This is a genomic window from Gilliamella sp. B14384G12 (assembly GCF_016101825.1).
In the GTDB taxonomy this organism is placed as follows: Bacteria; Pseudomonadota; Gammaproteobacteria; order Enterobacterales; family Orbaceae; genus Gilliamella; species Gilliamella apicola_N.
The window spans coordinates 1-57671 of the sequence record NZ_JACFPU010000005.1; the positions used below are offsets into that span (position 1 = coordinate 1).

The 57671-nt window shown below is 33.7% G+C and carries 45 protein-coding genes, 3 tRNA genes and 2 pseudogenes; 28 read left to right on the forward strand and 22 right to left on the reverse strand.

Annotation, left to right across the window (positions count from 1 at the left end; genetic code table 11):
- Window positions 1-189 precede the first annotated feature (189 nt).
- The 4 genes from H3S73_RS06795 to erpA form a co-directional block, all read right to left on the reverse strand.
- Window positions 190-531 carry an Arm DNA-binding domain-containing protein gene (locus H3S73_RS06795; protein WP_198236287.1) on the reverse strand — a complete coding sequence of 114 codons (342 nt, stop codon included), beginning with the start codon at window positions 529-531 and terminating at the stop codon, window positions 190-192.
- A gap of 293 nt (window positions 532-824) precedes the next feature.
- Window positions 825-900, reverse strand: a tRNA-Gly gene (locus tag H3S73_RS06800).
- 17 nt (window positions 901-917) lie between these two features.
- Window positions 918-1005: transfer RNA gene (locus tag H3S73_RS06805), tRNA-Leu, on the reverse strand.
- A gap of 385 nt (window positions 1006-1390) precedes the next feature.
- Window positions 1391-1729 (reverse strand): iron-sulfur cluster insertion protein ErpA, encoded by a 339-nt coding sequence (erpA, locus tag H3S73_RS06810; protein ID WP_025315260.1) that lies wholly within the window; start codon window positions 1727-1729, stop codon window positions 1391-1393.
- A 154-nt stretch (window positions 1730-1883) separates the two neighbouring features.
- Here erpA and hemL point away from each other — a divergent pair, with 154 nt between their 5' ends.
- Window positions 1884-3182 (forward strand): glutamate-1-semialdehyde 2,1-aminomutase, encoded by a 1299-nt coding sequence (gene hemL / locus H3S73_RS06815; RefSeq protein ID WP_039127829.1) that lies wholly within the window; start codon window positions 1884-1886, stop codon window positions 3180-3182.
- Window positions 3183-3278: 96 nt separating this feature from the next.
- Entirely contained in the window at window positions 3279-3746 is a 468-nt protein-coding gene (gene bcp / locus H3S73_RS06820; RefSeq protein ID WP_039127832.1) for a thioredoxin-dependent thiol peroxidase, read from the forward strand.
- 31 nt (window positions 3747-3777) lie between these two features.
- Here the strand turns inward: bcp and H3S73_RS06825 are convergent, their stop codons facing one another.
- Window positions 3778-4866 carry an AI-2E family transporter gene (locus H3S73_RS06825; protein WP_198236286.1) on the reverse strand — a complete coding sequence of 363 codons (1089 nt, stop codon included), beginning with the start codon at window positions 4864-4866 and terminating at the stop codon, window positions 3778-3780.
- A gap of 52 nt (window positions 4867-4918) precedes the next feature.
- On the reverse strand, window positions 4919-6448 hold the full coding sequence (locus H3S73_RS06830) for a helicase HerA-like C-terminal domain-containing protein (RefSeq protein WP_198236285.1): 1530 nt from the start codon (window positions 6446-6448) through the stop codon (window positions 4919-4921).
- A 167-nt stretch (window positions 6449-6615) separates the two neighbouring features.
- On the opposite strand from H3S73_RS06830, the gene H3S73_RS06835 reads away from it, so the two are divergent.
- The gene (locus H3S73_RS06835) at window positions 6616-6846 is read left to right on the forward strand and encodes a YdcH family protein (protein ID WP_039127841.1); all 231 of its coding nucleotides are present in this window, start codon (window positions 6616-6618) and stop codon (window positions 6844-6846) included.
- Between the two features lie 347 nt (window positions 6847-7193).
- On the opposite strand, the gene mgtA is transcribed toward H3S73_RS06835, so the two are convergent.
- The gene (gene mgtA, locus H3S73_RS06840) at window positions 7194-9902 is read right to left on the reverse strand and encodes a magnesium-translocating P-type ATPase (RefSeq protein ID WP_198236284.1); all 2709 of its coding nucleotides are present in this window, start codon (window positions 9900-9902) and stop codon (window positions 7194-7196) included.
- 701 nt (window positions 9903-10603) lie between these two features.
- On the opposite strand from mgtA, the gene H3S73_RS06845 reads away from it, so the two are divergent.
- Window positions 10604-11257 (forward strand): hypothetical protein, encoded by a 654-nt coding sequence (locus H3S73_RS06845; protein WP_198236283.1) that lies wholly within the window; start codon window positions 10604-10606, stop codon window positions 11255-11257.
- Between the two features lie 111 nt (window positions 11258-11368).
- Here H3S73_RS06845 and H3S73_RS06850 read toward each other — a convergent pair whose 3' ends face one another.
- The 8 genes and pseudogenes from H3S73_RS06850 to hutW all read right to left on the reverse strand — a co-directional run.
- On the reverse strand, window positions 11369-13258 hold the full coding sequence (locus tag H3S73_RS06850) for a DNA topoisomerase III (protein ID WP_198236282.1): 1890 nt from the start codon (window positions 13256-13258) through the stop codon (window positions 11369-11371).
- 49 nt (window positions 13259-13307) lie between these two features.
- Window positions 13308-13616 carry a GNAT family N-acetyltransferase gene (locus H3S73_RS14010; protein ID WP_144091497.1) on the reverse strand — a complete coding sequence of 103 codons (309 nt, stop codon included), beginning with the start codon at window positions 13614-13616 and terminating at the stop codon, window positions 13308-13310.
- Between the two features lie 450 nt (window positions 13617-14066).
- Complete coding sequence (gene zntB / locus H3S73_RS06860; protein ID WP_172398417.1) at window positions 14067-15068, reverse strand: zinc transporter ZntB; 1002 nt, start codon at window positions 15066-15068, stop codon at window positions 14067-14069.
- A gap of 86 nt (window positions 15069-15154) precedes the next feature.
- Window positions 15155-15931, reverse strand: coding sequence for a heme ABC transporter ATP-binding protein (locus H3S73_RS06865; protein ID WP_198236281.1), 777 nt, complete (start codon window positions 15929-15931; stop codon window positions 15155-15157).
- 13 nt (window positions 15932-15944) lie between these two features.
- A complete protein-coding gene (locus H3S73_RS06870) occupies window positions 15945-16931 on the reverse strand; it encodes an iron ABC transporter permease (protein ID WP_039127854.1) in 987 nt (328 codons plus the stop codon).
- Between the two features lie 47 nt (window positions 16932-16978).
- Complete coding sequence (locus H3S73_RS06875) at window positions 16979-17617, reverse strand: NAD(P)H-binding protein (RefSeq protein ID WP_198236280.1); 639 nt, start codon at window positions 17615-17617, stop codon at window positions 16979-16981.
- Window positions 17618-17635: 18 nt separating this feature from the next.
- The gene (gene hutX, locus H3S73_RS06880; protein ID WP_198236279.1) at window positions 17636-18136 is read right to left on the reverse strand and encodes a heme utilization cystosolic carrier protein HutX; all 501 of its coding nucleotides are present in this window, start codon (window positions 18134-18136) and stop codon (window positions 17636-17638) included.
- Window positions 18137-18262: 126 nt separating this feature from the next.
- A pseudogene (hutW, locus tag H3S73_RS06885) lies at window positions 18263-19567 on the reverse strand (heme anaerobic degradation radical SAM methyltransferase ChuW/HutW); the annotation flags it as partial.
- A 350-nt stretch (window positions 19568-19917) separates the two neighbouring features.
- Here hutW and H3S73_RS06890 point away from each other — a divergent pair.
- The 11 genes and pseudogenes from H3S73_RS06890 to H3S73_RS06940 all read left to right on the forward strand — a co-directional run.
- Window positions 19918-20766, forward strand: coding sequence for a hemin ABC transporter substrate-binding protein (locus H3S73_RS06890; RefSeq protein ID WP_198236277.1), 849 nt, complete (start codon window positions 19918-19920; stop codon window positions 20764-20766).
- A 124-nt stretch (window positions 20767-20890) separates the two neighbouring features.
- Window positions 20891-23191, forward strand: a complete 2301-nt coding sequence (locus H3S73_RS06895; RefSeq protein ID WP_198236276.1) for a TonB-dependent receptor domain-containing protein — start codon at window positions 20891-20893, stop codon at window positions 23189-23191.
- 325 nt (window positions 23192-23516) lie between these two features.
- Entirely contained in the window at window positions 23517-24155 is a 639-nt protein-coding gene (locus H3S73_RS06900) for a YjfI family protein (RefSeq protein ID WP_198236275.1), read from the forward strand.
- A gap of 32 nt (window positions 24156-24187) precedes the next feature.
- Window positions 24188-24889, forward strand: coding sequence for a PspA/IM30 family protein (locus H3S73_RS06905; protein WP_198236274.1), 702 nt, complete (start codon window positions 24188-24190; stop codon window positions 24887-24889).
- 92 nt (window positions 24890-24981) lie between these two features.
- Window positions 24982-25641, forward strand: a complete 660-nt coding sequence (locus tag H3S73_RS06910) for an OB-fold-containig protein (protein WP_198236273.1) — start codon at window positions 24982-24984, stop codon at window positions 25639-25641.
- Window positions 25642-25674: 33 nt separating this feature from the next.
- The gene (locus tag H3S73_RS06915; RefSeq protein ID WP_198236272.1) at window positions 25675-27783 is read left to right on the forward strand and encodes a hypothetical protein; all 2109 of its coding nucleotides are present in this window, start codon (window positions 25675-25677) and stop codon (window positions 27781-27783) included.
- Window positions 27784-27930: 147 nt separating this feature from the next.
- The gene (locus H3S73_RS06920; RefSeq protein WP_144091387.1) at window positions 27931-32874 is read left to right on the forward strand and encodes a DNA repair ATPase; all 4944 of its coding nucleotides are present in this window, start codon (window positions 27931-27933) and stop codon (window positions 32872-32874) included.
- Between the two features lie 422 nt (window positions 32875-33296).
- Window positions 33297-33446: a hypothetical protein gene (locus H3S73_RS06925; RefSeq protein WP_198236271.1), complete on the forward strand. Its 150-nt coding sequence runs from the start codon at window positions 33297-33299 to the stop codon at window positions 33444-33446.
- A 151-nt stretch (window positions 33447-33597) separates the two neighbouring features.
- Complete coding sequence (locus H3S73_RS06930) at window positions 33598-34020, forward strand: GFA family protein (protein ID WP_198236270.1); 423 nt, start codon at window positions 33598-33600, stop codon at window positions 34018-34020.
- Between the two features lie 159 nt (window positions 34021-34179).
- Window positions 34180-34256, forward strand: a tRNA-Arg gene (locus H3S73_RS06935).
- A 194-nt stretch (window positions 34257-34450) separates the two neighbouring features.
- Window positions 34451-34726, forward strand: a pseudogene (locus H3S73_RS06940) (terminase TerL endonuclease subunit); the annotation flags it as partial.
- A 240-nt stretch (window positions 34727-34966) separates the two neighbouring features.
- Here H3S73_RS06940 and H3S73_RS06945 read toward each other — a convergent pair.
- The 4 genes from H3S73_RS06945 to dusA all read right to left on the reverse strand — a co-directional run bounded on the left by H3S73_RS06945 (window position 34967) and on the right by dusA (window position 40371).
- Entirely contained in the window at window positions 34967-35230 is a 264-nt protein-coding gene (locus H3S73_RS06945) for a hypothetical protein (RefSeq protein ID WP_198236269.1), read from the reverse strand.
- Between the two features lie 662 nt (window positions 35231-35892).
- Window positions 35893-36678 (reverse strand): BRO family protein, encoded by a 786-nt coding sequence (locus tag H3S73_RS06950; protein WP_198236268.1) that lies wholly within the window; start codon window positions 36676-36678, stop codon window positions 35893-35895.
- 624 nt (window positions 36679-37302) lie between these two features.
- Entirely contained in the window at window positions 37303-39318 is a 2016-nt protein-coding gene (gene rep / locus H3S73_RS06955) for a DNA helicase Rep (protein WP_198236267.1), read from the reverse strand.
- A gap of 84 nt (window positions 39319-39402) precedes the next feature.
- Window positions 39403-40371, reverse strand: a complete 969-nt coding sequence (dusA, locus tag H3S73_RS06960; protein ID WP_232352948.1) for a tRNA dihydrouridine(20/20a) synthase DusA — start codon at window positions 40369-40371, stop codon at window positions 39403-39405.
- Window positions 40372-40453: 82 nt separating this feature from the next.
- Between dusA and H3S73_RS06965 the strand changes: the two genes are divergently transcribed.
- On the forward strand, window positions 40454-40831 hold the full coding sequence (locus tag H3S73_RS06965) for a DUF5362 family protein (RefSeq protein ID WP_198236266.1): 378 nt from the start codon (window positions 40454-40456) through the stop codon (window positions 40829-40831).
- Window positions 40832-40970: 139 nt separating this feature from the next.
- Here H3S73_RS06965 and bamE read toward each other — a convergent pair whose 3' ends face one another.
- The gene (gene bamE, locus H3S73_RS06970; RefSeq protein WP_198236265.1) at window positions 40971-41384 is read right to left on the reverse strand and encodes an outer membrane protein assembly factor BamE; all 414 of its coding nucleotides are present in this window, start codon (window positions 41382-41384) and stop codon (window positions 40971-40973) included.
- A gap of 211 nt (window positions 41385-41595) precedes the next feature.
- Between bamE and H3S73_RS06975 the strand changes: the two genes are divergently transcribed.
- The gene (locus H3S73_RS06975; RefSeq protein ID WP_144091938.1) at window positions 41596-42207 is read left to right on the forward strand and encodes an FKBP-type peptidyl-prolyl cis-trans isomerase; all 612 of its coding nucleotides are present in this window, start codon (window positions 41596-41598) and stop codon (window positions 42205-42207) included.
- Window positions 42208-42240: 33 nt separating this feature from the next.
- Here the strand turns inward: H3S73_RS06975 and H3S73_RS06980 are convergent, their stop codons facing one another.
- A complete protein-coding gene (locus tag H3S73_RS06980; RefSeq protein WP_198236264.1) occupies window positions 42241-43440 on the reverse strand; it encodes an MFS transporter in 1200 nt (399 codons plus the stop codon).
- A gap of 136 nt (window positions 43441-43576) precedes the next feature.
- Here H3S73_RS06980 and dapB point away from each other — a divergent pair, with 136 nt between their 5' ends.
- From dapB to H3S73_RS07010, 6 genes are all read left to right on the forward strand, one after another.
- Entirely contained in the window at window positions 43577-44398 is an 822-nt protein-coding gene (dapB, locus tag H3S73_RS06985) for a 4-hydroxy-tetrahydrodipicolinate reductase (RefSeq protein WP_198236263.1), read from the forward strand.
- A gap of 9 nt (window positions 44399-44407) precedes the next feature.
- A complete protein-coding gene (gene tadA / locus H3S73_RS06990) occupies window positions 44408-44896 on the forward strand; it encodes a tRNA adenosine(34) deaminase TadA (RefSeq protein ID WP_039127190.1) in 489 nt (162 codons plus the stop codon).
- A gap of 136 nt (window positions 44897-45032) precedes the next feature.
- A complete protein-coding gene (gene hpt / locus H3S73_RS06995) occupies window positions 45033-45572 on the forward strand; it encodes a hypoxanthine phosphoribosyltransferase (protein WP_065737232.1) in 540 nt (179 codons plus the stop codon).
- Between the two features lie 45 nt (window positions 45573-45617).
- On the forward strand, window positions 45618-46070 hold the full coding sequence (locus H3S73_RS07000) for a hypothetical protein (RefSeq protein WP_198227788.1): 453 nt from the start codon (window positions 45618-45620) through the stop codon (window positions 46068-46070).
- A gap of 168 nt (window positions 46071-46238) precedes the next feature.
- Window positions 46239-47921 (forward strand): autotransporter assembly complex family protein, encoded by a 1683-nt coding sequence (locus H3S73_RS07005; protein ID WP_370528795.1) that lies wholly within the window; start codon window positions 46239-46241, stop codon window positions 47919-47921.
- Window position 47922: 1 nt separating this feature from the next.
- Complete coding sequence (locus H3S73_RS07010) at window positions 47923-51729, forward strand: translocation/assembly module TamB domain-containing protein (protein ID WP_198236261.1); 3807 nt, start codon at window positions 47923-47925, stop codon at window positions 51727-51729.
- A 344-nt stretch (window positions 51730-52073) separates the two neighbouring features.
- Here the strand turns inward: H3S73_RS07010 and mnmD are convergent, their stop codons facing one another.
- Window positions 52074-52793: a tRNA (5-methylaminomethyl-2-thiouridine)(34)-methyltransferase MnmD gene (gene mnmD, locus H3S73_RS07015; RefSeq protein ID WP_198236260.1), complete on the reverse strand. Its 720-nt coding sequence runs from the start codon at window positions 52791-52793 to the stop codon at window positions 52074-52076.
- A gap of 88 nt (window positions 52794-52881) precedes the next feature.
- Between mnmD and H3S73_RS07020 the strand changes: the two genes are divergently transcribed.
- The 5 genes from H3S73_RS07020 to rfaC all read left to right on the forward strand — a co-directional run bounded on the left by H3S73_RS07020 (window position 52882) and on the right by rfaC (window position 57664).
- Complete coding sequence (locus H3S73_RS07020; protein WP_198227792.1) at window positions 52882-53613, forward strand: 1-acylglycerol-3-phosphate O-acyltransferase; 732 nt, start codon at window positions 52882-52884, stop codon at window positions 53611-53613.
- A 3-nt stretch (window positions 53614-53616) separates the two neighbouring features.
- Window positions 53617-54387: a methyltransferase domain-containing protein gene (locus H3S73_RS07025; RefSeq protein ID WP_198236259.1), complete on the forward strand. Its 771-nt coding sequence runs from the start codon at window positions 53617-53619 to the stop codon at window positions 54385-54387.
- Window positions 54388-54710: 323 nt separating this feature from the next.
- Window positions 54711-55637 (forward strand): ADP-glyceromanno-heptose 6-epimerase, encoded by a 927-nt coding sequence (gene rfaD, locus H3S73_RS07030; RefSeq protein WP_198236258.1) that lies wholly within the window; start codon window positions 54711-54713, stop codon window positions 55635-55637.
- A gap of 15 nt (window positions 55638-55652) precedes the next feature.
- Window positions 55653-56702, forward strand: coding sequence for an ADP-heptose--LPS heptosyltransferase RfaF (rfaF, locus tag H3S73_RS07035; RefSeq protein ID WP_198236257.1), 1050 nt, complete (start codon window positions 55653-55655; stop codon window positions 56700-56702).
- On the forward strand, window positions 56702-57664 hold the full coding sequence (gene rfaC / locus H3S73_RS07040; protein ID WP_198236256.1) for a lipopolysaccharide heptosyltransferase RfaC: 963 nt from the start codon (window positions 56702-56704) through the stop codon (window positions 57662-57664). The genes rfaF and rfaC overlap by 1 nt, the downstream gene beginning before the upstream one ends.
- The last annotated feature ends 7 nt before the right edge of the window (window positions 57665-57671 follow it).

The window sequence follows — 57671 nt, forward strand, 5'->3', positions numbered from 1 at the left end:
AACATTAAATTATCAGTCACCGATTGAATACAAAAGAAATCGATGACCTTATCTTTTTGGTACTAAAAAGTGTGGACATACCATAGTTCAGTCTTAAAGCGTATTAATCTTGAAGGTCGAGGCGTTCGCCTAACATCCTCTACTGTTTTAAATCAGCCATCACAGCTTGAACATCAAATACTGTCATAATCATAACCGCTTCTTAATCTGAGCATACTCAGCAAAGGTTAATCTGTTTTGCAAGACTTTGCTGGCAGATTTTAATACACTCTTTCTGCCAGTACGCAAGTCAATGCTAGAAGCAATTAAATCCTGCACCTGTTGACGTAAAGAACGCACTTTCTTAAAATCTACATCAGGGTACACCCCAAAAGAGATTCGTTTTTGTGTGCCTTCCCAGTAAAAGCGAAACACCCATTGTTTAGTGCCGTTAAACTTAATGTTAAGGTACAAACCTGCGCAGTCTTCTAGGTTATAGGCTTTAGCGGCAGGCTTGGCTCGTCGAATTGATAAATCGGTTAGCTGTGTCATGGTGCTATATCCTCTTGTTCGTTGTTCAAAGTTTTTTTTTCATGTCAAAAACTGTCTAGGAACAAAGAGACTGCACGGTGTAATCACCAAATACTTACTCGACCTAAAACAACGATGAAATAGGAAAAAAGGTAAAATATCCAGTTATACTGCTATCTAAGATAAATATAGCGGTGGACTTAAATATACTTACTTTAAGCGCACAATAATAATCTTTAACGAAGATAAGTTTACAGTTAACACTGCAATTTCAAGAAGTTATGAACTTTAATGGAAGTCTTTATAAGAAGATTTGGAGCGGGAAACGAGGTTCGAACTCGCGACCTCAACCTTGGCAAGGTTGCGCTCTACCAACTGAGCTATTCCCGCAAGAGAAGTGTTTTAAATGGTGCCCGGGGCGAGACTTGAACTCGCACGGCCAAAAAGGCCGAGGGATTTTAAATCCCTTGTGTCTACCGATTTCACCACCCGGGCTTAAAACTTATTACAAAATGTAATTGCGTTTTGATGCTGTGCATTTTACTCATCTAAAAAATATCGTCAACTAAAAATTAAAAATAATTGTTCGATTGCTCAATGTTTGTCATATTTTGCCAAATTATTAATCTTTTCAGGTTTTAATGACGTTTTTTATATCCAAAATAAAGTAAAAATTAAATGGGCATATATTTTTTTAAGTTAAATTGTAATGAGATTATTTACGTCAAATTCGATTATGCTTGAAGATCAGAACATAAAATTATTCAGGATTGCTATATAAAATTATGTTCTGAATGGTTACGTTAGCAAAATGCCATTTAACAATAAGGCAATTTTGCTATGAAAAAATGGATGATATAAATGAAGAACCGTAGTTTAATTAGACACTAAAAGATGAGCCACAACCACATGTCGTTGTCGCATTCGGATTATCTACCACAAAACGTGATCCTTGTAAGCCTTCAACATAATCAATAGTACCACCGACTAGATATTGCAAACTCATTGGATCAACAACAAGTGAAACGCCATTTTTTTCGATAGCAAGATCATCTTCATTTACTTTTTCATCAAAAGTGAAACCATATTGAAAACCACTACAACCACCGCCAGTGATGTAAACTCGTAATTTGAGGTTTGGATTTTCTTCTTCTGTTACTAATAATTTAACTTTATTAGCGGCAGCATCTGTAAAATTAATCGGAAAAGCATTACTCATTTTTTTCTCCCAATATTTGATTGAGATATTATATACCTTTGCAGATTGAAAATACAAAATGAAAACTTCTATTAAATAAATTTTTAATAGCTAACTTGAATTTATTTTGATTTTATGAATAAATACAACAAAATTTTTCATAGAGGTCACCTTAATGAAGCTAGATAAATTTAAGTCTGAAAAGTTGTATCATCAAGCATTATCTGTAATGCCTGGCGGTGTTAATTCTCCTGTGCGAGCTTTTAATGGTGTTGGTGGTACGCCATTATTTATTGAGCGCGCCAATGGCGCTTATATTTATGATGTTGATGGAAAAGCTTATATTGATTATGTAGGTTCTTGGGGACCCATGATTTTAGGGCATAACGATCCAGATGTAGCCAATGCAGTTATTCATGCCGTTCATAATGGCTTAAGTTATGGTGCTCCAACAGAGATAGAAACCAAAGTTGCTAATCTTGTTACACAGTTAATGCCTTCAATTGAAATGCTACGCATGGTAAATTCGGGTACTGAAGCAACCATGAGTGCAATTCGAGTTGCTCGTGGATTTACCGGACGCGATAAGATTATTAAGTTTGAAGGTTGTTATCATGGGCATGCAGATTATTTATTGGTTAAAGCAGGGTCTGGCGCTCTTACCTTTGGCCATCCCACTTCACCGGGAGTGCCTAATGATTTTGTTAAGCATACGTTAGTGTGTGATTATAATAATTTGGCATCAGTCAAACAACAATTTGAGCAATATCCTAACGATATTGCAGCTATCATTATTGAGCCAGTAGCGGGTAATATGAATTGTGTGCCAGCGAAAAAAGAGTTTTTACATGGATTACGAGCATTATGCGATGAATATGGGGCGCTACTAATTATAGATGAAGTAATGACAGGATTTAGAGTCGCGCTGGGCGGAGCTCAAGATTATTATGACATAGTGCCTGATTTAACCTGCTTAGGAAAAATTATTGGTGGTGGCATGCCTGTAGGTGCTTTTGGTGGACGTGCTGACATTATGCAACAATTGGCCCCAACTGGACCAATCTATCAAGCCGGTACATTATCTGGCAACCCGGTTGCGATGGCTGCTGGATACACCACTTTGAATAAGCTGATGGATGTCGGAGTCTATCAAGAATTAACAGATAAAACAGCAGCGCTAGCTGATGGTCTAAAAATAGCGGCCAAAACACATAATGTACCATTAGTAGTCAATTATGCTGGTGCCATGTTTGGACTATTTTTTACAACTGTTGGTGAAGTAAGCAGTTATCAGGACGTTATGCAGTGTAATATTGAATTATTCAAAAAATTCTATCATCATATGCTCGCTGAAGGTGTTTATCTTGCACCATCTGCATTTGAAGCAGGTTTCATGTCGATTAAACACACCGACAGGGAGATCAATCACACAATTGATGCAGCAAATCGTTTTTTTAGTAACTTAAATTTTTAGTTTTTAAATTCTTTATTTTATAACTGAAAAAATGACACTATTTTTTAATACATTACAGAGATAAAAAATTAAACTATTAAAATAGGTAAATATTATATGGTTAATCCACTAAAAGAAGGTGAAAAAGCACCTGAGTTTTCATTACCTGACCAAGATGGAGAGTACATCAGCTTAAAAGATTTCAAAGGTCAACGTGTTTTAATTTATTTTTATCCCAAAGCCATGACACCCGGTTGTACAGTGCAAGCTTGTAATTTACGAGATAGCTCTGACGATTTTGAAAAATATGACGTGGTGATCCTTGGTATTAGTACCGATAAGCCTGAAAAGTTATCCCGATTTGTTGAAAAAGAACTGTTAAATTTTACTTTGCTTTCTGATGAAAATCATGAAGTTGCCCAAGCATTTGGAACTTGGGGCGAAAAGGAATTCATGGGTAAAACCTATGAAGGTATTCATCGAATAAGTTTTTTAATTAACAAAGACGGTATTATTGAAAAAGTCTTTGATAATTTTAAAACAAGTGATCATCATGAAGTTGTTTTAGACTATCTCAAAAATTAATCTAAATAATTTTTAAAGCAGATTAAATTGCTTAATCTGCTTTAATTTCTTTTAAACTATTATTATTTATATCTTCAGGTGTTGGCCAAGCGTTAATAATAGCTTTTACTAATGTTGCCAATGGTATAGCAAAAAATATTCCCCAAAATCCCCATAATCCACCAAATACGATCACAGCGACAATAATAACTAAAGGATGAAGATTCAATTTCTCTGAGAATAAACAAGGTACTAATAAATTGCCATCCAAAGCTTGGATTAAAACATAACAGAGAATTAAATAACTGAACTCAGGACTTATTCCCCACTGAAAGATAGCGATTAAAACCACAGGGATGCTTGAAATAATAATACCAATATATGGAATCAATACCGATAAGCCCACCAAAACAGCAAGTAATAAACCATAATCTAATCCAAAATACCAGAACGGAATATATACGCATACAGCTAATATGATAATGTGTAACACATTACCAACGATATAGTTTGAGATTTGCATATCCATTTCAACGGCAACTTTATCTAAAATTGTACGATTCTTAGGTAATATTTTAGAACAATAGGCCCAGATCTTAGTTTTATCTTTTAATAAAAAAAACATCATTATTGGTACCAAAACAGCGTTAATTGCCACAGATACAAATCCTAATAAAGAAACAATCGAAAATTGCAATAATGAGTTTCCTGTTTGCACAACTCTACTGGTGATACCCTGAATTATGGAATCAAATAACCCAACATCAATTAATTCAGGATAATGTTGAGGTAATGTAGTTAAGAAATTATTAGCAAAATTGAGCATGTTAGGGATATTGGTTATCAAGCTAATACTTTGTTGCCAAATTAGCGGTAGTAAAATCATAAACCCAACAAAAACCACCATAATAAACAGTAATAAAACAATCACAACGGCGAGTGTTCTTGGTAAACCTCGTTTATGTAAAAAATTAACCGGACTATCGAGTAAATAGGACAGTACGATGGCAATTAAGATAGGTAGCAGAATTTTATTGAAAAAATAGATGATAATAAATAAGCCTAAAATAACCGCCATTAATGACACTACATGCGGATCGCTAAAACGCTTTTTATACCATTCCATAAACATTTTTAACATCAAAATTCTCCTATCATGCTGTTTTTTTTTAAATTATATACACTTTGATTGATTATTTTTTAAAACCACCTAATATGCCACGGGTGATTTTTCTACTAATTTGATTAACTACTTGTCTGGTAGCACTTTTAGCTAGTTGTTGGGCAATACCATCATGCTGTCCCCCTTTTGGGCCTTTCGAACCAAAAAATATTGAACTGAAAAAATCAAGCAATCCACCACTATTTTTATTTTGTTGGTTTTCAGCGTCATTATTGAGGTTTTGATTATTTTTATCGGTTTGAGAGTTAGATAAGTTATCTAATGAAAATCCATTTTTTAATATCTCATAAGCAGATTGACGATCTATGGTTGATCGATATTTATTATAATACTGGGAATGTTGAATAATTGCCGATTGATTTTCTGGAGACATCGCGCCCATTTTCGATTCTGGAGCAATCACAAAACCACGTTCGACCATATTTGGTCGGCCTTTTTCATCTAAAAATGAAATTAAAGCTTCACCAACACCTAATTCCATTATCGCTTTTTCAGTATCAAAACTTGGATTAGCACGCATTGTTTGCGCAGCCGTTTTAACCGCTTTTTGATCTTTCGGTGTAAAAGCTCGCAAGGCATGCTGAACACGATTACCTAATTGCCCGAGAACAGTATCCGGTATATCTGTCGGATTTTGCGAAGCAAAATAAATACCCACGCCTTTGGAACGAATTAAACGTACTACTTGTTCAATTTTTTCTAATAATGCTGGCGAAATATCATTAAACAATAAATGAGCCTCATCAAAAAAGAACACCAATTTTGGTTTATCTGGATCGCCTATTTCTGGTAAATGCTCAAAAAGTTCGGATAACAACCATAAAAGGAAGACAGAATATAATTTAGGTGAATTGTATAATCTCTGTGCAGATAAAATATTGATAATTCCACGTCCTTCTGTATTTACCTGCATTAAATCTTGAATATCAAGCATTGGTTCGCCAAGAAAAAACTCCGCACCTTGTTGTTCAAGTGTTAACAATCCACGTTGAATCGCCCCTATTGACGATAAAGAAATATTACCGTATTGAGTGGTAAACTGTTTGGCATTATCGCCTACAAATTGAATTAATGATCGCAGATCTTTGAAATCGAGTAATAATAAACCATTATCATCAGCAATTTTAAAAACTAATTGTAATACACCAGACTGTATATCATTTAGATTGAGTAACCGAGCAAGTAAAATTGGCCCTATATCTGATACAGTACTACGAACAGGGACCCCTTTTTCAGCAAATACATCCCATAATTCAATGGGTGATGCATCAGGCTGCCAATTAAAAACTTCTATATTGTCTAAACGTGTTTTTAATTTTTCTGTTAAAACAGCCTTTTCGCCAAGACCTGTTAGATCGCCTTTAACATCAGCAAGAAACACCGGCACGCCTATTTGCGAAAATCCTTCAGCCATCTTTTGTAATGTGACTGTTTTACCAGTACCTGTTGCGCCAGTAATTAAACCATGACGATTAGCTAATGCTGCAACGATGGATAAATCTTTGCCATGGCTTTTGGCGATGATGATCGATTCACTCATGGATTAACCTCTTGTAAAATTGTTATTTAATATTTGATGTTATAAAAACAATTGGCCAATTTTGTCAATTAAATGCTTTTTACTGTTAAAGTTTTAAATAATATTGTATTCTGAATTAGCAGTAACCGCTATTTTTATTATCCATCTAGCCAATATAAGGAGCCGTTATGTTTCCAGAATATCGAGAATTAATCTCTAAATTAAAAAATAACGATTTACGTTTTCAAAAACTGTTCGATTTACACAATGAACTTGATCAAAAAATTAAAAATATTGAGTCTGGAATTACTGTTGATACTAGCGAAACGATAGATGCATTGAAAAAGCAAAAATTAAAGCTGAAAGATGAAATCTATGATATTTTAAGAAAAACCAATGATAACCATTTAAAATTATAATTAATTAGATAGTGATTATAAATTGATAAATAGATGTGAAAATTAGTGTGTAATAAAAAACCCCAATTAATGGGGTTTTTTATTTTATATCAACTTAAATAGTTACACCAACGATTTTATTACAATGTTGGTGATTAAGCTTTTTATTTTTTAGCTAATTGTTGTTGAGCCTTTTTTTGTTTACGGCTTTTAATTAGTACAATTAAGTTTTTATGTGGTGTCTTCATGTGTTATTTCCTTTTTGTTGTAATTGTATGATTCACAAGATATTTTTAATAAATATAATTTCAAGATACAGTTTTACTATATAAGTGAAATTGACATCACCTATATAGTCATCAATGAAGCTAGAACCATTGCCCAAAACGTTTGATATAGATGCGTTTCATTAATTGAGCAACACAGCAATAGCTAAATAGAGTTACTAATAGCCATGGGAAATATGACCAAGGTAATGGTTGCAATCCAATTAATCCACCTAATGGTGAAAACGGAATATAAATACCCACTGCCATAATTAGCATGGTCATTACAATAACTGGGAATGCAGCTGTACTTTGCACAAATGGAATTTTTTGTGTTCTAAGCATATGCACAACCAGCGTTTGTGATAACAATCCTTCAATAAACCAACCAGAATGGAACAGTGATTGCGCTTCAATACTATTAGCACCAAATATAAACCACATTAGTGCATACGTTGTGATATCAAAAATGGACGATGTTGGCCCGATCCAAATCATAAAACGTCCAATATTTCGTGCATCCCATTTACGTGGTTTTTGTAAAAACTCTTCATCCATCTTATCCCACGGTAAGGAGAGTTGTGAAATATCATACAGCAAGTTTTGAATAAGTAAATGTATTGCTAGCATAGGTAAAAACGGTAAAAAAGCACTAGCAACTAATACTGAGAATATATTACCAAAGTTAGAACTTGCCGTCATATTGAGATATTTCATGATATTACCGAAAGTTTCACGGCCACAAATAACACCTTCTTCTAATACCATTAGGCTTTTTTCCAAAAGGATAATATCTGCCGATTCTTTAGCAATATCTGTCGCGGTATCAACTGAGATCCCCACATCAGCATCACGTAATGCAGGTGCATCATTAATACCATCACCTAGAAAACCAACGGTATGACCATTTTCTTGCAATAAACGAATTATTCGTGATTTTTGCAATGGTGTTAATTTAGCAAAAATAGTACGTTGTTCAATCTGTACTTTTAGCTCTGCATCATCCATTGTTTCAATTTCAGTTCCAAGTAAAGGAATACCGGGTTCTAAACCTACTTCACGGCAGACTTTAATGGTGATTATTTCATTATCACCTGTTAACACTTTAACGCCAACCCCATGTTCGTTTAATGCTGAAATAGCCTCATAAGCGCTCTCTTTGGGCGGATCTAAGAAAGTTAAAAATCCACGAATCGCTAAAGCTTTTTCGTCTTGAACATTGTATTGAGTTTTAGTCTGGGCAACAGGAATGTCTTTTATACCAACGGCTAATACTCTAAAACCATCTTTGTTATAGTTATGCGCCAATTCAATCAATGCTTTCTTACGGTTTTCGTCTAATGGCAAATATTCTCCGTTTTCATAGACAAAATCCGAAATTGATAGCATTTCTTCAACGGCACCTTTACAGATCATTAAATGATTATTATCATTGCCTTGAACAACAACTGATAAGCGACGACGAACAAAATCAAAAGGCAATTCATCAATTTTTTTATAAAAACCAATACCTACTTTTTTGACACTGGTCTTTTCTTCTGCAAAACGGATGATGGCTTTATCCATCAAGTTTTTCATTCCACTTTGATAGTAACTGTTAAGCCATGCTAGTTGTAATACAGATGCATCAATTTGCCCATTAATATCTAAATGATGTTCTAAAATGATTTTATCTTGAGTCAATGTACCCGTTTTATCAGTACATAAAATATCCATTGCACCAAAGTTTTGAATAGCGTTCAAACGTTTCACAACAACTTTGCGCTTTGCCATTCCTACAGCACCTTTGGCAAGATTTGCACTCACGATCATTGGTAACATTTCAGGTGTTAAACCAACCGCAACCGCTAAAGCAAATAATGCTGCTTCTCCCCAATCGCCTTTAGTGAATCCATTTATTAATAAAACAATAGGAACCATGACTAACATAAAGCGAATCAATAACCAACTTACGCTGTTTACGCCACGATCGAATGAAGTTTCGGCTCTTGATCCTACTATCGATTTTGCTAACGAACCAAAATGGGTATCTGCACCTGTCGCAACCACAATAGCAGTTGCAGTTCCACTCACTACATTGGTACCCATAAAACAGACATTATTCACATCCAGCACATTATCTTTATCGATATCGGCAGCATCAACATTATCACTGTTTTTTTGAGTTACAGCACCTAATGTGTCATATTTTTCAACCGGAATTGATTCCCCTGTTAATACTGCTTGGCTAACAAATAAGTCTCGTGATTCAATCAAACGAATATCGGCCGGGATCATATCGCCTGCTGACAAATAAACAATATCGCCTGGTACAATTTCACTTAATGGTATTTCAATGCGTTCTGGGCTCATATCTTTATGTGCTCGACGCAATACCGTTGCAGTGGTTCGGATCATAGATTTTAAGGCTTCGGCAGCCTTGTTTGATCTAAATTCCTGCCAAAAACGTAATATCCCACTCAGTGTCACCATAGTGAGGATAATGATAACACCAGTCAAATCGGTCTCGTCACCATCTTGTAGTGGTAACCAGTAATCAGTAACAAAACTAACTATCGCTAATGTCAACAATACAAATATAAATGGATTTTTAAAAGCTAATAGTAATTGGGCAAAAGCAGAAGGTACTTTTTCACGAGCGACTTCATTTTTTCCATATTGTTCCAATCTTGATTTTGCGCTTTCTTGAGTTAATCCAGAAAGACTTGATTGGAAATTAGATAAAATGTTATCAAGACTGTTTTGGGCCTCTTTAAGGGCTTTTATGTTTGAAGTATTTTCTGTCTTTACTTTAGATGTTTTTTTAGTCATAGTCTGTACCTATCCATACTTTTTAGACAAAAGGAACCTATTCCTAAGTTAAATCATAACTAGGCATATATCAGTTCTTATTGGCTAAAATCTAAACGCAAAGCAATAACTAGCCATTCAAGCTAATGCTTGGCATAAAATAAAATTTTAGAGAATTAAAATTAGTTAAGAGTTAGATACAACTTGGTGGCTCTAAATGCTTGTCTGTAAGATATAATACCCTTAGAAGCACTTTAAGAGCGCAATGATGTTTTGAATTTGAGTGATAGCATGTAGAAAACTGCATATCGTTCACCGTTACCGTTTTTATCAATTTCGGCTCGTGAACTGAAAAAATAACTATTTAGACAGGTTCATTAACCGACAATGATGTGTTTGAATTTATCTCCCCACTGTTTGGGGTGACCCGATTGAGTGTCCATATTTCTCCTGTAAATTGAACTCTACCCTTTGGATTTCAACTTTTCTTCACCCTCATTTTTAAACCGCTTTGATAGTTAAAAAAGAAAGAAAAGCTCCAAGGTGGGCAAGTTATACGCTTTTCACAAAAGTAAGTCAACCCGTTATCAAAAAAATATTTCGAGTTCGCTTAAAAACAGCACGTAAAACGGCTTGAAAATTAAAATTAGCATAGAATTAATACACGTTTTACCCGATATCAGATATAATTGTACAATGATTAATTAATGCGGATTATTGAAATGGAAATCTCAGAATTACTCCATGACAATTGGTTCAATTTGGTTATTATATTCACACTTTCTTGTGTTGCTTTTATATGCAAAAGGCCAAGATCCAGTAAATACTTCGACAACCTCATCAAATATGCCGATATTTTAGAAAAAACATCTCAACCAAAGTATCAACGTGACTACTTAAGTAATATCAAAAAAAAATTACTTTGGGATAAAATCTGTTTTTATAAATCAGGTGATATTGAAAAAGAGAATATTGCTATGTCACTTGTTAATGCCGACGTAAATAATATTATTGATCTGACACAATTAAATTTATTAACCCAATATTTTACTATTCAAAAAAATCGCTTAATACCACTAGCATTTTACTCAATTAAAGAAGTTGTACTTAGCGGTATCATATTAATTTTTGCACTTATCTTATTACTATTTAATATTAATAGAATCTTTAGTTCACCTTGGATTGTCAATATTATCATTTCGATTTTGACTATTTTTATCATTTTGTTTATTACATATCGTTTTGCACTCGATCCAATCAAACGATTGAAAACCTATTTGGTCATTTTAAAAAATGAAACTTTTTTACAAAGAGCAAACAATGAACTGGCTAAAATTATTGAAGAAAGACAGGCAAACAGCCGTACGTTAGAATAATCGATAAAATAAAAATTGATCAATAAATCGATTGATAACCAAGTGATATAAATAAACAGGATAAACGCTATTTTCAATGATGCGATTCATCCTGTTTTTTTAATATGAGGGTTAAGAATGAATATTCAACCGTGCATTTTTCATTTGATCAATTAAATTTGATAATGATGAATTAAGTTGATACATGAATTGTTGGTATGAAAAGGATTTCTTACTAATTTCATCTAACTGTAATTCCCAATGTGCTGTCATATCTGGCATAGACATAATATCTGGCAATGATAAAATTAGATTTTGTCCGATTTGTGTAGAGCGTATTGATTTACCTTGTCGAATTAAAAATTGCCTTTTAAATAACAACTCAATAATACCTGCACGCGTTGCTTCCGTACCTAAGCCATCTGTTTCACGTAGGATTTTTTTAATTTCAGGATCTTTTACAAAGCGAGCTATCCCCGTCAAAGCTGCTAATAACGTAGCGTCAGTAAATGGTCTTGGCGGCTGAGTTTCTTTACTAAGCAATTCAGTATCAATGCATTGGACAGATTCCCCTTTTTTAATGAGCTTAGTCAATAAACCATTGTTGTTATCATCAGCATCGCTATCGATTTGAGTGTTTTTATTTCTGAATAAAACTTTCCAACCTTCATCAAGCATTTGATTGGTTTTTGATATAAATTTCCCTCCTTGAATTTCAACATCAATTTGTAATTCAGAATATTTATAGGCGGGATAAAATTGGGCTAAATATTGGGTTGCTACAACTTGATAAACAGCCCGCTCATTATTGGACAAACTGTCCATTTTGGCTTTACGTAAGGTAGGAATAATGGCATGATGCGCTTCCACCTTTTTATCATTCCATGCTTTGGAACGCAATGAAAAATCAGCATTATCAATTGCTGTTTGCAAAGCTGAACAATTGTTTTCAATGGCTGATTTTATGCCATTAATTTGCTTTAAATGCTCTTCAGGCAGAAAACGACAATCTGAACGGGGGTAAGTAATTAACTTATGTTTTTCGTATAATGACTGACAAATATCAAGCACTTCTTGCGCACTTAACCCATTTTTTTTCGCCATTTCAATTTGTAAAGAAGACAGGTTAAATGGCATTGGTGGAGCAAGCTCTTTCTTTTTATTGCTTACTTTATCAATTATACCGGATTTATCTTTAATCCGTTGGCAAACATTTTCAGCTAATGCTTTAACGAGTACTCGACTTTCTTCATCTTGATAAGGTTCGCAAGCTTCACTCGGTTGCCATTTAGCTTTAAATGTTTCATTATTTTTGGTTTGCAAAATAGCAAACACTTCATAGAACGGTTTAGGTACAAATTGGGCTATCTCTAAATCGCGTCTTACCACTAATCCTAAAATAGGCGTTTGCACTCGACCAATGGACAGTACGCCACGATAACCGTTTCTTTGCCCTACCAATGTACAAACTCGGCTCATATTCATGCCGTAAAGCCAGTCAGCCCGAGCTCTAGCTAATGCAGAAGTCGATAAAGGGACATAATCTTGATTACTTCGCAACTGTTCAAGAGATTTTTGAACTGCACTAGCATTTAAATCACTAATTAAGCAACGTTGGATGGTTTTGCGTTTTTCGGGTGTAAGCTGGCAATAATTTAACACTTCATCTACCAATAGTTGTCCTTCTCTATCGGGGTCACCCGCATGCACAATCTGATCGGCTGTTTTAATCAAATCGAGCAAAATATTTAATTGTTTTTCGGTATTTCCTTTGGGGATTAATATCCACTTTTCAGGTACGATAGGCAAATCATTTAAAGACCATTTTTTAAATCGTTCATCATAGACTTCAGGGGTCGCTTGTTCTAATAAATGCCCAATACACCAGCTAACCACATCACCATTACTAGCTCGGATAAAACCATTCCCTTTTTGGTGAGGTTTAGGCAATACATCCGCGATAGCCCTAGCTAAGCTGGGCTTTTCGGCAATAAATAAACGAAAAGATTGATTAGTTTGCATAATAATAAGTATTAATCATAAATTCCAAACGACATAAGCATTATTGAGTTTATTTTAAGATATAACCTAAATTAGTGAATTTCTTTAAAGATTCCCGATTATGTCTATCCCAATTTGCTGGTACTTGACATTCCAAACAGGCTAAAAGTAAATTTGCAGAACAAGTCAATGTAAGTCCCTTTTCTCTTTCTTTTGCTAAAGTATCTACTTCAATACTATCATTATATACTAAATAAGATAATGCTTTAGAAAAAATAACATTATATTTTAAAACAATAAATCCTAAACCTATTTCTACAAATTCAGAATATGAATTAAAATTGTTACATAAGTTTTTAGCCCATTCAAGTTCGAAAATTTCCTGATAACCATTTTAATCAATAGATTGTAATTGATAATCTTTGGGTGATTTTGAAACAATTAATTTCAGTTTGTTATGTCAACATAATGGATTCGAATTTAAACTATAACGTATAATTTTATCGTAATTTTTTGGGTATAGATTCTCGATTAAAATTTGCTATTCTTTTTCAATGTAAACAGAATTTCATAATCATTACTATAAATTTTTGGAATATTGCAAAGAAAATTTTGATTAGATTGGCTTGCTAAAAAAAGAAATAGACAATATTAGTTACAACTGAACTTGGTTGCAATAGATTATCTGTATAAGCCGATCCAATATTCCCTTTCCAATAAGCATGACTGAGTGTTCAAGTCGCACTTTCAAATAACGACTTAACACCATTGTTATTAAAAAATTTATAAAAATTGATTAAAACTTCAGAGATTTAAAAAATCACTTCAGCTACCACCATTTTTTGAGCTTAAGCCATATTACTGAAACAATACTAATAGCAATAAGCACTAAAATTAAACCCACAAATGACCATTCATTTTCATTAAAAGGGATACCTGCCAAATTAACACCCAGTAAGCTGGTTATGAAAGTAATTGGCGTAAATATAATGGTGAACAGTGACATTAAATAAATACGTTTATTCGTCGATTCAGCCAGAATGCTATTAATTTGCTCCATAACTGAACCAATTCTTATTAAACAACTATCAATTTCAGAAACATAGTGATTTTGTTGATTTGAAATATCATGCAATCGTTGGCGATCATTATCATCAATCCAAGATATTCGTTCTGTTGAAATTTTTACAAAAATATCACGTTGTGGTGAAAGTAGACGACGTAATATGAAAAGTTGTTTACGAACTCTTCCTATTTCTTTATGCGAAAAAATTCGCTGATTTAAGAGTAAATCTTCTAATTTAATAATTTTATTGTGGACACCATCAAATGATAAATTAACTTGATCACAGATTAATTCAGAAAGCTGAATCAACCAGTCAGCAACATCAACAGGACCAATTCCTTTTTCTAAATTTTGTTTTAATTTAATAATAGCATCTATTTTTTGATGTCTGGTTGAGATTATTAAATTATCGGTAATATAAAAACGAAAAGTAACGATAGGATCGGGCAGTTCATTTGGGGTAAAATTAACACCCTTTAGTACGACTAAAATCCCTGCATCACAACGTATTTCTTTTGGAAATTGATTAGGTTTTATCAACTCATTTTTGACAAGATCAGGAATCAAATTTGTTTGATTGATCCAATTTATGGTTTCGCTTTTAGCAAAATCAAGATGTATCCAATAAGGTTGGGTCTTTGAAGCTTCTGTTTTGTCATTCAAAGAATTGGCTTTGCCCTTTCCATCCAATTGGCAACTAAAAACAGGTTGTGCTGCAAGTAGATCTGAAACCAGAATAGAACTATTACTATTTTCGTTAATCATCATCAGCCCCATTTATTAAGTTTGCTTAATTATATACTGATTTTGATTAAAAACGCAGCGAATGATTGATTATCGAGATTTAACCGTTAAGGGTTTAAATAAATTTGCGGTATTGACAAATGATTGGGATGATTAAAAATCCCTGTTTCAACACCATACCATCGATGAATTTTTTCAACCGTTAGCACATCCGCTGGCGCACCTTGCTCAACAATTCGGCCTTGATGAATTAATAAAATTTTATCAGCATACAAAGCAGCCAAATTAAGATCATGCAAAATACAACAAACTGCTAATTTTTGTTTGCTAACTAATTGTTTCAACAATCTTAACGTATGTTGTTGATGATATAGATCAAGGGCGGAAGTCGGCTCATCTAAAAATAACAATTTTTCTGTAGGTTCAGGCTGCCATAATTGCGCTAATACTCGCGCCAGCTGTACTCGTTGCTGTTCACCTCCTGACAAGCTACGATAATCGCGGTCTGCCAATTTTAAACAATCAGTTTGTTGCATACTTTCTTGCACCGCTTGCTCAAAATTGGTCTTACCATAAGGAGCTCGCCCCATTGCAACCACTTCTTTCACTTTGAATGGAAAAGTTAATTGACTTTGTTGCAACATAACGGTTCTAATTTTAGATAATTGCGTTTCGGACCATTGTGATAATGGTTTATTAAGTAAATAACATTCGCCTGAAGCTGGTTTTTGATAACCTGTCAATAAACGTAAAAGTGTCGATTTACCTGCACCATTGGGACCAATGATAATTACAATTTCACTGGCCTGTATGTTCAAAGACACATCGTTAATTAAAGTGCGATTAGCATAACCAAAAGTTAAATGTTCAGCAGTTAACATCATTAAATACCATCTATTACTTATGTTTTAAAATCAGCCAAATAAAATAAGGGCCACCAATCAAACTTGTGAAAAGACCGACAGGAATTTCAGTAGGTGCAATTAAAGTGCGTGCAAAGGTATCGGCTAGTAGTAATAAACAAGCACCACCTAGCGCTGAACCCGGCAATAACCAGCTATGGTTAGCACCGACTCTCAATCGAATCATATGGGGGACAACCAGACCGACAAAAGCAATCATGCCACTCACCGCGACAGATGTACCAATAAGCACAGCAGATAGTAATAATAAATACTGCTTAATTCGTCTGACTTTAATACCTAAATAATGAGCGTCTTCATCACCTAACTGAAGAATATTAAGTTGATGAGAAAGCTTAAATAAACACACTAAAGCAGGGACAATAAGTGATAACGCAACCAGAACTAAATCCCAAGAGCCCTTACCTAAATGTCCCATGGACCATAAAGAAAGTTGTCGCAGTTGCGCTTCATCACTAATATAACTTAAGCAACCCATAACCGCCCCAATAACAGCATTAATAGCAACACCTAGTAATACCATTTTGGCCAAATTACATTGCGAATTTATGCTATAAAGATAAATTAATAAACAGATAAAAAAGCTTCCTGCAAATGCTGCGACCATTTTGCCATACATGACCATAATAGGTGGAAAAATGGCAGGAAACAAAATAGATAACCCAACCATTAAAGCCGCACCACTACTAATGCCAAGTAAACCCGGATCAGCTAAGGGATTACGAAATAACCCTTGCATCACCGCGCCTGAAGTGGCTAATGCCATTCCTACTATAATTGCTAACACTATTCGTGGCATACGTATATTTAACCAAATGTTCCATAAAGGATCATCCATCGACATATCCACTAGTTTATCAAAAGTTAGTTTTAATGCGCCTGAATTTGCAGAAAATAGAATTAGCACCAATAGAATGGCAAATAATCCCCATAACAAAGAGCGATGACTATATTTGCCCACCCATTATCCTCTTATCTGTATTAATTTATTCATTCAACTTGAGCCAATTAATAGGTTATTTTCAAGCTAGGATCGACGACACTGTAAGCATGATCGTCAATTTGTTGATTGACAATTTTATCAATAACTATTTGTGCCAAATCAGTACGATAAATAAAACCATGCACCTCTTGTTGATAATAACATTCAGCTTTTTGTGTCATTTCACCATCACGTAATCCACCCGGTCTTAAAATCAAGAAATTTAATTTGCTTGTTTGCAACCAAACCTCAGCTAATGATTTTTCACGAACAGCACGACCAAACGCTTGTTTAGCACGTTCAGACAACGTAGCCCATGAATCACCACAACCTAAAGAGGTCACCAGAATCATTTGTTTAATTCCGGTTTGTTCAGCACAGTCGATAATCACGCGTTGAGCAGAATAATTACCTGTTTCACCGCCTAAGGTTGATATAATAGTTGCTTCACAACCGGCTAATTCGCATAGTTTTTTAACTAATTCACAATCAGTTGCATCGCCAACGTGAGCCTCAATACCTTGATTAACTAATTGTTTGGCAAAATTAGCATCACGAACCAATACAATACAACGCCATTGGGGGTGATATTGCTTGGCTAGATGTGCAATTTGATAACCTGTACCTTGTTTAGGGCTTACACCAAAAATTAATAATGTCTGCATTTTGTTAATAACTTATAATTAATTAATTTTTTTTGCTAATGTACGGAATTTTTCTAATTGATCCGCTTTTAATTGATGTTTTTCGTCACGACCTACAAAGATTTTGAACATTGCTTGTCCTGTGTGATTTAGGAAAATTATTGAAGCAGTTGCCATTTTCATAAATTTACGTTCAATAAATGCAATATATTGACAATGTTCAGCCTTAATATGTCCACTTAACCCTTTTTGATGACGAAGATTAAAATATCTTTGGCTGTGAGATCCTGACGGTAATTCGCCAGAAATTTCAGCGATTACATCACCGGTATGAACTAAAAATAGCACATCTCCCCATGTTGTAACTTCTTCCCAGATCGTATCAAAATTACTGCCATCAACAATTTTCGCATCAGGTAAAGCTTGAATAACTTGTGTTAATGTAACATGATGATCTTGAGCAATTTTTTCTAATAACTCTTCTGGTTCTGTTTTCATATAAGCATTTAAATTATCTAAAAGTGTTGGTTTTTCTGTCATAATAGTATCCTTTAATTATGAAATTTGATGTGGATGTTTAGATTTTTCTGTATTTGATTTAGCCACTCTAGGATGACTATTCATAGCTTGTCTCGCTTGAGCCATTTTTTTCTGTATTTCAATATATTCGGGATTATTAAGTTGTAACAATAACTGCTGGAGTGCTTGAACTATATTGCTTGACCAAAAACGTCCCGATAAAGTTAGTCGTATACAATAATCTTCGTTTTCTAAAAGCCCAACTTGATGCCATTGTTTAATTAAAGGTGCGAAGAGATGATATTGTTCAGTCAGTTTAGTTAAATCAACACGCCCTTTTTCTATCCCTGCTTGTAATCGATAAAGCCATTCTCCTATCACTGGTTTACCAGTCAACATCATAATTGGTTTTTTACCCTCATCAAGCTGGGTATAATATTGATTTAAATCACGATGAATCATAAATGACTGACCACCTAATCGGCCCCCGGCACAAGATCCAAATGCAAAAAAATGAGAACCTTGCTTGATCAGAAAATTATATAAATTTCGTTCACGACTATTTTTGGCCCAGTGGGCATTGGTCAAATGTACCCAACCTTGTTTAGCTAAAAATTCTGCACCTTGATGATAAAAATTACTTTTATCTGTAATGGAGGGTATTTCAATACGCTTATTTTCGACCCCTTTGGCCAAAGGTGTAGTTGGTAAAAGATTAAGCGAATACAAATCTACACCATCTAACGGCAATTCATTGACAATTTCTAAATCACGTTGCCAAGTTTCTGGGGTTTGATTTGGTAAACCGAACATTAAATCACAAACTAACGCAACACTATCACGAGCGGCAATACGTTCAAAGCTACTGATAATTTGTTGCTCACTTGATTCACGACCTAATCGTTGGCGAATTTCAGTATTAAAGGTTTGGACACCAATTGAAAACCGATTTGCTCCCGCTTCAATATAACTATCAACACGATCATCATCAAAATCAGAAATACGCCCCTCAACCGTAATTTCGCAATCTGGCGCTAATGGTGCATGATCTTTAAGATAGCGAATAACGCGTGCTATTTGCCCTGCTGCCAAAGCAGAAGGCGTCCCTCCTCCAAAATAAACAGCATGAATAGGTGCTGATTGCATTGCTGTATTATTAATTTCAAGCGATATCTCTTTTAATAAATAATTAATATAAGTTTCAGTATTAAATTTTCTTAATGGATTTTGATAAAATCCACAAAATTGGCAATGTATGTCACAAAAAGGAATATGAATATAAATCAACCTTTTTTTACCCTTGAGAGAGGTTGATTGAATTGTATCCCATTGAGAGGTAACTTCATGGGGTGGTAGTGGAATACTCGCCTGTAAAGGCATAACAGCCCAACGATCTTTAAAAGGTAAAGTCGCTTTTTGAGCAAAAAAAGCGCTGACATCTAATGATTTCATAACAACCGTTCTTAATTAAATAAACTGCAAAATTAAATAATAATTATTTTCATTTATCAATATTTTTTATTAACCATTTTTATAATATATTGATATATTTATTATTATTTTTTTACAAAAAAATGTTTTTGAATTCATTTTCTTTATAATTTGTCTATTTTTTAAGCCATTTCTCAAATCTTTACAACTTGTTTTAACTGATTATTTATATTGAAATTGTTAAAAATCTCGTTAAACGAAAATTTTTTTTGCTTGAAAAAAATGAGGAATAAAGGACAATTATGTTGATAATAGTTCTCATTTTCACTATATTATCGCGGAGATTAAAATTTACAAACAGGAAGTAAATAATGAAAAATTTCATAACAAAATTAAATATATTTTTGTTAATTTTCACTTTCAACGCGCTTATAAATATCAGCTCAGCTCAAGATAGAATTGTTATTGCGGGTGGCTCATTAACCGAAATTGTTTTTGCGCTGGGTGAAGGGGATAAGGTAGTCGGCGTTGATAAAACTAGCACTTATCCACAATCTGTCACCACTCTACCCCAAATTGGTTATTGGAAATTATTAAATATAGAAGGAATTTTATCTTTAAACCCAACGTTATTTATTACTTTAAGTGATGCAGAGCCCGATAATATTATTAGTCAAGTTACTCAAGCTAAAGTTGATGTTTTATCTTTACAACGTGTGCCTGGAACTGTTGAATTACTTTATGAAAATATTGAAAAAATAGCTAACAAACTACAAAAACCAGATCAAGGACAACAGCTAATAAAGCATATCAAGAATAATCTTTTACAAATCCAACAAAAAATAGATATGCAATCCACTAAAGCCAAAGTTTTATTTTTAATGAGCATGGGTGGAACCAATTCAGTAGCAGGTAAAAACACCACAGCGGATGCTTTAATTACTATTGCAGGGGGTGAAAATCTAGCTAAACATAAAAGTTATAAAAGCTATACAGCCGAATCAATCATTGCAATGAATCCTGATGTTATTATTTTAAATAGCCACTCAATTCAACAACTTGGTGGAGTTAATAAAATCGACACTATACCAGGTATCACAGAAACAGCAGCATTCAAAAACCACCGAATTATTACCATTGATGACGGATATCTATTTGGTATTGGCCCCCGAGTGGATGAAGTTGCAAAGATTCTTTGTGACAGCTTTTATCCTCAATAACTGTTGAGGATAAAACTGAAATAAAAAATTGTTTAGCAGATTGATTAAATTTAAAAGATGATCAACTTAACTGTTAATTAATCTGAATGATTTTATTTAGTTTATTATATTTGAAAGGATTAAAATGATTAATTTCACTAAATTTAAAAAAACCAGCACGTTAGCTTTGGGCTTGACAGTTGTCATGCCAGCAATGGCTACGGGCAAACTCGATGATGAAAACTACGACGTCATAACTGTGACCGCTCACGAAGCAATTAAAAAACCAGGTACAAATACTGAAATATCCGAACATGATATCCGCCGTGACGGCGGTACTAATTTTGGTACTCTCATGCGTTATCAACCACTCATTTCAGCTCCAGGTAATATTTCAGGTTCAGGTACCGGTAAAAGTAGTTGGGACCGAGGAGGCTTCAGTGGCTATAATATTCGTGGTCTAGATGCTAACCGCGTATCAATTGATGTTGACGGTATGCCATTACCTATAGCACAAGGCCGAGTTAATTCAGTAGGTCGGGCAGGTTTCGGTTCTTATGGTATTGGTCGTGATTACATCGATACTTACATGTATAATAAAGTTGATATTCAATCAGGTGCCACATCTGTAAGTAATGCGAATAATGCCCTAGGCGGTTCGGTATCCTTCCAAACTAAAACGGCTAGCTATTATCTATATCCAGGTAAAACCAGTTATTTTGGATTCGAAAACAATTATGACAGTTCTGATAGAAGCTATCATCAAGGTATTACTATGGCTGGTGGAGATGATCACCTCAATGGCATTATTGTATTAAGTCGTCGAGATGGACAACAAGCAAGAAATCACGGTGATTCAATAAGCAGTTATCCAGAAAATTGGCACTCTAACTCAATCTTAGCTGGCTTTGGTTGGCAAATGACAGAAGAACATTTACTCAATACGACTGTCGATTACAATAATAAAACTAAAAATTCCCATTACGATACTTGGGACCAAAAAGGTAAACACATTGAATCACTCGACCATCAACGCAGTAAAAATAACCGCTTTAACTTAGCAATTAAAGATACATGGCAACCTACCAATATTAGTTGGATTGACACATTAACGACACAATTAAATTACCAACGGACTAATGTCTTTGATGACACAAAATTGCAGCACAAATCCAAAGGTAATTTTTATACTCAAACCAACTATAATACTAAATCATATAATTTTATTACTACTTTAATAAAACAAATTGATAACCAAAAAATCAGCGCTGGTTTAAATGGTAAATGGAGTGAAGATGAATCGCCATTCTTTACATCAGCTAAATCACAATACGTCGATACTTTCCCGGACGGTGATTATTCCAAACCACAAGCCGATAGTAAAAGTTATCAGTTGGGGGGATTTTTTGAAGATCGCATTAGCTTTAATACCAACAATAGTAATAACTTTTATTTAGTGCCTGGTGTCAGAGCAATTTATCAAAATACCAAGCCACGCAATCTTGAAAACATGTCAGTATCAAATGTTAATTCACATCAATTAGGTACACAATATAGTAGTAACAGTGATTTCAAAATTTTACCATCAATGGCATTAATGTATGATATTAATCCTAATTTCACTGCTTATCTACAATATAAACGTAGCGCTCAAATGCCAAATCAGAACCAATTATATGGCTCTTATTTAGCGCACAGCACTATGTATGTACTTGTTGGCAACTCTAATTTAAAAACTGAAACGGGCGACAATTTTGAACTCGGTGTAAAAGGTCAACCAATATCAGGTATTACATTATCGTCATCTGCTTTTTATAACAAGTACAAAAACTTTATTGCCTTTACGCGTTATAGGAAAAATTTTGTTGGTATAGGCAATCGTTTAGTTTATCAATCTGAGAACCGTGACAAAGCTTATACCTATGGTGCAGAATTAAATAGTGAATTTAATATTGGTACTTGGGTAGAATCACTCAATGGTTTAAGCGCACGTTTCGCAATTGGCTATAACAAAGGTAAATCAAAATCAAGTTATTTAGGTGATAAATACATTGAGATGGATACTATTGCACCATTAAAAAGTACTATTGGTTTATCATGGGATGATCCAAATAAATTCTACGGTGTTTCCTTAACAACAACATTCCAAAAAGGTAAGAAAACTGATGCCACCTCCCGCGAAACATATCGCAACGAAGGCAAACCAATTGAAGACTCATCTGATGATTATTTTAGAATCGCTGGTCACGGTATTGTTGATTTAACAGGTTATATAAATATTACCAATAATATTAGACTAAGCGGAGGAATCTACAACCTTACTGATCAAAAATATTGGGATTACCTCAGTAATAATAAATTATACAGTACATCAGATCATAAATATCTAGAGATGTTTACCGCACCGGGTAGAACATTCCAGTTAGGTTTAAATATTGATTTCTAGAAATATCTTAAAATATATTTATCATTTTCTAACCCGCTAATGCGGGTTATTTTTTTCCAAAAAGTATTACATGTAATATTTTTGTGGTAATATTGCTTACATAAATCTAACAAATTATCTAACAGATAGGTTTACCACACCAATTAAAACATCTAGTTTAGGTTTAACTATCTATTTCTAAAAAACATTTTAAAATATACTCATCATCTTCTAATGCGCTATTACGGATTAATTTTTATAAAAAAATATTACATGTGATATTTACATGTAATATTTTTGTGATAATATGGTTTACATAAATTTAACAAAACACCAAACGGGCGTTATGAAAAAAACCAAAGAGACCAAAAATTCAGCTTTTTACCAGCAACAATACCGACAACGGTTGCGTGAACAAGGTTTGGTCAAAAAAGAAGTTTGGATTTTACCTGAAAATACAACTAAATTATTGGAAATCGAAAAACAATTTCGCCAGTCTTTAGTTAAAGACAATAATATTAATCGTAAACAGGAATTTAATGAAATGGAAAGAAATGAAATTTGGTCAATAGAAACTCTTTACAATAAATTAATGCAATCAGAATTAGTTAAGCAAAGCCATGCAAGTATTGAAATCATTGATGGTATGGATGCTTGCTTGCATATCATTATGCATGAATATGGTGATTTGCCTTTATTTTTAAGTATATCAAATCAACAAATTGTTGTTGAATGTTTACTTTGGCCAGTTGATATTGTTAAAAATAAAACTCAATTCAATGAAGAAATTTTATGCACTCGTAAACTATTTCCATTATCAACAATAGCAATTGAAAAAGCTGGAGACGGCTCGGTCAACTACATTATGTATGGTGCGTTAAGTTCATCTTCACTTTTAAGTAATATTGTCTATGAATTAGAAACTTTATCTGACAATGTTATTAAAGCTACAGAAGCTTATGAACATCACATCAATCTTAACTAATTAAATTTATATAAATAATAAGGAGATTAAACATGGCTATCTTCAAAAAACTTGTTACAGCTCTTCGTGGTGGCATCAATGAAGCAGGAGAAGCGATCGTTGACACTCAAGCTCTAAGAATTCTCGATCAAGAAATTCGCGATGCTGACAGTGAATTAAAACAAGCTAAAGAATCATTAGCAAATATACTTGCACAACAAAAACTAGCAGATAAAGTTGTTAAAGAAACACAATCTAAAATTGATGAATATGAAAGTTATGCAATCAAAGCTCTTGAAAGTGGCAATGAAGAATTAGCACTTGAAGTGTCTGAAAAAATTGGATTTCTTGAAAGCGAACTTGAAAACAATAAGCAACAAGCCACTTACTTTGCTGAAACTGTAAAAAGCTTACGTCAATCAATTTCACAAACAGAAATCAATATTCGAAATTTAAAACAGCAAGTTGATATTGTGAAAGCAACTGAAAGCGTTCAAAAAGCACAATCAGCAGTTGCACAACGATATGGCGGTTCAACTGCAAAATTACAAACAGCTCTGGATTCTTTAGATAGAATAAAAAAACGTCAAGAGAAAAACAGCGCAGTCATTGAAGCAAAAAATGAATTAGCTAAGCTTGAAACTCAAAGTACGCTTGATAGTAAGCTTGAAGCAGCAGGAATCAAATCAGGCAACCAAAATGCTGCTGCAATATTAGCCAGATTAAAAGAAAAGCAAGAAAATCAAACTATTTAATAAAATAAAATTTTAGGTTAATATAGTTAACGTAATAAATTATTTAATTAATTTAGACTAGTTAATTCGGAAAATTAATATAAGGGAAAATAATGGAGCTTTTCTGGGGTATATTTTTTTCTTTTCCAGTAATCATATTTAGTGGGTTGTTAACACTTTGTGTATTATATTGGTTGGTTGCTGCTTTTGGTATTTTAAGCATTGATTGTTTAGATATAGAACTAAATGTCGATGTTGATGATATACCATTAGACATTCCAAATACTCCATCAGGATTTACAGGCCTATTGATGAAATTAGGTTTTAATAAAGTCCCAATGACACTTATTGTCACTTTGATTTCATTAATAGGTTGGTCAATCTCTTATTTCGCCTTTCGTTTCTTTATGTTACCTCTGTGTGAATTATTGCTAATTTATTACATAGCTGGTTTTTTTATTTTTTTAACTGCCTTTATTGCTGCAGTATATCTTACCGCATTTATTATAAAACCTCTTCGACCACTGTTCAGTAAATTAGAAAGCACTAATAATCATAAATCATTATTAGGGCAAACTGTTGAGATTCGTTCAAGCTATGTGAATGAAACAAAAGGAGAAGCTATTTACGAAGATGGTGGCGCTGGTTTAATTTTACAAGTTAGATGCACGAGCTCATATCAATTCAAACGTGGGGATAAAGCTGTTCTACTACGTTATGACACAACCAATAACAGCTATGAAATTATTAGCGTTAAAGAATTTAATGGATAGAAAAGTAAATATTTTTTTGGAGAATAATAAATTATGTCAATCAATACTGATACCATCATGTTTTTTCTAGTGATTGTTGGAATAGTCTTTCTGGTAATCGTTGGATTTTTCTTATTGTTTAAAGCGTTCTATATCAAAGTTCCGCAAGGTACAGCACTTATCGTTAATGACATGACGTCAAAACCTAAAGTGCATTTTACAGGTGCGTTGGTTTACCCTGTCATCTACAAAAAAGAATTCATGAAAATATCATTAATTACTTTTGATGTAGAACGTCGTGGTAAAGATGGTTTAATTTGTAAAGACAACTTACGTGCTGACATATGTGTCGCTTTTTATCTTCGTGTTAATGAAACAACTGAAGATGTTTTAAAAGTTGCTAAGTCAATTGGTGTAGATAGAGCGTCTGATCAAAAAGCGGTAAGTTCACTATTTAGCGCGAAATTTTCAGAAGCGTTAAAAACAGTAGGTAAGCAATTTGAATTATCTAAACTGTTTGAAGATCGTATGAATTTCCGTGAACGTATTATTGATGTAATTGGTAAAGATCTTAATGGTTATGCACTTGAAGATGTGGCTATCGACTATTTAGAGCAAACCCCAATCAAATCACTCGATCCTGATAATATTTTTGATGCCGAAGGTATTAACAAAATTACCTCGATCACAGCTGTTCATAAGGATGAAACTAATAAACGCGAAAGAGATCTTGAATTAGCTTTAAAGAAAAAAGATACCGAAACAATTGAAGCCAAATTAGAACTTGAACGTCAACAAGCGGATGCCGAAGCTCGTCAAAAACGCGAAATTGAAACCATTCGAGCTCGCGAACAAGCTGAAACATTAAAAGTACAAGAAGAAGAACGTCTAAAATCGGAACAAGCAAGAATCCAAGCACAACAAGAAATTGAAGTGCGTGAAGAAAATCGTTTGCGTGAAGTTGAAGTTGCTCAGCAAAATCGTCTTAGAGCAATTGCTATCGAAGAAGAACGCGTCGAACGTGCCCGTTCATTGGAAATTGTTGCTCGTGAACGAGAAGTAGAATTGCAACGCATTGAAAAAGACAAAGTTCTTGAAGAAGAAAAGAAACATATTGCCAATGTAATTCGTGAGCGAGTTGCAGTTGAAAAAACGGTAGCTGTTGAAGAAGAAAATATCAAAGAAGTACGAGAAATTTCTAAAGCTGATCGTGAAAAACAAACAACTATTATTGAAGCAGAAGCTAGAGCTGAACAAGAGTTAGTTAAACAAGTTAAGCAAGCTGAAGCAGATGAACAATCATCTAAACACCGTGCAATTGAAATTAGTACAATAGCACAAGCTGAACTTGAGGTTGCGGCTAAACAAGCTGAAGCGAAAAAACAACTTGCTCAAGGTATTGAAGCAGAAGAAGCCGCTATCGGTTTAGCAGAAGCCAAAGTTCGCAAAGCTCGTGCTGAAGCAGAAGAAAAAGAAGGTTTAGTAAAAGCAAATATTACTGCTGAACTTTTACTTGCTGAAGCAAAAGGTAATCAAGAAAAAGGCTTATCAGAAGCAAAAGTTATTGAAGCAAAAGCAATAGCAACAGAAAAACAAGGTCTAACCGAAGCTAAAGTTCTTGAAGAAAAACTTTCAGCTCAAGCTCGCGGTGATGAACGCATTGGATTTGCTAAAGCTGCAGCAACTAAAGAACAAGGTTTAGCTGAAGCACTGGTTATTCGTGAACGCTTAACAGCCGAAGCTAATGGTCTAGTTGAGAAATTCCAAGCGATGGGTACGATGAATGAACAATCTAAAAATCATGAAGAGTTCCGCTTGGCGCTTGAAAAAGGCTTCGAACAAGCTATGGCTGCTATTGCTGCTAATAAAGAAATTGCTAGAGAACAAGCAGATGTTCTTGCTGCTGCATTTAGCAAAGCGAACATTGAAATTGTTGGAGGTAATGATAACTTCTTTAACAGCTTCTCTAAAGCTATCAGTGTCGGTAAAGCTATTGAAGGAACTGTAAATCAAAGCCCAGTATTACAATCTGCTTTACAATCAGTACTATCACGTTTATCTGGTAATAAAAATATCGATTTAAACGAAACACTAAAAAATACTGATTTAAAAGCACTGGCTAAACAATTTTTACCGTCAAATAGTGATGAAAAAAGCGAATAATGAAAGGAATGATGATTTATAGCATCAAACAATTCAATTATCGTTAAATCGTTATTAAATTAACATTATCACTATTATCTTCCTTCGGTGAAATATTAGATTTTACCGAAGGTAATAGATTTTCTGTAACAAAATCAAGAGTAAAAAATGGCAGAAATAGAACAAGAAAACGAGCAACAAAATACACTCGATAAAGCAGTCGCAGAAGGCGGAGCCTACGAAATTCTTCGTAAACGTTTGACATCATTGGGCCAAGAACTCAATCAAAAAACTGAAGCGTTAAATCAACAACGACTTTCTGAATTTGGTAAAAGCGATATGTCGATCATCGGTCGCATTCGCATAAGAACCGAAAACAATTGTATCGCTCGAGATATCGTTAGATTTGGTGATTGGTTATTATTTGGTTATAACGTCTTTTTAGGGTTAAAAAAAGAAACCAAAATTGAAGATGTATTTTCACTTTATCAACTTGTTGAACGTGATGAAAATTATGAAGCAGATCCCGTTGATCTATCAAATACCTTTTTAAATATTGACCGTTTTGTTCAAGACTTCAATGAACTTTATACTTACTACAAAAATGCTCAACTATTGCAACTTGTTGAACGAGATGGCAAGCTCCTTGCCAGTTTCCAGATTGGTGAAAGAGTAAGTGATATTCGGGTATTTCGCTGGTCAATATCCAGTGATAAAAAAACGATTGATTATATTGATAATCGAGGTGAACGTGATATTGCTTTACCTCCTGCTTATGATTTTGAATGGACTGAAACCACCCGTGAAAACATCGTTAATGGTCGATTCTCTCATGTAAATATTCTTGATACCGTTTTTGTTGAAACCATTGGTGGTGACCTTACCATAAAATGTGAAAACAATACTAACGATGGATTAGGTATTTATCGTGAAGAAGTATTAGATAAAAATCAATCAATAAACGACGCAAAAATCGAATATGCAAAAGTAGGTGCACTAATTCTTTTAAAAGTCCTACCCTACCGAGAAGACAATTGGCGATATCTAATCTATAACACACTTACCCAAAAAGTACAAAGAATTGACTTTATTGGTCAAGCTTGTATTCAACTTCCAGAAGATCATGGGGTGATATTCCCAGGTGGTTACTATCTACAAAATGGGGAATATAAAACATTCGATCAATCTATGGGGGGAATGCGTTTTAGACGAATTCGTCGTTCACCAAATGGGGAAGATGTTTTATATATTTTTTACGATCCAAATTCTGGTCGCTTAGCTTTATTCAATTACAACATGATAGAGCGAAAATTGGATAACCCAATTCTAGGTCATGGTTACGCTGTATTTGAAGATGGCCGAATGGTCGTATTTGAAGGCGAAAATGATGAACCAACTCGTGTTCATCCTATGCAAATCTGGCAAACGCCTTTTTATAGTGACGAATTTGCAGCAACACAGCCAACCCACAATACCTTTTTAGGCAAAATCGGCAACGCAGAATTAGTGCGTGGTATTTCTGATCTCTATTTTATTTCTCGCGAAATTGATAATCAATCCGTCTCTTCGCAACTATACGGCAAACTAAGTGAAGATACTAAAAGATTATTTGATAGTTATTTTTGGCTTGCTGATGAAAAAAACCTATCATTTTCACCAATACTTCGTAATATTACCCAAACTAGTGAATTAGTACTTGATGAATATGAAAAAGTAGAAAGCATACGCCGTCAATCCGAAAGTGCGATGCGTGAAGCCATTACCAATCAACAAGATTTATTAACTAAATTATATCCTGATAGCTGGCAGGAAACTCAAGAATTTGTCGATGCGCTTAATGCAATAAAAATGCAATTAGGTCGCCTTGTAACATTAAGAACCTATCGTTATATCAATTTAGAACAAATTGATAAAATGGAAAATGAGCTGAAAGAACGTCAATCTTTAGTTTCATTGGCAACCGCCGAATTTTTAGGTAGTGACAAAGCACTTGAACCATTTATTTCAAAAATAGATAATATTGAAAAATATCTTGAGCAAGCTGACACTGTCGCCAAGCTTATTGAGCCAATAAACAACACTGACGAAATGTCCAATGACTTGGATATGCTTTCGCAATTAATGGCATCATTAAAATTTGAAGACGTTACACTACAAACTAGAATTATTGAATCAATTGCTGAAGTTTATGCCAAACTAAATCAAACCAAAGCAAGGATCAATCAAAAACGAAAAAATCTATCTAGTGTCGAAATGATTGCGCAATTTGGCGCCCAATTCAAACTATTTAGTCAAAGCATCGCAAGTGCTTTAAGCATCGCAACCACACCAGAAAAATGTGACGATGAACTCTCAAGGCTACTTGTTCAACTTGAAGAACTTGAAAACCAATTTAGCGAAAGTGAAGAGTTCCTTAATGACATTCTGACGAAACGCGAAGAAATATTAGAATCTTTCGAAACACACAAACAAGCATTACTTGAAGATCGTACAAGGCGCACCGAAGCCCTACTTACCGCAGCTGTTCGCATTTTAGATAGCATTCCGAGACGTACGGCTAAATTTTCGGATCAAAATGAACTTAATGCTTTCTTTGTGGCAGATCCTCTAGCATTAAAAATTCGAGAAATTGTTGAAAAATTGAGAGATCTGTTTGATAACGTCAAAGCCGATGATATTGAATCACGTTTTAAAGGTGCACGTGATCAGGCCATACGCGCATTACGAGATAAATCAGAAATATTCGAATCTGGTGGCAACGTTATAAAATTAGGTCCAAAACACAAATTCAGCGTAAACACACAAGAGCTTGACCTAACTATTGTTCCGAAAGAAACTCATTTATGTTTGCAATTAACGGGTACGGATTATCAAGAGAAAATAGAGAATAGTAAATTAGAAAGTTATAAACCGTTCTGGACTATATCACTTGAATCAGAGTCACCAACAGTCTATCGTGGTGAATATCTAGCCTACTCTATTATCAACGCCATATTAAAAAAAGATCTTGATATCAGTTATGAAGAATTAGTTACTCAATTAAGTCAACCTGAAAGTTTGGTTAAAACCGTTCGTGATTATGCAGCCATGCGATATCGTGAAGGTTATGAAAAAGGTATTCACGATCACGACGCGGTAAAAATCTTATCAAAACTTATTCCACTAGGTGAAGCAGCCGGCTTATTGCGTTACAATCCATTAGCTCGTAGTTTAGCTATATTATTTTGGCAACATAATCAAAAAAATGATGTCGCAAAATTATGGCCGGAACGAGCCAAGACTTGCAAAGATATTCAAGCTCTATTTGGTCATGATGAAGGATTAATTAATCTACAAACAGAAATGGCTACAGAGCTAAATCAATTCTTGCAAACGTATCCAATAAAACATGATTATTTTCATATCAAACAAGCGACTGAATATTTAAGTTATGCGCTGTCTGAAATACCGCAAGAGTTTAACTTAAGCAAATACAGCATTTACATGTATGAAGGACTAAAAGCCAAGTTGGAAGAGCTTCATATGTGGGGCGATTTTAATCAATCGCAACTTAATTTGAAAACTCGCTTAGCTGATCGTTGGAATCTTATTGAAAGTTGGTATAAGGGACTTTGCACACTTCCTCAATATCAGAAATTAGTCGACTACATACCTGAAGCAATTTTGCTATGCATGCTAGACAAAGAAAATAGTATAAGCATGCAAATTAGTGAACTTGAACTGGATATAACGGTTAGCGACTTGTTAGGCGAACATCCAACAATCAAACAAGGGGTTTTAAATATCAACCTTGATGATTTCTTCAGTCGTATGCGCAAACATGCACGAGTCATCATTCCAGAATTTCGTCATTATCAGACTTTACGTCAAGAAGTTCTTGATGAACAGCGATACTTTTTGCACATTGATGAATTCAAAGCTAAACCGTTAAGTTCATTTGTTCGCAATAAACTTATCAATCAAGTTTATCTTCCTATCATTGGTGATAACCTAGCCAAACAAATGGGTACCGTCGGGGAAAGCCGACGAACCGATTTAATGGGATTATTATTACTTATCTCCCCTCCTGGTTATGGTAAAACAACATTAATGGAATATATCGCTAATCGTTTAGGCCTGATATTTATGAAAATTAATGGGCCAGCATTAGGACATAGTGTTTTATCTTTCGATCCTGAACAAGCGCCAAATGCAACAGCACGTCAAGAACTTGAAAAGTTAAATTTAGCCTTGGAAATGGGTAATAATGTCATGCTTTATGTGGATGATATTCAACACACCAATCCTGAATTTTTACAGAAATTTATCTCATTATGTGATGGTTCACGTCGTATCGAAGGTGTTTGGAAAGGTAAAACAAAAACTTATGATTTAAGAGGTAAAAAATTCTGTGTGATAATGGCCGGTAACCCATATACCGAGTCAGGTGAAGTATTCAAAATACCCGATATGTTAGCTAACCGTGCTGACATATATAACTTGGGTGAAGTTCTTGGTGGAATGGATGAAGTTTTTGCATCAAGTTATATTGAAAACTGTCTCACCTCTAATTCAATTCTGTCTCCTTTGGCATTACGTGACCTTAATGATCTGTATCATCTAATTGATCATGCCCAAGGCAAACCACTTAATACCAATGAATTGAGTTATGACTATAGCCAAGCTGAAATAAGTGAAATTGTTGCAGTTCTACGCCACTTATTAAAAATTCGTGAAGTAGTATTTAAAGTTAATCAACAATATATCATTAGTGCAGCACAATCGGATAAATACCGTACTGAACCTCCGTTCAAATTACAAGGTAGTTATCGAAATATGAATAAACTCGCCGAAAAAATTTCATCAGTAATGAATGATGAAGAACTTAATCAAGTTATTGAAGATCATTACTTGGGTGAAGCACAATTGCTAACTAACGGCGCAGAAGAAAATCTACTCAAATTAGCCGAAATTCGAGGAGTATTAACAAAAGAACAAACAGAGCGATGGCAACAAATCAAAAATGACTTTATGCGAAATAAAACGCTAGGTGGTGACGAATCCAATACTGGAAATCAAATTGTCACTCAACTCGCTGATCTTGTACAAAGCGTACAAGCGTTAAAGTTATAAAATATGCAGACTAAACTATCGCTAATCACATAGTTTAGTCTGCTCATAAATCACATCTAAACTAATAAAAATAAAAGCGGGACCACTCTTCCCGCTTTATTAAAAAACTACTCCATAAAACATATAAATACTATCGTTATTCAAGCATTTTAGTGCATCACTTAATAATTCTAAATTAACTCATATTAAATTTTGTAAGAAAGTATTAAACATTGTGATTTTACAATAGTAAAAATTGGCACACTTTGATATAAATTTCCAATGATTTATTTGTATTGTCTAATTTACTAAAAAACTAAAATATCAAATCCTTTTTCAGAATACTTTATCAAAAAAATCTGTTAGGTAACTTGTTTGTTATTAGAACAGTGCACCGCGAGCAATTTCCATCCACTCTATTACCAATTGAATTAACAGAAAAAATGAAAGAAGAGATTAAGAGAGCAGGATTTAAAATAGGCACTGGAGAGCAAATTATCATTGATAAGTCTGAAAATATTTTAAGAATTGCAGGATTAATTAATGATGCATTTGAATACACTAAAAATGATGAAAATTTTAAACGAAAATAATTAACTTCCTTGCATTCAAAGCCGCTTATAGCGGCTTTTCAATAATAATCATTTACAAAATTTAATTGCCTAATTCACTTATTTATTTGTTTTTATATATTAACATGTAAAAATAAGTCTAAATTTTTAAATTAACAAAAGGAATTCAATCATGATAACAGGCAATTGTTTATGTGGAGAAGTTGTTTACCAGTTAAGTAGTGATATTAAAACTATTGTGTTTTGTCATTGCTCAAGATGTCGTAAGCAAACTGGAACAGCATTTAATGCATCCGCAATAATAAAAAAAACAGATTTAACATTCATTAGAGGTGAATCAAATATAAAAAATTATGCCAGTAATGGCGTTAATCGCCATTTTTGTTCAAATTGTGGATCGCATATTTTTTCAGTTCGAGAAAATGATAGTAATACTTACCGTTTACGTATCGGACTTATTAATGAACCAATTATCACTGAAGATCGTATACACGTTTATACCGATTCAAAAGCGAACTGGGATAATATTTGTGATGGGTATACTCAATACCCTGACGCTATAAACTCGTCTGATTTTATCCCTAATAACAATTAGGTATGGTTCAATTTTAACTTAGCATTTTGGTGAAATTAAAAAGTTAATTGGTTAAATTGATGATATTTTGTCAATCCAGTCGAAAAACAGTTAAAAATCATTGACGGATCAAAATAGATTTATATAATACACTGCGTTTACTCAAAAAAACGCATCAAAGTCTCCTTAGCTCAGCTGGATAGAGCAACGGCCTTCTAAGCCGTAGGTCACAGGTTCGAATCCTGTAGGGGACGCCATTACTAGGTTCAAATACATTCTAAAAACCCTTAATTCCAAGCTTTCCACTTAAATTAACATGCATTTATATTTTATAAAATCCTATAAATTCAAAAGGTTGTGACTACATTTAGGACTACACTATAGAAAGATTTAAAGCACATTAATCATACTTTAATGTTTACAATACCACTTAATTAAAAATATCTGCTTTGATGTCGAGCCATCCCTACAGTCCTATGCACGCTATAGCCCAACGTCGAAAACTGCTGAGGTATTTATTAGTCGTAAACGGATTAAACATAATGGCGATCCTGTTTTGGCTTGGGCTATAGGTAATGTAGTAATGGAAACAGATGCAAATGCCAACATCAAGCCCAATAAAAAGAAAGCAGCCAACAAGATAGACCCTGCAGTTGCTTTCCTCATGTCATTCGGTACCTACTTACTTGAATATGGCGAGATAGATATCAACCTATCAGATGAATAAAAATAAGCGTTATACGAGTTCAAGAAATTTTTCGATATCTTCTCGTAACTTTTCTAGATTAGTATTCTGATTAGGAGCTTCCCTTTCTTCCATGGAAGTATATTTTTGGTTTAAATTTTTAAAGTTAGTTTTTCGAAAGTTTACCAATTAACGATTTAATTCTGACATTAACTTATTTGAAGTTGTTCTTAACTTTCTTTCATAAAATATAATTGGAATAAAACATACAATGGTATCCATTCATTTATTCCTTTTATCTAACAAAAATCTGCTTGACTTTGGACTTAACAATAATTCTACATTGAGCAAATTAGATATTATTTTATTAATAATAGTTTCTAACTCTTTTTTATTTGATTCATTTAAATTATCACAGATAAGATTTAAATCTATAAAAATCAGGTAGTTTTCATATAATTGATAAGTTGTGACTTTTAAAGAATTAACCAACTCTTGTCTGTTTTTTGATAAAATCTCGATTTCTATCCACTTCCTATCAGCCAACCGACCTCCTAAAGCTGCACTAATTAAACTTAATATTGCAACCAAAATAGGAACAGCCCATTTTTCATTCTCTACTATCCATTCTTTATAAACAATTAGCTAATAATACATAAAAAATCTTAATTTATGACTTTCTAAGAAAAAATAGTTTAAATAATACCATGTTATTAACAATATATAACATTATAGAAACACAAGGTTAATTATTTTAATATTATAAATAATTTTATTAGTATTGTTAGTGCCATAAAATCTGAAAAAGAAGTTTTCTTTTAGTTTTTCCATCATTAATAAAATATCATAAACTCTTTGATTTTTAGGATTAAACTAAAAAAGAGATAATAAAATTTATTTAATAACACTTTGATATTGAGTGCGATCATGAGTACTGTGGTCACTATAAAATCAAGGTAGACTTATACGTGATTTCAAACAGTTAATTATCAAAACTTAAAATAATATTTATATATTTTCTACTATTTTAAGTTGTATAATAACAGTTTTTTTAGGTTTTATTGAAAGATTTTTACTTTTTTAAATAACTAAGGCTAATTTTTTTATATTTTTTAGCATAAAATAACCTTTAATTTATTGCCTATTAAGCTAATTTTTTTTTATTATCATGTTGTTCAAGAGCCTTTTTAGTTCTTTTTATATCTTTTTTAATAGAATTGATTTTTTTCATTATCTAGAGCAATATTCTCTGGAGCAATACCCATATTTTGTATCATTACCTCCCTCACGGTTTTACCAACACTTTCTGCTGCTCTTTGAAGCGGCTGTTGCCCTTTAATATTTTGATTTTTAATTTTTTCTTCTGTCTGTGAAATTCGAAATATGTTGGCAGCTAATTCTGTAGAGTTCATATAATCAAGCAATGTCTCTTTTGAATTTTTCAATCCTTTTTTATTTTTAAGTTGATTTATATTCATGTTATACATTCCTCTATATCCAGCATTTTGAAACAAAGCATAATCAACAACCCCATGAGCTTTAGCCATTCTTCCTAAAGATTTTTCTTGATTAGTAATTTCTCCACGTAAATAAACGCGATTAACTTTATCATGATTTTGGTAAGCAGTCTCAATTTCATCAGCCAAATTAGCAAAATAAGCTTGAGCCATAGCTACAGTTTTATTACTTATATCACCATTCAATACTGTTAAATAGCAAGCAAAACGGGTTAATTTAAAATCATTATGATAATTTGGAGAAGAATATTGTATAAAATTTTCAAAAAAAGGAATGTTTAATGATGTACAAACAGTCGATGCTTTATTTATAGCTTTATTTATCGCTGACATGTCTTTATAACCAAGCATTGCTGCTAAATCAGATGCTAACCAGTAAATTATACCATTTTGCTTGGCAAAATCATCAAAAGTTAGTTCTGAATTGTCAGTAAAAACCATTGTTTGTTGTGTCATATCAAATCCAAATTTACCCATTTAACTTTCCTTATGTTATCACGAAATAATTAAAATTTTTTATTATTAAAATATTAAATTTAAGAAAACTAAAAAAACTAATGATTATTATAACTGGTATAATATTTGATTAAAAATCTGATCGTTCTCCTCAATAGAATTGATTTATTTAACATGACTTTACCATAAATGTAAAGTGGTTCCAATTTGTTTTGATAACTTTTTTAGACATTTTATTAACTGAAAATTTACAAGTGAATTTTTTTATAATCTTTAAAAGATTTCAATTAAAATTACTTGAGAATACAAAGATTTATTTTCTATAGTCATTTAATTATTAGAAATAAATGTATTATAAAATGAATTTTATTTTTTTATGATTATTTATCTATAATCACTATTTTTTGTTCCAAAAGTAAAAAATTTCATCAATCTATAAAAATTTAAATATTCTTTATATTAAAGTCTTTAATTTTAGTAAGTATTTTATAAATATTTGTAATTTCAAAAAACTAAATTATTAATTTTATTTTTTGTTTCCTATTTTTAGTTGGCTTAGATGTTTAGATAAACTTAGCAATATTGGTAGATTTTTAATTTTTTTTTCAATAATTCTACCAATATAATATTTAGCAATAACATAAGTTATTTGGCATTAGCTATTTGAGCCTTTAGCATGGCTAGCCGACTTTGACCTTGTTGCATTTTCTTTTCTGGTGATAGTTGGTTTGGTACATCTTGCCAATCTAAATCATCTTGAGGTAATTCTAATAAAAATCGACTTGGTTCGACATATACTGTTTCACCAAACTGTTTACGTTGACGACTGAATGAGAAAGTAAGTTCATGCTGTGCTCTTGTGATACCTACATATGCAAGACGACGCTCTTCTTCAATATTATCTTCATCGATACTGGTCTGATGAGGTAATAGCCCTTCTGACATGCCAATCAGATAAACATAAGGAAATTCCAAACCTTTTGAAGCATGTAATGTCATAAGCTGAACTTGATCGAGATCTTCTTCGTTTTCATTACGCTCTAACATATCACGAAGAGTAAATCTTGCTACAGCTTGTTCTAAGGTCATACTTTCATCAATATCATCGCCTTGTAACATGTCATTTAACCAACTAATTAGCTGTTCAACGTTACGCATTCGCATCTGACCAGCTGTTGGTGATGCTGACGTTTCATAGATCCAACTTTCGTAATGAATACCATGTAATAGTTCATGAATAGCGTCCATTGGCTCAGTGTGTGATTTTTCAATTAATGAATCAAACCAATGAATGAAAGTATGCAACGTTTCCATACGTTTGCTTGAAAGTAGTTCCGTTAGGCCCATATCATGGCTTGCTTGATATAAACTCACGCCACGATGATTTGCCCACTCACCCAGTTTTTGAATGGTTACTGGACCAATTTCCCGCTTTGGAGTATTGATAATACGGATAAAGGCATTATCGTCATCAGGATTAGTCAATAAACGCAAATATGCCATAAGATCTTTAATTTCAATACGCGCAAAAAATGAAGTCCCCCCTGATATTCGATATGGGATGCGGTATTGCATGAGCATTTTCTCAATTAAGCGTGATTGATGATTACCTCGATATAATATGGCATATTGACCATATTGGCTGTTGTTAGCAAAACGATGGCCAATTAAGTCGTTTACCACCTTTTCAGCTTCAGAATCTTCGTTATCTGCGGATATTATTCTTAATGTTTCACCATAACCCAGTTCTGAAAAGAGTTTCTTTTCAAAAATGTGTGGATTATTTTCGATTAAAATATTAGCTACTTTTAATATACGACCAGATGATCGGTAATTTTGTTCAAGTTTGATGACTTCTAAATTAGGAAAATCTTGATTAAGTAATACTAAATTTTGTGGGCGGGCTCCACGCCAAGAGTAGATAGATTGATCGTCATCTCCAACTACCGTAAATTTAGCTCTATCGCCAACCAGTAATTTAATAAATTCATATTGGCTTGTGTTAGTATCTTGGTATTCATCTACCAACAAATAACGGATTCGATTTTGCCATTTTTCGCGGACTTCTTCATTATTTTTTAACAACAATGTTGGCAATAAAATAAGATCATCAAAATCTAAAATGCTACACGCTTTCAACTGTTTTTCGTATAGTTGGTAGCAATGCGCAAAAAGCTTTTCTTTATTGGTTTGCGCGCGCGCCATAGCTAAGGTTGAATCAACAATATCATTTTTCCAGTTTGATATCATAGCGCGAAGTTGATTAATTAGATCTTTATCCCCTTCCAGCCATTGCTGGGTTAATTCTTTCAATAATGCTGTTTGATCATGGTCATCAAATAATGAAAAATTGGATTTGATCCCCAAATGTTTATATTCTTTCCTAACAATATCAAGTCCCAAAGTATGGAACGTTGAAATTTTAAGTCCCCTAGCCTCTTGTTTAGTAATTGAATGAGCTATACGTTCTTTCATTTCACGTGCAGCTTTATTGGTAAAAGTAACTGCAACAATATGTCTTGGCAAATATTCTTTAACCCGAATTAAATAGGCAATTTTATTAATAATAACCCGAGTTTTGCCAGAGCCAGCCCCCGCTAAAACAAGGCATGGACCTGAGACATATTCGACGGCTTGTTGTTGACTTGAATTTAAACGCACAGAGTATAAACCATTAAGAAAATTGGCGGCTAGTATATAACGATATGCTAGCCACGTGCAATTGTAACAAATTTGAAATAAATTTTATTGAATAAAGGCTAAAGCTTGTTCTACAACCTCAATGCATGCACCTTTTTTATGAGCATTTTCGCTAAGATATCGACGCCACTGCCTTGCTCCTTTACAACCGTTAAAAATTCCCAGTGTATGGCGCATGATATGGTTTAGCTGTGCACCTTGGGTTAATTGTTGTTCAATATAAGGATAGAGTGCGCGGATAGCTGCTTTAGGTTTGATGATTGGTGAATCTGATCCAAAAATCTGTGAATCAATATGGGTTAGCAATAATGGATTTTGATATGCTTCTCGACCAACCATTACACCATCTACATGACACAGATGTTGTTTGATTTCGTCTATTGTTTTTATGCCACCATTAATGGCAATAGTTAAATCTGGGTAATCTTGTTTAAGCTGATAAACACGCTCATAATTAAGTGGAGGTACTTCACGATTTTCTTTAGGACTCAAACCAGATAACCAAGCTTTGCGCGCATGAACAATGAAAGTATTAGTATAAGGCATCACTTTATCGATAAATCCACGTAAAAAATCATAACTATCGAAATCATCAATTCCAATTCGTGTTTTGACTGTGACAGGTATATCAACCTGATCTTGCATCTGCTCAATGCAATCTGCGACTAAATCAGCTTTCCCCATTAAACAAGCACCAAACATGCCATTTTGTACACGATCGGATGGACAGCCTACATTTAAATTAATTTCGTTATATCCACGTTGTTGAGCCAACTTTGCACATTGTGCAAGTGCTTTAGGATCACTACCTCCTAATTGTAAACTAATTGGCTGTTCTTCTTGGTTGAAAGCTAAATAATCACCTTTGCCAAATAGTATTGCACCAGTTGTTACCATTTCGGTATACAAAAGCGTTTTTTTGGTTAGAATTCGATGGAAATAACGACAATGTTTATCAGTTAGATCCAGCATTGGCGCAACAGAGAAATGATTTAAATCAATTTTTTTTTGCAAACTTACCTCGACATTATAAGAAAAAGTGTTATTCTATCCGTCTTTTTTTTAAAACAAAGATTCATAGTATAAGGGAATTAACATGGATATCAATGAAACAAACATTATTTCAATTAACTCTACGGAATTATTAAGAAAACAAATGCGATTTATTGCGATTATGCAACAAATTTTTGGAGTCATAGCTATTATAGGTGGTGCGATTAGTTGTTTAGGTATTATCACCGCAATTATCGGTGTTCCCGTTATTTTGGGGGGGATAAAACTGTTTAAATCAGGAAATTCATTTAGTCTGGCTGCGAATCTGCAAAAAGCGGATGACTTTGTTGAAGCCATAAGCAATTTACATGGTTATTGGAAATTTCAATTAATCACTTTCATTTGTTCAATTATATTTTTTATTCTATATTTAATACTTATAGTTGTATTTGTAGCTTCTTTCGCTCAAGGCTATCGTTAAGTTCAGCTTGTCTGCACTATAGTTTATCTTTCTATGTTTTACTGAACTCAATAAAAAAGAAAAACCTCGCAACATTACGAGGTTTTTTATTTTACTGAAAAGATGGACGAAATTGCGACTAAAATAAAGTGTTAGATGATTATTGATTAGTCTCATCATCCGATTGTACGTTAATAGGATCTGATATTTCTTGTTTATTCATTTCTTCTAAAGATTTTGAATTTTCCAATGCTGAAACTTTAATATCTGTCACTCTACCCATTTTATCAAAATAAATGGAATACGTTCTTTGACTAATGCTTTCATGTTGTGGTTGTTGACGAAAAACATAATACCAAACGTTATCACCAAAAATAGAAGTTAACATCGGTGCACCCATGATAAAGACAACTTGATCTTTTGTTTGACCAACTTTTAATAAATCAATTGCTTCTGGTGTCACATAATTACCTTGATTGATGTCAGGTCGATACACCCAACTATCAACGACTGAACAACCAGTTAATAAAATACTAGTTAAAATTACAAGCGAGGTAAATTTACGAAACGGCATCTACACTTAACCTATTTTGAGAATATAATGGCGCCTATTATCGCTGATATTTTAGCTGAGTGCTAGCCAAATTAATAAATTCTTTCCCAATTGTGTAATAAAACAGTAATAACGCATTGATAATGTAAATTACTGCTTGACATTTATTTGCTTATCTACAAACTAATTAACTTATTTATAAATTCTATCCATTAACCATTAAAGGTAAAAAATGAAATTAGATACAATTGATCAAAAAGCAAGTTATGCTATAGGATTACAAATTGGGCAACAACTAAAAGACTCAGGTCTAAATAATTTAGATCTAAATGCATTAAAATTTGCAATGGAAGATGTATTATCAGGTAATCAACCTGCACTCCCTTTGCAAGAATTACATGATGCATTACGCCACGTACATGAACAAGCAACCAAAGAAAAGGCTAAACAGGCCGAAAAAATTGCGCAAGAAGGAAAAGATTTTCTTGCAGAAAATCTTAAAAAAGATGGCATTAAATCGACCGAATCTGGTTTACAGTATGAGATCATTACTGTTGGTGAAGGAGCACTACCAAAAGCAACTGATCGCGTACAAGTTCACTATACCGGTCAATTAATTGATGGTACTGTATTTGACAGTTCTGTTGAACGTGGTCAACCAGCTGAGTTTCCTGTTAATGGTGTGATACCTGGTTGGGTTGAAGCTTTACAACTTATGCCTGAAGGTTCTAAATGGCGTTTATATATTCCTCAAGAATTGGCTTATGGAGCACAAGGTGCTGGCGCATCAATCCCACCTTATAGTGCATTAATTTTTGATGTTGAATTATTGAAAGTTTTATAAGTAAAAATGGACGCGAAAGCGTCCATTTACATTTTAATTATGATTTGTTTTTGGTAAAAAATAAGAGCTAAATGCAGCGATAAACAATAAAATACTTGCTATACCAAAAGCAACAAGATGGGTATGTAGGTTATCATAAGCCCAACCGCCTAACCATGAACCAATCATAGCTCCGATTTGATGACCTAAATAAGTTAATCCAGAAAGTAGTCCTACAATTTTTACACCATAAATATCTGCGGTAATCGCCCCTGAAGTGGACAAAGCACCTGCCCAAACTAATCCTCCTAACACTGCAATAGTAAATAGTTGCCATTCATTTGATGCTAAAACCAAAGCAATAAAACCGATGCCTCTAACTAAATAAACCATCACTAAAATATTTTTTCTTTGGACAATATCAGAAAGATACCCAAGTGCTAATGTACTAAAAATGGCGACAAAACCAATCATTCCAATTGCATTAGAACTCACCATTTCATTAAATCCATGGTCAATGAGCATTGGAACACCATGTGTTCCTAATAAATTCATACTAAAACCACAAGTAAAAAGACCAAAACTAAGTTGCCAAAATGGTATAGTTTTTAATACTTCGCTAAGTTTTATACTTGATTGAGGTTCTCGTGCAGTATCTTGATTAAACTCAATGATATCTTTGTGATGATCTTTCATTATGATAAGTGCAACTGGCACGGCTATAATCATAAAAAGAATAGAAAAACCAACTAAAGTAGTTTGCCAACCATATATAGGAATGAAAAAAGCAAACACTGGTAGCATTACCGCTATTCCAGCCATACTTCCTGATGATAAGATAAATAAGGCTAATCCTCTATGTTTGTAAAACCACTTTGTCACAATAGGTGTAAAACTGACTGAGCCAACAAACGATGTACCAAATGACAATGCAATGCCAAATGAAAAAAGAAAATTCCAATAATCACGAGACATCGCCGACCAAATCGTTGAAAGTATAATTATCAGGGTACCAAGCAATAGCACAAAGCGAGTACCATATTTACCAACCAAATAACCAGCTATTGGCATAGCAATACCAGAAAATAGCATACCAATAGCGATAACACTAGAAAGAACACTGCGGCTAAAACCAAGATCGTTAGCTATAGGAAGGAAAAATACGCCCATGCTCATTCTAAGTCCGCTCGAAAGCAATGTTAAAATTGATGCAGCAACGACAATATTCCAACCAAAATACCATGAAAAACGCATACCCATTCCCAAAGATTTTTTATAGATAATTTACCAACTGTAATCTCATTTTAGTTTAACAATATGTATAAGTCATTTAATTTCCGTTATAATGCCACCAATTAACGACAATAGACAAAAGTGTAAGGAAAGTTATATGTCTACAAACATTATTCGTATCGCTATCGCTGGTGCCGGTGGCAAAATGGGACGACAACTTATTCAGTCTGTTGCGCAAATCGATGGCGTAACATTAGGAGCTGCATTTGAACGTGAAGGTTCCTCTCTTATTGGATCTGATGCAGGCGAACTTGCTGGTATTGATGTATGTGGCATTAAAGTATCGGACAACCTCGACCAAGCTAAAGATAAATTTGACGTACTCATTGATTTTACTCGACCTGAAGGTACATTGAATCACTTAGCTTTTTGTGTCGAAAATAAAAAAATGATGATAATTGGCACCACTGGTTTTGATGATGCAGGCAAACAAGCAATTGCTGATGCTGCAAAAAAAATCAGCATTGTTTTTGCGGCTAATTTTAGCGTTGGTGTAAACTTAGTACTTAAGTTGCTTGAAAAAGCGACTAAAATTATGGGCGATTATAGTGATATCGAAATCATCGAAGCACATCATCGACACAAAGTCGATGCCCCATCAGGCACCGCTTTAGCTATGGGTGAAGCAATCGCCGATGCACTGAATTGTGATTTGAAAGATCGGGCGGTTTATTGTCGTGAAGGACATACTGGTGAACGTCCTAAAGGAGCTATCGGCTTTGCTACCATTCGCGCTGGAGATATTGTTGGCGAACACACAGCCATCTTTGCAGATATTGGTGAACGAGTTGAAATTAGTCATAAAGCATCTAGCAGGATGACCTTTGCTAATGGTGCAGTGCGCGCTGCATTGTGGCTTGCAAAACAACCTATTGATTTGTATGACATGCGCGATGTCCTTAATTTAAATAGCTTATAAATTCCTAAGATGTTAGATGAAGTTTGGATGCAGCATGCACTCATGTTAGCTAAAAAAGCTGAAGAAATTGGGGAAATTCCTGTTGGCGCGGTTATTGTTGACGAAAATAATAACATTATTGGTGAAGGTTTTAATCAATCAATTTTGACACATAACCCCACTGCTCATGCTGAAATGATAGCATTAGCAAACGCAGGTGAATATTTAAAAAATTATCGATTAATTAATACTACCCTTTATGTCACATTGGAGCCTTGCATCATGTGTGCAGGCGCCATTATTCACAGTCGTGTTAAACGTGTTGTCTATGGTGCAAGTGATTATAAAACAGGAGCTGCAGGTTCGTTAATTGATATTCTTGCACATCAGGGGATCAATCACTATGCAGAAGTAACTGGAGGCGTGTTAGCAAATGAATGTGGTAATATTTTAAGTGAATTTTTCAAAAAAAGGCGCTTACAAAAAAAAGCACTTAAAAAGTGCTGCCAAGAAGTTTAAGGTTAACTATACGTTTCAGTAAAAAAGCAAGTATTTTTTTATAGTTTAATAAAAAATTGCCTGCTTATTCTTTTTAGTCAGGAAAATTGCTAAAATCTAGTTCGATTTATTTAAAAAGTTATTTTGAGCACAATTAATGAAAAAACACACATTAGAAATGATGATATCCGAAGAAGATATCAAAAAACGCGTAATTGATTTAGGTCTACAAATTAGTCAAGATTATAAAGATAGTCAAAACGAACTAGTTTTAGTTGGACTTTTACGAGGTTCATTTATATTTATGGCTGATTTAAGTCGAGCAATCACTGTTGGTCATGAAGTCGATTTTATGACGGCATCAAGTTATGGCAATGCGGTTGTTAGTAATCGTGATGTCAAAATTCTAAAGGATTTGGATGAAGATATCCGCGATAAAGATGTATTAATTGTTGAAGATATTATTGATACAGGTAATACACTAAGTAAAGTGATGGCAATCTTAAAATTACGTCACCCACGTAGCATTGAAATTTGTACTTTACTTGACAAACCGTCACGTCGAGAAGTAAACGTACCAGTAAAATATATCGGCTTTTCTATTCCAGATGAGTTTGTGGTTGGTTATGGTATTGACTATGCTCAGCACTATCGTCACTTACCTTATATTGGTCATGTAACATTACTTGACTCTTAATTAAGGATTAGTTTTAAAATTTAAAAAACAGGCAAGGATGAATAAATGATCGAGTTAACAGATATTACAAAGACGGTAAATTTACAATTTGATATCATCGGTTATGAGTTCCCTGACAGCAAAGATGATTGGTGTTTGCTAAAAGTCATCGTCCAACAAAGTGGTAATCGGTTTGAAAAAACCGATCCTGCTTTAGAAATAGCTGATTTACACACACTATACAATTGGTTTAATGATTTATCAAAAAGCAAATTACCAAGTGATGCTAAGTTATGGTTTACTGAGCCTTGCTTTTCACTTGCATTTATTTCTTATAAAAATCAAATAGTAACAATTTCAATTACACTTAGTTGTGAACTTGAACCAGATTTTTGTCTTGATGCTCACTATGAGTTACAAGATAATTGGACAATCGTTTTTGAATTATCTAAAGATAACTTAGCAACGATACTAAAACATCTAAAACAATGGATTGTAAAATTCCCTTATCGAACATAATATTCCATGAGAATTAACTTTATTTTACAAAGCGTATCATAGACGATGAAACAACAAATATGTTAAATTTACAGACAATAACAAACCCATAATAGCTTCCAAAACAATTTCTAAAAAATCATCGAGGTGTTTGTGTCACGATTTTCCCGTTCATTATGTTTAGTTTTAATGATAACTACAGCATATTGTCATGCTGATATGCAGTTATCAATTAAAGGTTTATCTGGGGAACTTGCTGATAATGTGGATGCCCGCGTTTCATTAATTGAACCAAATAAAATCAATAATTCACCTAATTTTAAGCGTTATTTTGAAAGCGAAGCACAAAAAGCCCTTCGAGCGTTAGGATATTACTCCCCTAGTTTTGAATATTTTGAACAAGATCCTAAAGTATTAACTGTTAAAATTTCACCTGGCATACCAATACTAATTGAACAACTTAACATAAATATTACGGGTGAAGGTAAACAAGATAAAGATTTTAATGAGTTACTTGAACATGACTTGCCTAAAAAAGGTGATATTTTGAATCATGGTAGTTACGAATCATTTAAAAAATCATTACTTAATCTATCTTTAGAAAAAGGATATTTCGATGCTAATCTGTCTAAGCATCAGTTAGCTGTATCAAATTATGAACACCAAGCTTATTGGAATATTGATTTGAATACGGGTCAACGTTACAAATTTGGTAAAGTTAGTTTTCCAAATGTGAAAATCCGTAAAGACTATTTAGCTAATCTAGTACCATTTAAAGAAGGTGAAAAATATACGGCTGAACAGCTATCTATATTAAATAGACGTCTTAATTCAACCAATTGGTTTAATTCTGTTCTTGTTACACCAGACTTTCCTCATCTAAGTGAGGATAAAACTCTCCCTATTGAAGTGACAACTTCGCCGCGTAAAAAAAATAGTATGGACTTAGGGTTAGGATACTCTACGGATAATGGCGTACATGGTAGAATAGGCTGGAGTAAACCTTGGATTAATAGTCGAGGACAAAGTTTTCAAAGTAATTTATCTCTATCATCACCTGAACAAATGATAACCATGAGTTATAAAATACCCCTTAAACAATCACCTTTAGAGCAGTATTACACTATCCAAGGTGGTTATAAAAAAATTGACAATAATGATACTTATTCGCGTTCCTATACTTTTGGAGTGTTGCGCAATTGGGATCGCTTTGAAGGATGGCAAACAGCATTAGGTCTAAGTATGCTAAGGGATGATTTTACCCAAGGGGATTCAAGTTATAAAACATTCTTATACTATCCCTCGCTTAGTCTTTCACGCATCCGTAGTGACGATAATATATTACCTATGTGGGGTGATTCCCAACGTTATTCAGTTGAAGCCGCAGCAGAAACATTAGGTTCTGATATCAATTTAGTTCGTTTCCAAGCACAACAAACTTGGATCCGTTCATTAAAAGAATCTCATCGATTTATTGTTAGAGGGAATTTTGGGATAATTCAAGCGAGTAATTTTAACAGAGTACCGCCTTCTTTCAGATTCTTTGCTGGCGGTGATCGAAGTATTCGTGGTTACAGCTACCAATCTATTTCGCCAGAGGATAAAAAAGGGAAACTTAAAGGTGCATCTAAACTCATCACTGGTTCGGCAGAATATCAATATAATTTATCTGGTCCATGGTGGGGAGCAGTATTTATTGATAGTGGTGAAGCAATAGATAAAGTTGATAAAGCTAAATTTTATACCGGTAGCGGATTTGGTATTAGATGGTCATCACCTGTTGGCCCTATAAAATTGGATCTGGCAACCCCATTAAACAGAAAAGATAAAGGCTCTGTTCACCTATATATTGGTTTAGGAAGCGAATTATAATATGTCTGAAAATGCTAATCATGATGCTGTTGCTGAAAACTCAAAATCCAAAGGAAAATGGAAAAAACGCAGTATTATCATACTGTCTATTTTCATCTTTCTAATTACATTTATCATTATGGTGATTTACACAAGTTTAGGTGTAAAACTTACCATGTTTGCATTAAATAAATATCTGCCAGAACTGAAAATTCAACAAGTTGAAGGATCGTTTCATAATTTACATATACAAGGACTTTCATTAGATTTAACTGGAGTCCATGTAAGCGTTCAAGATGCTTCTCTTGAATTATCAGGTTCATGTTTAATACAGACCAAGATCTGCCTGAAAAACTTTGATGCAGATGGAGTAAACGTTCAGATTGATACCAAACAATTCGAACCTTCAGAAAAAGATACAACAGATACAACAGTAGACGAAGAACGATTTATTATCAAAACACCATTACCGATTGAATTAAATGCTACACAGCTTAACAAGGTCAAAGTGAACGTTGATGATATGCAATTCGGTATGTCAAGTTTTACTGGTAAAGCGATATGGGTTAATGAAAAAATTTACGTATATCCTGCGGTTGCTATGGATTTGAGTGCAATTTTTCCTGATAACACATCACCTCAAAGAAAAAAAACAGAAAATAATTTACCTATTAATGAACAGATTAATCAATTATTTAATGAACCACTGATTAATTCTTTACCTCAAGTAAGTATTCCATTAGATATCAATGTGAGTAATCTAAGCGGAGATAATTGGTTATTACATATCGGAGGGGAAGACTTTCGATTTAATCAAGTGAACATTGAAACAGATATGGTAAACAATCATATTATGGTAAAACAAGTTGATACCAATGTACAGACTCCTTATATAAATGGACATGCATCGGTTAATGGTGAGATCACACTTGGTGATGATTGGCCACTCGTTACGTTTATTAAAGTGGACACAAAAGAAAATCATTTGGATGGACAATTTTCTGGAAAATTATTAGGTAAATTAGAGACTCATACCTCACTTAAAGGATTAAATCAACTTAATATCGATGGTCATATTAATTTTATCGAGAAATATTTACCTGTTATGGCCAAATTGAATGGTAAACATATTCAATGGCCTCTTGAGGGAGTGGCTCAATATCAACTTGATGATTTTGATCTCTCTATTGATGGCAATGTAAAACAATATAATTTATCAACCAAAGGGTCTGTAGCAGGTGAAAATTTACCAGCAACAATATTTGACATTGCTGGCAACGGTACCAACCAGGGAGCTATCTTTAAGCGTGGAATCATCAAGTTAACCCAAGGTGAGATTGCTGCATCAGGAAATGTGAATTGGCAAAATTCTCTGCAATGGAATACCAATGTGAAACTTAATCAAGTTGATCTAACAAAAGAGATACCTGATTACCCTGTAAAATTAAATGGTCAATTTAATACAACGGGTAAATTAGCAGGTGAAACTTGGCAATTCAATGTTACCGATTTAGATTTAATAGGTAAAATTAAACATGCTGATTTTTCGGCTAACGGTAATTTACAAGTTGATTCTAAACGTAATTTATCCGCTAATGATCTAGCAATAATCTGGGATAAAAACCGAATAAATGTAGATGGCTCAACGGAAAAAGGAAATTTGAATGCAAAACTTAATCTAGCATCTTTAGCATTATTGGTCGATGAAATGCAAGGAACTATTTTTGGTAACATCAAAATGGCAGGAACGAAATCAAATCCTATCATTGATACAAATTTAACCGTAGACGCTTTAAAAATACCAAATATCTCAATATCTAAAGCAAATTTATCCGGTAAAGTGCACTATCAAGACCAATTAAACTTACAACTTAGACTCATTGGACAGAATATTGAGATTTCCAACCAAGTAATTAAAAAAGCAGACATTGATCTTGTTGGTAATGAAAGTAAGCATACTTTAAGTATTGATCTTGATGGTAATCCTGCATCATTAAAAACATCATTAACGGGGAAAATTGATAAAGACCATACTAAATGGAGCGGCAATATATCTAATGCACTATTAAATTTAGGTAATAATAACCATTGGTCATTAACTCAACCTTTAACTTTAACTTATGATTTAAATCAACAAATCCCCACTATTGGAGCCCATTGTTGGCACAATAGCTTTTCAAGCATCTGCTTAGATAAGCCATTATCACCTATACCTAATACTCAATCAACAATAACCCTGAAAGATATTGATTTAGCCAGACTACCTATACCAAATGATGGCGAGACAAAACTTGCAGGTAGCATAAACAGTAAAGTAGAAATTAAATTTGGCAATAACAGCAAAACGCCTGCTATTAAAGCCAATATAACCAGTAATAAAGTTTTTGTTCAGCAAATGATAGTAAATCAAGCCTTACCTATTCCATTTGATTTATTTAATATTAATGTAGAATTTAATGAACAACAGGCTAAATTAGATTGGCATTTTAGTCTAAAAGAATTAGGAAAAATTAATGGAGATCTACTTATTACTGATCCAAACAATCAGAAAAAATTAAGTGGTCAATTAATAATTGATAATTTGGCTTTGGCAATCCTTAACCCACTGTTAGATAAAAATGAATACACTAAAGGTGCCATTAATGGAGCGGTTAAATTTTCTGGTTCATTAATGGATCCTTATCTAACGGGCAATATCAATCTTAAACAAAGTGAAATAAAATCTAATCAATTACCTATCGACATTAAATCAGCAACGCTTGATATAAAATTGAATGGTAAATCTTCAACCTTACAGGGAATTCTGACAACTCAATCAGGTAATGTTGATATTAACGGTAATGCAAGCTGGCAAAATTTAGATAAATGGCAGGCTAATTTAACAGTCAATGGTGCAGCAATGCAGGTATCGGTTCCACCAATGATTGTAATGAGTATTGTTCCTGATATCAAAATTAACGCAACTCAAGATGAATTAACTCTATTAGGAAAAATTAACATACCTAAAGGTAAGATTACCGTTGATTCACTGCCAGCCTCAAGTATCGATGTTTCACCAGATGAAGTGATGCTTGATAGAAATGGAAATCAAATAGAACCACAGAAGTTTGGTATGAAAATCAATAGTCATCTTGAAATTAATATTGGGAATGATGTTTCTGTTGATGCATTTGGTTTAAACGCTAAACTAAAGGGACATTTAGTTGCCACACAGACTAATAAAGGTTTAGATCTACATGGTGAAGTATTAATTCCTAGCGGACGGTTTCATGCGTATGGTCAAGACTTAATTATTCGCAAAGGGGTTATTACGTTTTCAGGACCAAGTGATCGCGCTATACTTGATGTTGAAGCAATACGTAATCCAGACTCAATAGATAAAAGTAATATTACAGCAGGAATTCGGGTAACGGGCTCATCAGAAGATCCAAAAATTGACATCTTCTCCGACCCTGCAATGTCGCAACAAGAAGCATTATCTTACCTAATCCGTGGACAAGGTCTTGATAACTCTGATCAAAGTGAAAACGACATGATGACAGCATTATTAGTCGGAATTGGTACATCTAGTACAGGGAAATACATTGGTGATATCGGTAATATGTTTGGGATTAAAAATCTTACTTTAGATACTCAAGGCGCAGGTGATAGTTCAAAAGTGGTCGTGAGTGGCTATATTTTACCGCATCTACAACTTAAATATGGAGTCGGTATTTTTGATTCTTTGGCAACTTTTACATTACGCTATAGACTTATGCCAAGTCTCTATTTAGAAGCGACTTCTGGTTTAGCTCAAGCACTAGATGTAATTTATCAATTTGAGTTTTAAATTTACTAATCAAAGTTAATGTAAACGATAAAATTTATGGATATAGGTGGGTTTGAAAATAATGCATCTAAATGTTAAAAAATAAGACAAAGGTTAGATTGATTAGTTTTTATCTTAATTAAAATAGCGTTAAAAAGCTAATTTTAACATTCATAATTAGTTAAACCCCATTTTAGAATGGGATTTAACTTTATAATTATTCATAAATTTTTTCTTAAAACAAATATATTCCATTCTCCTATTACGAAAAGCATCTCTAGCTTGACTACAAGGATCCGATTCAAGAATCGTACTTTCTAATTGAGATTTTTCACTACATTTTATGTTTTGTGGAAGAAATAAGATTATTCAGTCTTATTGCCGATTAACATTTCACGCTTTATACCAAATCCTTTATGTTTAAATACATTAAACCCAGCATTAAGTAGATTACGACGTACAAATCCTGCAGCAGTAAAAGTCGCAAAAGTGCCCTTATTTGCCGTTAATGTATAACATTTTTTAAATAATGATTCTGACCACATATCAGGGTTTTTAGCTGGCGAAAATCCGTCAAAGAACCAAGCATTAATCAAAATATTTTGTTTTCTTAGAAAATCGGGGAAATCGCTAACATCATCATAAAAAATGGACAACGAGACATTATCAAAATGGTAAATGCTTTCAATTTCACTGAAATTGTTCTGCAGTTGCGATGCTAAGTTTTGTAAGTCTTTATCTTTGGTTAATACATTATGATGAATTTGCTTTAATTCATCTGATGATAATGGAAATTTTTCAACACTAAAGAATTTAATTTTTTTAAGAACATGATTTGGATGTTGATCTCTAAAATGTAAAAATGTTTGCCATAAAATTAAAAAACTGAGACCTGAACCAAAACCGGTTTCGCCAACTATAAATGTCTCTTGCTCATGCTGTAAAAAACGTTGATATAAATCATTACCTTCAATAAACACGTAACGGGTTTCGTCAATTGCTCCTTCAGTATTAAAATACACATCATTAAAATAAGTTGAAATTGGGGTTTGATTTTCGTCCCAAATAATCGTTGATTTAAGCATAAACATCCTATAGACGCGTGATTTTTACAAACTGTATATTAACGTTGATTACGTATATAATACGCCAAGTTAACTTATGAGGTAAATTATGGTTTTTATTTTTCGCTTAATTTTTGTCGTCATCACAGGAATTATTCTTTGTGTTTTTGGCGTGATTTTTTGTTTATTTAATCCAAGAAACCCCAAAAATGTAGCAAGATTCGCCCATTTATTTAGTTTGTTGTTCCAACCGGTATTTGGCGTTAAAGTCACTACACGCCCCTATTCTAAAATTAGTAATATGGGAAGCTGTGTTTATATTGCTAATCACCAGAATAATTTCGATTTGGTGGTTGCTGCTGATATTGTACAACCGAAAACTGTCACCGTTGGTAAAAAAAGTTTGGCTTGGATCCCATTTTTTGGGCAACTTTATTACCTTACAGGTAATATACTCATTGACCGCAACAATAAATCAAAAGCACGCGATACCATTGAACAAGTGGTTAGAGAAATTCAAAATCGTGGTATTTCTATTTGGATGTTTCCTGAAGGTACACGTAGCCGCGGTCGAGGACTGTTACCTTTTAAAATGGGTGCATTTAAAGCAGCAATAGCCGCTGGCGTACCCATTGTACCAATTTGTGTATCAGAGACGACTAAAATTAAGTTAAATCGTATCAATAATGGGCATATGATTGTTGAAATGCTCGATCCAATTGAAACTAAAAACCTTCGCAAAGAAGATGCCAAAGCATTAATGGAACAGTGCTATGCACAAATGTCTAACAAAATAGCGGAAATCAATGCTGAAGTACAACAACTTAACAATCAAAAGTAATTTATGAGTAAACAAGATCGCAATTTTGATGATATCAGTGGCAAATTTGCACAAAATATTTATGGTACAACTAAAGGTCGAATTCGTGAAGCGGTAGTTTGGCAAGAACTTGAGAATATTTTAGCTAACTATCCTGCAAATAAACCCCTAAATATCCTTGATGCTGGTGGTGGACAAGGTCAAATCGCCTGTAGACTAGCTAAACTCGGCCACCATGTTACCATTTGTGATATTTCGCAACAAATGCTTGAACTAGCAAAACAAAAAGCGAGCGAGGAAAATATCGAAATCAATTGTCTTTGCTGCTCAATACAGCAACTTCATACTTTACTTGATGAACAGTTTGATATCGTTATTTGTCATGCCGTTTTAGAATGGGTTGCAGAGCCGATTGAATTAATTCAATCATTAAAAAAACATTTAAAGGTAAATGGCTATTTATCTTTGATGTTTTATAACTACCATGGACTGCTATTTAAAACAGTCACCTTGGGTAATTTTGGTTATACACAAGCAGGCCTTGCAAAACGTAAAAAAAAGACACTCTCCCCTGATTTTCCAAGAGAGCCTAAAGATGTCTATTATTGGCTGACCCAGTTAGATTTTAATATTTTACAAAAAATAGGAATTCGTATTTTCCACGACTATCTAGCGAATAAATCCAAGGCTGAAACTCAATTTGAACAGCTGTTAGAGCTTGAAAAACAATACTGTCGTACTGAACCTTATCTTAATTTAGCAAGATATATTTTAGTCACAGCGAAAAAGAATTAATTGATAAACGATTAACAATATCAAAAGAGTTATAATCTATTTCATAGGTTATAACTTGTTTATTCTAAATATTGTATCTATCTAACGATGTTAATTTAAGTAATATACCTGACATGACAGAATCATTGTCAGATCAAATAACAATTAATTAACTGATCTTATTCGTGTTTTGTCAATTATTAAGCCAAAGGATATGCATGTAATGATGCTTTCAGCTTATGAATTTTCAATGCACAACAGCCTTGAACATAAATCATCACTCGAAAAATTTGTCATAAATCGTTATTATAAGTAGGTTCATTTTATTGGTTAAGGAATTTGATATGATCGTTGTAACTGGCGGTGCTGGATTTATTGGTAGTAATATTGTTAAAGGGTTAAATGACCAAGGACACAAAAATATTTTAGTGGTGGATGATTTAACCGACGGAACTAAATTTAGTAATTTAGTTGATTTAGATATCGCTGACTATATGGATAAAGACGAATTTATCTCATTAGTTGTAGCAGGTGAAGATATGGATATTGATGTTATTTTTCATCAAGGAGCTTGCTCATCGACCACCGAATGGGATGGCAAATTTATGATGGAAAACAACTATCAATATTCAAAAGACTTGTTAGATTGCTGTTTAGATCTTGATATTCCATTTTTATATGCATCTTCGGCTGCTACTTATGGTGGGCGCAGTGATAATTTCATTGAAGATCGCGCTTATGAAAAACCGCTGAATGTTTATGGTTATTCTAAATTTCTGTTTGACCAATATGTTAGACAAGTATTACCTAAAGCTAAATCACAAGTTTGTGGATTCCGTTATTTTAACGTCTATGGACCACGTGAATCACATAAAGGTAGTATGGCAAGCGTTGCATTTCATTTAAATGAACAAATTAACAAAGGTGAAAAACCGAAACTATTTACTGGTAGTGATAACTTCAAACGCGATTTTATTTATGTAAGTGACGTTGTTGATGTAAATTTATGGTTTTGGAAAAATAAAATTTCAGGTATTTTCAATTGTGGCACAGGTCGAGCAGAATCATTCCAAACCGTAGCTGATGCTGTGGTCAATTATCATAGAAAAGGGGAAATAGATTATATTCCGTTCCCTGATAACCTTAAAGGACGATACCAAAGCTTTACTCAAGCTGATCTCACTAAATTTAGAGAAACTGGATGCCCAATTGATTTTAAAACTGTAACCGAAGGTACAACTGAATATATGAAATGGCTTAACGAACAATAGAAAGGAATTGATAAGATGAAAACACTCATTATTGGTCCTTCATGGGTTGGTGATATGATGATGTCACAAAGCCTATATCGTACTTTAAAGCAGCTTGATCCTCATAATGAAATTGATGTTATGGCCCCGGCTTGGAGTCGGGCTTTATTAAATAAAATGCCAGAAGTCAATCAGGCGCTTGAAATGCCAATCGGTCATGGTGAGTTTGCTTTCGCTAAACGTCGTCAAATAGGTAAATCATTACGAGCTAATCATTACGATCAAGCTATTGTTTTACCGAATTCATTTAAGTCTGCACTCATTCCATTTTTTGCCAAAATTCCTAAACGAACAGGCTGGAAAGGGGAACTGCGTTACGGATTATTAAATGATATTCGCACACTTGATAAAGCTGCGTTTCCTTTAATGGTTGAGCGCTATGTTGCGCTGGCTTATCCCAAAGATCAAATTCATTCAGCAAAAGATTTACCACAACCACTATTGCGGCCAAAACTGAGTGTTGAGCAAAAAGAAATTGATGAGGCATTAGTCACTTTTGCGATTCCACAAGATGAACCATTAATTGGCTTTTGTCCTGGTGCAGAATTTGGACCCGCTAAACGTTGGCCAGATTATCATTATGCTACACTTGCCGATATGCTGGTTAAACAAAATGCCAGAATTATAATCTTTGGTTCAGCCAAAGATCGAGAAGTTGGCGATCAGATTATTGCTAAAATAGTGCAAAGTGATAAATGTATCAACTTAGCAGGTCAAACCAAGCTAGAACAAGCTATTGCTTTAATCGCAGCTTGTAAAGCCATTGTGACTAATGATTCAGGATTAATGCATGTTGCAGCTGCATTAGATAGGCCATTAGTTGCATTATATGGTCCAAGTAGCCCAGAGTTTACCCCTCCATTATCGGATAAAGCAGAAGTTATCCGTTTAATCACTGGTTATCATCGTGTTCGTAAAGGTGATGCTGAACAAGGTTATCATCAAAGCTTGATTGATATTAAACCAGATAATGTATTTGAAACTTTGATGAATCTTATCATGCGTAGTAAAAAGAGTAATGGATAATGCGTGTCTTAGTCGTTAAAACTTCATCAATGGGTGATGTGCTGCATACTCTACCAGCATTAACCGATGCAGCAAATAACATATCTGATATTACTTTTGATTGGGTAGTTGAAGAAAATTTTGCTCAAATACCTAGTTGGCACTATTCTGTAAATAATGTAATACCTGTTGCTATAAGACGTTGGCGCAAAAGTTGGTTTTCAAAAAATTCTCGCCAAGAACGTCATGCGTTTATCCAAACCCTTAGGCAACAAGAATATGATTGTATTATTGACGCGCAAGGACTTATTAAAAGCGCATTTCTTATAACTCGTAAAGCGCGAGGTATAAAGCATGGTTTGGATCGTCAAAGTATTAAAGAGCCCATTGCCAGTTGGTTTTATGATGTAAAACATGCTATTCCCAAGCAAATGCATGCCATTGAACGAGTTAGAATGTTGTTTGCTCAAAGCTTACAATACCCACTACCAGATTCAATGGGGGATTATGCTATTGCCCGCCATTTTCTATCGTCTCTACCTAGTGATAATCAACAGTATCTTGTTTTTTTACATGCTACAACTCGAGATGAAAAACACTGGACGGAAGAAGCATGGAGAAAATTAATTAAATTAACCCAAGCAACTGGATTAAAAATAAAATTACCTTGGGGAGCCGAACACGAACATCAAAGAGCGATTCGTCTTGCACAAGGTTTTAAGCATGTAGAAGTATTACCTAAACTATCACTGTCTGATGTTGCAACCATTATTGCTGGAGCAAAAGCAGTAGTTTCAGTTGATACAGGATTAAGCCATTTAACCGCTGCATTAGATCGCCCAAATATTACTCTATTTGGTGAAACCGACCCAAAATTAATTGGTGGTTATGGCAAAAATCAATTTAGTATAATTTCGCCTGAAAAAAGCATGCGCACTATTCAAGCCGAGCAAGTATACCAACAATTGGCTCAATTTTTATAACAACAAA

Excerpts from the sequence above, each read along its gene's own strand:
- H3S73_RS06895 (WP_198236276.1), top strand. The coding sequence starts at position 20,891 with ATGATTAATTTCACTAAATTTAAAAAAACCAGCACGTTAGCTTTGGGC.
- H3S73_RS06905 (WP_198236274.1), top strand. The coding sequence starts at position 24,188 with ATGGCTATCTTCAAAAAACTTGTTACAGCTCTTCGTGGTGGCATCAAT.
- H3S73_RS07020 (WP_198227792.1), top strand. The coding sequence starts at position 52,882 with ATGGTTTTTATTTTTCGCTTAATTTTTGTCGTCATCACAGGAATTATT.
- H3S73_RS06920 (WP_144091387.1), top strand. The coding sequence starts at position 27,931 with ATGGCAGAAATAGAACAAGAAAACGAGCAACAAAATACACTCGATAAA.
- mnmD (WP_198236260.1), bottom strand. The coding sequence starts at position 52,793 with ATGCTTAAATCAACGATTATTTGGGACGAAAATCAAACCCCAATTTCA.
- H3S73_RS07000 (WP_198227788.1), top strand. The coding sequence starts at position 45,618 with ATGATCGAGTTAACAGATATTACAAAGACGGTAAATTTACAATTTGAT.
- H3S73_RS06835 (WP_039127841.1), top strand. The coding sequence starts at position 6,616 with ATGTTTCCAGAATATCGAGAATTAATCTCTAAATTAAAAAATAACGAT.
- H3S73_RS06875 (WP_198236280.1), bottom strand. The coding sequence starts at position 17,617 with ATGCAGACATTATTAATTTTTGGTGTAAGCCCTAAACAAGGTACAGGT.
- rfaC (WP_198236256.1), top strand. The coding sequence starts at position 56,702 with ATGCGTGTCTTAGTCGTTAAAACTTCATCAATGGGTGATGTGCTGCAT.
- bcp (WP_039127832.1), top strand. The coding sequence starts at position 3,279 with ATGGTTAATCCACTAAAAGAAGGTGAAAAAGCACCTGAGTTTTCATTA.
- H3S73_RS06925 (WP_198236271.1), top strand. The coding sequence starts at position 33,297 with ATGAAAGAAGAGATTAAGAGAGCAGGATTTAAAATAGGCACTGGAGAG.
- rfaD (WP_198236258.1), top strand. The coding sequence starts at position 54,711 with ATGATCGTTGTAACTGGCGGTGCTGGATTTATTGGTAGTAATATTGTT.
- H3S73_RS06965 (WP_198236266.1), top strand. The coding sequence starts at position 40,454 with ATGGATATCAATGAAACAAACATTATTTCAATTAACTCTACGGAATTA.
- H3S73_RS07010 (WP_198236261.1), top strand. The coding sequence starts at position 47,923 with ATGTCTGAAAATGCTAATCATGATGCTGTTGCTGAAAACTCAAAATCC.
- H3S73_RS06980 (WP_198236264.1), bottom strand. The coding sequence starts at position 43,440 with ATGCGTTTTTCATGGTATTTTGGTTGGAATATTGTCGTTGCTGCATCA.
- H3S73_RS06865 (WP_198236281.1), bottom strand. The coding sequence starts at position 15,931 with ATGATGTTAACTGCTGAACATTTAACTTTTGGTTATGCTAATCGCACT.
- H3S73_RS06915 (WP_198236272.1), top strand. The coding sequence starts at position 25,675 with ATGTCAATCAATACTGATACCATCATGTTTTTTCTAGTGATTGTTGGA.
- mgtA (WP_198236284.1), bottom strand. The coding sequence starts at position 9,902 with ATGACTAAAAAAACATCTAAAGTAAAGACAGAAAATACTTCAAACATA.
- H3S73_RS06850 (WP_198236282.1), bottom strand. The coding sequence starts at position 13,258 with ATGCAAACTAATCAATCTTTTCGTTTATTTATTGCCGAAAAGCCCAGC.
- hemL (WP_039127829.1), top strand. The coding sequence starts at position 1,884 with ATGAAGCTAGATAAATTTAAGTCTGAAAAGTTGTATCATCAAGCATTA.
- H3S73_RS07025 (WP_198236259.1), top strand. The coding sequence starts at position 53,617 with ATGAGTAAACAAGATCGCAATTTTGATGATATCAGTGGCAAATTTGCA.
- dapB (WP_198236263.1), top strand. The coding sequence starts at position 43,577 with ATGTCTACAAACATTATTCGTATCGCTATCGCTGGTGCCGGTGGCAAA.
- bamE (WP_198236265.1), bottom strand. The coding sequence starts at position 41,384 with ATGCCGTTTCGTAAATTTACCTCGCTTGTAATTTTAACTAGTATTTTA.
- H3S73_RS06975 (WP_144091938.1), top strand. The coding sequence starts at position 41,596 with ATGAAATTAGATACAATTGATCAAAAAGCAAGTTATGCTATAGGATTA.
- hpt (WP_065737232.1), top strand. The coding sequence starts at position 45,033 with ATGAAAAAACACACATTAGAAATGATGATATCCGAAGAAGATATCAAA.
- H3S73_RS06830 (WP_198236285.1), bottom strand. The coding sequence starts at position 6,448 with ATGAGTGAATCGATCATCATCGCCAAAAGCCATGGCAAAGATTTATCC.
- H3S73_RS06825 (WP_198236286.1), bottom strand. The coding sequence starts at position 4,866 with ATGTTAAAAATGTTTATGGAATGGTATAAAAAGCGTTTTAGCGATCCG.
- H3S73_RS06910 (WP_198236273.1), top strand. The coding sequence starts at position 24,982 with ATGGAGCTTTTCTGGGGTATATTTTTTTCTTTTCCAGTAATCATATTT.
- H3S73_RS06890 (WP_198236277.1), top strand. The coding sequence starts at position 19,918 with ATGAAAAATTTCATAACAAAATTAAATATATTTTTGTTAATTTTCACT.
- zntB (WP_172398417.1), bottom strand. The coding sequence starts at position 15,068 with ATGATTAACGAAAATAGTAATAGTTCTATTCTGGTTTCAGATCTACTT.
- rfaF (WP_198236257.1), top strand. The coding sequence starts at position 55,653 with ATGAAAACACTCATTATTGGTCCTTCATGGGTTGGTGATATGATGATG.
- H3S73_RS06845 (WP_198236283.1), top strand. The coding sequence starts at position 10,604 with ATGGAAATCTCAGAATTACTCCATGACAATTGGTTCAATTTGGTTATT.
- hutX (WP_198236279.1), bottom strand. The coding sequence starts at position 18,136 with ATGACAGAAAAACCAACACTTTTAGATAATTTAAATGCTTATATGAAA.
- H3S73_RS06930 (WP_198236270.1), top strand. The coding sequence starts at position 33,598 with ATGATAACAGGCAATTGTTTATGTGGAGAAGTTGTTTACCAGTTAAGT.
- H3S73_RS06950 (WP_198236268.1), bottom strand. The coding sequence starts at position 36,678 with ATGGGTAAATTTGGATTTGATATGACACAACAAACAATGGTTTTTACT.
- H3S73_RS07005 (WP_370528795.1), top strand. The coding sequence starts at position 46,239 with ATGATAACTACAGCATATTGTCATGCTGATATGCAGTTATCAATTAAA.
- erpA (WP_025315260.1), bottom strand. The coding sequence starts at position 1,729 with ATGAGTAATGCTTTTCCGATTAATTTTACAGATGCTGCCGCTAATAAA.
- tadA (WP_039127190.1), top strand. The coding sequence starts at position 44,408 with ATGTTAGATGAAGTTTGGATGCAGCATGCACTCATGTTAGCTAAAAAA.
- H3S73_RS06900 (WP_198236275.1), top strand. The coding sequence starts at position 23,517 with ATGAAAAAAACCAAAGAGACCAAAAATTCAGCTTTTTACCAGCAACAA.
- H3S73_RS06795 (WP_198236287.1), bottom strand. The coding sequence starts at position 531 with ATGACACAGCTAACCGATTTATCAATTCGACGAGCCAAGCCTGCCGCT.